The sequence below is a fragment of the Cellulosimicrobium marinum genome (assembly GCF_020551945.1).
GTDB classification, from domain to species: domain Bacteria; phylum Actinomycetota; class Actinomycetes; order Actinomycetales; family Cellulomonadaceae; genus Cellulosimicrobium; species Cellulosimicrobium marinum.
Genome location: NZ_JAJBZH010000010.1, coordinates 1 through 55,340 on the forward strand (window position 1 = coordinate 1; position 55,340 = coordinate 55,340).

The 55,340-nt window shown below is 74.7% G+C and carries 57 protein-coding genes (1 of these 57 running past the window's edge); 24 read left to right on the top strand and 33 right to left on the bottom strand.

Translation table 11 applies throughout. The features are described 5' to 3' along the window. The first annotated feature begins 191 nt into the window (after nt 1–191). The 4 genes from LGQ04_RS16590 (at nt 192) to LGQ04_RS16605 (ending at nt 3,396) form a co-directional block, all read left to right on the top strand. A complete protein-coding gene (locus LGQ04_RS16590) occupies nt 192–842 on the top strand; it encodes a hypothetical protein (protein ID WP_229245083.1) in 651 nt (216 codons plus the stop codon). An 80-nt stretch (nt 843–922) separates the two neighbouring features. Next, nucleotides 923–1,525, top strand: a complete 603-nt coding sequence (locus LGQ04_RS16595) for a type IV toxin-antitoxin system AbiEi family antitoxin domain-containing protein (protein WP_229245084.1) — start codon at nt 923–925, stop codon at nt 1,523–1,525. Beyond that, the gene (locus LGQ04_RS16600; RefSeq protein ID WP_229245085.1) at nt 1,522–2,427 is read left to right on the top strand and encodes a nucleotidyl transferase AbiEii/AbiGii toxin family protein; all 906 of its coding nucleotides are present in this window, start codon (nt 1,522–1,524) and stop codon (nt 2,425–2,427) included. The genes LGQ04_RS16595 and LGQ04_RS16600 overlap by 4 nt, the downstream gene beginning before the upstream one ends. A gap of 507 nt (nt 2,428–2,934) precedes the next feature. Beyond that, complete coding sequence (locus LGQ04_RS16605; protein WP_229245086.1) at nt 2,935–3,396, top strand: hypothetical protein; 462 nt, start codon at nt 2,935–2,937, stop codon at nt 3,394–3,396. A 6-nt stretch (nt 3,397–3,402) separates the two neighbouring features. On the opposite strand, the gene LGQ04_RS16610 is transcribed toward LGQ04_RS16605, so the two are convergent. The 3 genes from LGQ04_RS16610 to LGQ04_RS16620 form a co-directional block, all read right to left on the bottom strand. Beyond that, nucleotides 3,403–4,383, bottom strand: coding sequence for an SH3 domain-containing protein (locus LGQ04_RS16610; protein ID WP_229245087.1), 981 nt, complete (start codon nt 4,381–4,383; stop codon nt 3,403–3,405). Nucleotides 4,384–4,494: 111 nt separating this feature from the next. After that, complete coding sequence (locus LGQ04_RS16615; RefSeq protein ID WP_229245088.1) at nt 4,495–5,415, bottom strand: hypothetical protein; 921 nt, start codon at nt 5,413–5,415, stop codon at nt 4,495–4,497. A 349-nt stretch (nt 5,416–5,764) separates the two neighbouring features. Next, nucleotides 5,765–6,460, bottom strand: coding sequence for a demethylmenaquinone methyltransferase (locus LGQ04_RS16620; RefSeq protein WP_229245089.1), 696 nt, complete (start codon nt 6,458–6,460; stop codon nt 5,765–5,767). A gap of 50 nt (nt 6,461–6,510) precedes the next feature. Between LGQ04_RS16620 and LGQ04_RS16625 the strand changes: the two genes are divergently transcribed. Together LGQ04_RS16625 and LGQ04_RS16630 are read left to right on the top strand one after the other, a co-directional pair. Beyond that, a complete protein-coding gene (locus tag LGQ04_RS16625; protein WP_229245090.1) occupies nt 6,511–7,860 on the top strand; it encodes an isochorismate synthase in 1,350 nt (449 codons plus the stop codon). A 108-nt stretch (nt 7,861–7,968) separates the two neighbouring features. Further along, the gene (locus LGQ04_RS16630; protein WP_229245091.1) at nt 7,969–8,517 is read left to right on the top strand and encodes a GNAT family N-acetyltransferase; all 549 of its coding nucleotides are present in this window, start codon (nt 7,969–7,971) and stop codon (nt 8,515–8,517) included. A 136-nt stretch (nt 8,518–8,653) separates the two neighbouring features. On the opposite strand, the gene LGQ04_RS16635 is transcribed toward LGQ04_RS16630, so the two are convergent. The 5 genes from LGQ04_RS16635 to pdxR form a co-directional block, all read right to left on the bottom strand. Next, nucleotides 8,654–10,309: a S1C family serine protease gene (locus LGQ04_RS16635; protein WP_229245092.1), complete on the bottom strand. Its 1,656-nt coding sequence runs from the start codon at nt 10,307–10,309 to the stop codon at nt 8,654–8,656. A gap of 185 nt (nt 10,310–10,494) precedes the next feature. Beyond that, nucleotides 10,495–12,354, bottom strand: coding sequence for a 2-succinyl-5-enolpyruvyl-6-hydroxy-3-cyclohexene-1-carboxylic-acid synthase (gene menD, locus LGQ04_RS16640; RefSeq protein ID WP_229245093.1), 1,860 nt, complete (start codon nt 12,352–12,354; stop codon nt 10,495–10,497). Then, nucleotides 12,351–13,391 (bottom strand): o-succinylbenzoate synthase, encoded by a 1,041-nt coding sequence (locus LGQ04_RS16645; protein WP_229245141.1) that lies wholly within the window; start codon nt 13,389–13,391, stop codon nt 12,351–12,353. The genes menD and LGQ04_RS16645 overlap by 4 nt, the downstream gene beginning before the upstream one ends. 80 nt (nt 13,392–13,471) lie before the next feature. Continuing rightward, nucleotides 13,472–14,089, bottom strand: coding sequence for a TetR/AcrR family transcriptional regulator (locus LGQ04_RS16650; RefSeq protein ID WP_229245094.1), 618 nt, complete (start codon nt 14,087–14,089; stop codon nt 13,472–13,474). Nucleotides 14,090–14,260: 171 nt separating this feature from the next. Further along, nucleotides 14,261–15,664, bottom strand: a complete 1,404-nt coding sequence (gene pdxR, locus LGQ04_RS16655; RefSeq protein WP_229245095.1) for a MocR-like pyridoxine biosynthesis transcription factor PdxR — start codon at nt 15,662–15,664, stop codon at nt 14,261–14,263. A gap of 67 nt (nt 15,665–15,731) precedes the next feature. Here pdxR and LGQ04_RS16660 point away from each other — a divergent pair, with 67 nt between their 5' ends. Next, complete coding sequence (locus LGQ04_RS16660) at nt 15,732–16,661, top strand: EamA family transporter (RefSeq protein ID WP_229245096.1); 930 nt, start codon at nt 15,732–15,734, stop codon at nt 16,659–16,661. Further along, nucleotides 16,658–17,677, top strand: a complete 1,020-nt coding sequence (locus tag LGQ04_RS16665) for a 1,4-dihydroxy-2-naphthoyl-CoA synthase (RefSeq protein ID WP_229245097.1) — start codon at nt 16,658–16,660, stop codon at nt 17,675–17,677. Before LGQ04_RS16660 ends, LGQ04_RS16665 begins: the two co-directional genes overlap by 4 nt. Before the next feature lie 51 nt (nt 17,678–17,728). On the opposite strand, the gene LGQ04_RS16670 is transcribed toward LGQ04_RS16665, so the two are convergent. Further along, nucleotides 17,729–17,956: a hypothetical protein gene (locus LGQ04_RS16670; RefSeq protein ID WP_229245098.1), complete on the bottom strand. Its 228-nt coding sequence runs from the start codon at nt 17,954–17,956 to the stop codon at nt 17,729–17,731. A gap of 110 nt (nt 17,957–18,066) precedes the next feature. After that, entirely contained in the window at nt 18,067–19,131 is a 1,065-nt protein-coding gene (locus tag LGQ04_RS16675; RefSeq protein WP_229245099.1) for a DUF3048 domain-containing protein, read from the bottom strand. A 73-nt stretch (nt 19,132–19,204) separates the two neighbouring features. Here LGQ04_RS16675 and menE point away from each other — a divergent pair, with 73 nt between their 5' ends. Together menE and LGQ04_RS16685 are read left to right on the top strand one after the other, a co-directional pair. Beyond that, nucleotides 19,205–20,347: an o-succinylbenzoate--CoA ligase gene (gene menE / locus LGQ04_RS16680; RefSeq protein ID WP_229245100.1), complete on the top strand. Its 1,143-nt coding sequence runs from the start codon at nt 19,205–19,207 to the stop codon at nt 20,345–20,347. A gap of 25 nt (nt 20,348–20,372) precedes the next feature. Next, entirely contained in the window at nt 20,373–21,242 is an 870-nt protein-coding gene (locus LGQ04_RS16685; protein WP_229245101.1) for a 1,4-dihydroxy-2-naphthoate polyprenyltransferase, read from the top strand. Nucleotides 21,243–21,258: 16 nt separating this feature from the next. Here the strand turns inward: LGQ04_RS16685 and LGQ04_RS16690 are convergent, their stop codons facing one another. Next, nucleotides 21,259–21,552 carry a DUF4229 domain-containing protein gene (locus tag LGQ04_RS16690; protein WP_229245102.1) on the bottom strand — a complete coding sequence of 98 codons (294 nt, stop codon included), beginning with the start codon at nt 21,550–21,552 and terminating at the stop codon, nt 21,259–21,261. A gap of 31 nt (nt 21,553–21,583) precedes the next feature. Between LGQ04_RS16690 and LGQ04_RS16695 the strand changes: the two genes are divergently transcribed. After that, nucleotides 21,584–22,063, top strand: coding sequence for a PLD nuclease N-terminal domain-containing protein (locus tag LGQ04_RS16695; RefSeq protein WP_229245103.1), 480 nt, complete (start codon nt 21,584–21,586; stop codon nt 22,061–22,063). An 88-nt stretch (nt 22,064–22,151) separates the two neighbouring features. Here the strand turns inward: LGQ04_RS16695 and ccsB are convergent, their stop codons facing one another. From ccsB to LGQ04_RS16725, 6 genes are all read right to left on the bottom strand, one after another. Then, complete coding sequence (gene ccsB / locus LGQ04_RS16700; RefSeq protein ID WP_229245104.1) at nt 22,152–23,171, bottom strand: c-type cytochrome biogenesis protein CcsB; 1,020 nt, start codon at nt 23,169–23,171, stop codon at nt 22,152–22,154. Next, nucleotides 23,168–25,048, bottom strand: a complete 1,881-nt coding sequence (resB, locus tag LGQ04_RS16705) for a cytochrome c biogenesis protein ResB (protein ID WP_229245105.1) — start codon at nt 25,046–25,048, stop codon at nt 23,168–23,170. The genes ccsB and resB overlap by 4 nt, the downstream gene beginning before the upstream one ends. After that, nucleotides 25,048–25,872 carry a cytochrome c biogenesis CcdA family protein gene (locus tag LGQ04_RS16710; protein ID WP_267495095.1) on the bottom strand — a complete coding sequence of 275 codons (825 nt, stop codon included), beginning with the start codon at nt 25,870–25,872 and terminating at the stop codon, nt 25,048–25,050. Before LGQ04_RS16710 ends, resB begins: the two co-directional genes overlap by 1 nt. A gap of 19 nt (nt 25,873–25,891) precedes the next feature. Beyond that, nucleotides 25,892–26,512: a TlpA family protein disulfide reductase gene (locus LGQ04_RS16715; protein ID WP_229245107.1), complete on the bottom strand. Its 621-nt coding sequence runs from the start codon at nt 26,510–26,512 to the stop codon at nt 25,892–25,894. A 116-nt stretch (nt 26,513–26,628) separates the two neighbouring features. Beyond that, nucleotides 26,629–27,300, bottom strand: a complete 672-nt coding sequence (locus LGQ04_RS16720; RefSeq protein ID WP_229245108.1) for a histidine phosphatase family protein — start codon at nt 27,298–27,300, stop codon at nt 26,629–26,631. Nucleotides 27,301–27,346: 46 nt separating this feature from the next. Further along, nucleotides 27,347–27,868: a MarR family winged helix-turn-helix transcriptional regulator gene (locus tag LGQ04_RS16725; RefSeq protein WP_229245109.1), complete on the bottom strand. Its 522-nt coding sequence runs from the start codon at nt 27,866–27,868 to the stop codon at nt 27,347–27,349. Between the two features lie 170 nt (nt 27,869–28,038). Here LGQ04_RS16725 and LGQ04_RS16730 point away from each other — a divergent pair, with 170 nt between their 5' ends. Beyond that, nucleotides 28,039–28,590 (top strand): YceI family protein, encoded by a 552-nt coding sequence (locus LGQ04_RS16730; protein ID WP_229245110.1) that lies wholly within the window; start codon nt 28,039–28,041, stop codon nt 28,588–28,590. 128 nt (nt 28,591–28,718) lie between these two features. Here the strand turns inward: LGQ04_RS16730 and LGQ04_RS16735 are convergent, their stop codons facing one another. Together LGQ04_RS16735 and LGQ04_RS16740 are read right to left on the bottom strand one after the other, a co-directional pair. Continuing rightward, nucleotides 28,719–29,390 (bottom strand): redox-sensing transcriptional repressor Rex, encoded by a 672-nt coding sequence (locus tag LGQ04_RS16735; protein WP_229245111.1) that lies wholly within the window; start codon nt 29,388–29,390, stop codon nt 28,719–28,721. Nucleotides 29,391–29,449: 59 nt separating this feature from the next. After that, nucleotides 29,450–29,743 carry a glutaredoxin family protein gene (locus LGQ04_RS16740; protein WP_229245112.1) on the bottom strand — a complete coding sequence of 98 codons (294 nt, stop codon included), beginning with the start codon at nt 29,741–29,743 and terminating at the stop codon, nt 29,450–29,452. A gap of 49 nt (nt 29,744–29,792) precedes the next feature. Between LGQ04_RS16740 and LGQ04_RS16745 the strand changes: the two genes are divergently transcribed. Further along, nucleotides 29,793–30,602, top strand: a complete 810-nt coding sequence (locus LGQ04_RS16745; RefSeq protein WP_229245113.1) for an HAD family hydrolase — start codon at nt 29,793–29,795, stop codon at nt 30,600–30,602. 150 nt (nt 30,603–30,752) lie between these two features. On the opposite strand, the gene LGQ04_RS16750 is transcribed toward LGQ04_RS16745, so the two are convergent. Further along, on the bottom strand, nt 30,753–30,851 hold the full coding sequence (locus LGQ04_RS16750; protein WP_003792170.1) for a 30S ribosomal protein bS22: 99 nt from the start codon (nt 30,849–30,851) through the stop codon (nt 30,753–30,755). A 208-nt stretch (nt 30,852–31,059) separates the two neighbouring features. Next, nucleotides 31,060–32,295 (bottom strand): acetoin utilization protein AcuC, encoded by a 1,236-nt coding sequence (locus LGQ04_RS16755; protein WP_229245114.1) that lies wholly within the window; start codon nt 32,293–32,295, stop codon nt 31,060–31,062. A 171-nt stretch (nt 32,296–32,466) separates the two neighbouring features. Between LGQ04_RS16755 and LGQ04_RS16760 the strand changes: the two genes are divergently transcribed. After that, on the top strand, nt 32,467–33,843 hold the full coding sequence (locus tag LGQ04_RS16760; RefSeq protein WP_229245115.1) for a TrkH family potassium uptake protein: 1,377 nt from the start codon (nt 32,467–32,469) through the stop codon (nt 33,841–33,843). A 199-nt stretch (nt 33,844–34,042) separates the two neighbouring features. Continuing rightward, nucleotides 34,043–34,678 (top strand): potassium channel family protein, encoded by a 636-nt coding sequence (locus tag LGQ04_RS16765; RefSeq protein WP_229245142.1) that lies wholly within the window; start codon nt 34,043–34,045, stop codon nt 34,676–34,678. A gap of 66 nt (nt 34,679–34,744) precedes the next feature. Here LGQ04_RS16765 and LGQ04_RS16770 read toward each other — a convergent pair whose 3' ends face one another. Then, a complete protein-coding gene (locus LGQ04_RS16770) occupies nt 34,745–35,347 on the bottom strand; it encodes a hypothetical protein (RefSeq protein ID WP_229245116.1) in 603 nt (200 codons plus the stop codon). 125 nt (nt 35,348–35,472) lie between these two features. After that, complete coding sequence (locus tag LGQ04_RS17870) at nt 35,473–35,892, bottom strand: hypothetical protein (protein ID WP_229245117.1); 420 nt, start codon at nt 35,890–35,892, stop codon at nt 35,473–35,475. Here LGQ04_RS17870 and LGQ04_RS16780 point away from each other — a divergent pair. Next, nucleotides 35,866–36,771, top strand: coding sequence for an SDR family NAD(P)-dependent oxidoreductase (locus LGQ04_RS16780; protein WP_229245118.1), 906 nt, complete (start codon nt 35,866–35,868; stop codon nt 36,769–36,771). The genes LGQ04_RS17870 and LGQ04_RS16780 overlap by 27 nt on opposite strands. Before the next feature lie 19 nt (nt 36,772–36,790). Here the strand turns inward: LGQ04_RS16780 and LGQ04_RS16785 are convergent, their stop codons facing one another. The 7 genes from LGQ04_RS16785 to LGQ04_RS16815 form a co-directional block, all read right to left on the bottom strand. Next, complete coding sequence (locus tag LGQ04_RS16785; protein ID WP_229245119.1) at nt 36,791–37,402, bottom strand: hypothetical protein; 612 nt, start codon at nt 37,400–37,402, stop codon at nt 36,791–36,793. A 38-nt stretch (nt 37,403–37,440) separates the two neighbouring features. Further along, a complete protein-coding gene (locus LGQ04_RS16790; protein ID WP_229245120.1) occupies nt 37,441–38,742 on the bottom strand; it encodes a hypothetical protein in 1,302 nt (433 codons plus the stop codon). Then, nucleotides 38,735–39,469, bottom strand: a complete 735-nt coding sequence (locus tag LGQ04_RS16795) for an ATP-binding cassette domain-containing protein (RefSeq protein WP_229245121.1) — start codon at nt 39,467–39,469, stop codon at nt 38,735–38,737. The genes LGQ04_RS16790 and LGQ04_RS16795 overlap by 8 nt, the downstream gene beginning before the upstream one ends. Continuing rightward, nucleotides 39,466–40,791: a hypothetical protein gene (locus LGQ04_RS16800; RefSeq protein WP_229245122.1), complete on the bottom strand. Its 1,326-nt coding sequence runs from the start codon at nt 40,789–40,791 to the stop codon at nt 39,466–39,468. Before LGQ04_RS16800 ends, LGQ04_RS16795 begins: the two co-directional genes overlap by 4 nt. Before the next feature lie 194 nt (nt 40,792–40,985). Next, nucleotides 40,986–41,828, bottom strand: coding sequence for a pyrroline-5-carboxylate reductase (gene proC, locus LGQ04_RS16805; protein WP_229245123.1), 843 nt, complete (start codon nt 41,826–41,828; stop codon nt 40,986–40,988). Between the two features lie 100 nt (nt 41,829–41,928). After that, nucleotides 41,929–42,624 carry a hypothetical protein gene (locus LGQ04_RS16810; protein ID WP_229245124.1) on the bottom strand — a complete coding sequence of 232 codons (696 nt, stop codon included), beginning with the start codon at nt 42,622–42,624 and terminating at the stop codon, nt 41,929–41,931. 25 nt (nt 42,625–42,649) lie between these two features. Further along, nucleotides 42,650–43,195, bottom strand: coding sequence for a potassium channel family protein (locus tag LGQ04_RS16815; protein ID WP_229245125.1), 546 nt, complete (start codon nt 43,193–43,195; stop codon nt 42,650–42,652). A gap of 9 nt (nt 43,196–43,204) precedes the next feature. On the opposite strand from LGQ04_RS16815, the gene radA reads away from it, so the two are divergent. Together radA and disA are read left to right on the top strand one after the other, a co-directional pair. Next, a complete protein-coding gene (gene radA / locus LGQ04_RS16820; RefSeq protein ID WP_372470124.1) occupies nt 43,205–44,740 on the top strand; it encodes a DNA repair protein RadA in 1,536 nt (511 codons plus the stop codon). Nucleotides 44,741–44,816: 76 nt separating this feature from the next. Then, nucleotides 44,817–45,902: a DNA integrity scanning diadenylate cyclase DisA gene (disA, locus tag LGQ04_RS16825; RefSeq protein ID WP_229245127.1), complete on the top strand. Its 1,086-nt coding sequence runs from the start codon at nt 44,817–44,819 to the stop codon at nt 45,900–45,902. A 21-nt stretch (nt 45,903–45,923) separates the two neighbouring features. Here disA and LGQ04_RS16830 read toward each other — a convergent pair whose 3' ends face one another. After that, nucleotides 45,924–46,697, bottom strand: a complete 774-nt coding sequence (locus tag LGQ04_RS16830; RefSeq protein WP_229245128.1) for a hypothetical protein — start codon at nt 46,695–46,697, stop codon at nt 45,924–45,926. Nucleotides 46,698–46,868: 171 nt separating this feature from the next. Here LGQ04_RS16830 and LGQ04_RS16835 point away from each other — a divergent pair, with 171 nt between their 5' ends. Then, nucleotides 46,869–47,741, top strand: a complete 873-nt coding sequence (locus LGQ04_RS16835; RefSeq protein ID WP_372470125.1) for an iron-sulfur binding domain-containing protein — start codon at nt 46,869–46,871, stop codon at nt 47,739–47,741. Between the two features lie 3 nt (nt 47,742–47,744). Here LGQ04_RS16835 and LGQ04_RS16840 read toward each other — a convergent pair whose 3' ends face one another. Further along, nucleotides 47,745–48,293: an amino-acid N-acetyltransferase gene (locus LGQ04_RS16840; protein ID WP_229245129.1), complete on the bottom strand. Its 549-nt coding sequence runs from the start codon at nt 48,291–48,293 to the stop codon at nt 47,745–47,747. 85 nt (nt 48,294–48,378) lie between these two features. After that, entirely contained in the window at nt 48,379–49,329 is a 951-nt protein-coding gene (locus LGQ04_RS16845) for a sugar-binding transcriptional regulator (protein WP_229245130.1), read from the bottom strand. A gap of 239 nt (nt 49,330–49,568) precedes the next feature. On the opposite strand from LGQ04_RS16845, the gene LGQ04_RS16850 reads away from it, so the two are divergent. From LGQ04_RS16850 to LGQ04_RS16870, 5 genes are all read left to right on the top strand, one after another. After that, nucleotides 49,569–51,317 carry a glycerol-3-phosphate dehydrogenase/oxidase gene (locus LGQ04_RS16850; RefSeq protein ID WP_229245131.1) on the top strand — a complete coding sequence of 583 codons (1,749 nt, stop codon included), beginning with the start codon at nt 49,569–49,571 and terminating at the stop codon, nt 51,315–51,317. Between the two features lie 173 nt (nt 51,318–51,490). Continuing rightward, complete coding sequence (locus LGQ04_RS16855; protein ID WP_229245132.1) at nt 51,491–52,225, top strand: MIP/aquaporin family protein; 735 nt, start codon at nt 51,491–51,493, stop codon at nt 52,223–52,225. A gap of 117 nt (nt 52,226–52,342) precedes the next feature. Further along, nucleotides 52,343–53,860, top strand: a complete 1,518-nt coding sequence (gene glpK, locus LGQ04_RS16860; RefSeq protein WP_229245133.1) for a glycerol kinase GlpK — start codon at nt 52,343–52,345, stop codon at nt 53,858–53,860. A 297-nt stretch (nt 53,861–54,157) separates the two neighbouring features. Further along, on the top strand, nt 54,158–54,667 hold the full coding sequence (locus tag LGQ04_RS16865; RefSeq protein ID WP_229245134.1) for a pyridoxamine 5'-phosphate oxidase family protein: 510 nt from the start codon (nt 54,158–54,160) through the stop codon (nt 54,665–54,667). A gap of 67 nt (nt 54,668–54,734) precedes the next feature. Continuing rightward, a protein-coding gene (locus LGQ04_RS16870) for an alpha/beta fold hydrolase (RefSeq protein ID WP_229245144.1) crosses the window boundary here: on the top strand, nt 54,735–55,340 show its start. The gene runs 696 nt beyond the window's last position; only the first 606 of its 1,302 coding nucleotides appear in the window; it begins with the start codon at nt 54,735–54,737; its stop codon lies beyond the right edge, outside the window.

Here is a 55,340-nt window from a genome sequence, read left to right on the forward strand (position 1 = left end):
GCGGCCGTCCCGTGACCTACGACCCCGTCACCTACCGGGGCCGCAACACGGTCGAGCGGTTCTACAACCGCATCAAGCAATGGCGAGCACTCGCGACCCGCTACGACAAGCACGCCGTGATCTACCGTGGCGCGGTGGTGCTCGCCGCTCTGCTCGTGTGGGTCGAGAACTGACACGAGTACGTTTCCCTCATGGACTGGGTCGATGATCCGCTCGCACCGTGGAGAGCACTGGAGGCGCAGCGCGAAGCCCTACCACTCGAGGACCAGGCAGTCTTCATCCTCATCTGCGTCGAGAGCATCCTGTCGATGCACCCGGCACAAGACGGCGCTGGCCAGGCGTATCTCCACGCCATCTGGGACACGATCGGCGCAGACCGTTCAGAGCTCTCCACAATCGCCGAGGCCCTCGCCCACCGCCCAGACATCGACGACCACGACGAGCTGGCCGCCCTTCTCCATGCGGTCGAGGCCCTCCTCGGATCCCACGACGCCGCGGCATGGGGCGCCCGCCGCCTTCTCGACGACGCCTACGAACGCATCCCTAGAGACGGCAGCGACGCCTTCTTCCCACCGCTTGCCGATGACACGGCGCACGAAGTCGTCCAGGACGAGCTCCGCTGGCAGCGCTCGGTCCTCGCATCACTCAGCGCGAGCGACCAGCAGCGCGAATCGCAGACCTACGCGCGCAAGCACAGACTCGCGGCGCGGCCAGTCACGAGGGAGACGCGCCTTAGCGGCTCGTCATCGACACCCAGGACGATTGCGAAGGCGGAGGCTCCTACGAGTCGGTCGTGTGCTCTGTATGCAACTTACGCTCCGAGATCAGGAGACACGACGTAACCCCAGTGTGAATCAATCGTGCACAGGAGTTAGTTTCTGTATACGGTTGATTCTACGCTGTCAGGAGCGAGGCCCCAACGATGAGCGGTGCACGCGAGCACGATCAACGGCCCGAGGGGGCGACCGCTGTGACGCGCTGGTCCGAGGTCGTCGGAAGCGGCCTGAGCGCCGGCAAGGCGCATCAGATCCTCACCGACCCGACGAAGTACGAGCGCATCGGGCACGGACTGTACCGATCACTCGACCTGCCGCCCGTCGACACGGACCTCGTGGAGATCGCCGCTCGCGCCCCGCGTGCCACGTTGTGCCTCGCGAGCGCCCTCGCCTGGCACGGCCTCACCGACGAGATCCCCATGACGTACGACCTGGCCGTCCCCCGCGGAACCCGCCCCCCGGCGCTCCGTGCAGGTGTGACGTTCCACCGCTTCGACGCGGCGACCTATGTCGTCGGTCGCCAGTCGCACCCACTGCCCGACGAGCCCGACCTCGCGATCTGGGTCTACTCCCCGGAACGAACCATCGCCGACCTCTTCCGGCTCCCGCATCGCGGCGACGAGGCGGTCGCCGCGACGAAGCAGTGGTTGCGCGGTCGCGGCAACTCGCCGGCACGGCTCCTCGACGTGGGGCGGCAACTGCCCCGGGCCGAGAAGGCACTGCGCACCGCGTTGAGCATCCTCGCATGACGACGGACATGGACGTCCTGCGGGCTCTGCGCGCAGAGGCTCGGCGCCGAGGACGGAACCTCGGCGAGCTCCTCGTCCTCTACGGGCTCGAACGGACGCTCGACCGGCTCACCCGGACCGAGTACGCCGATGCGTTCATCCTCAAGGGCGGCGTGCTGCTCGCGGCGTTCGACCAACGCCGCGTGACCCGGGACATCGACCTGCAGGCGACGGCGATCGAGCTCTCCCCTGCTCTGCTGGTCGAGGTGGTCCGAGCGATCGCCGCGGTGGAGACCGACGACGGCCTGGTGTTCGACGACGCCATGCCTCGGGTCGAGGTCATTCGGGAGGACGCCGAGTACGAAGGCCTGCGCGCCCTGTGCACGGCCACGCTCGGGCGGTCACCTGTTCGCGTCCAGCTCGATGTATCCACCGGAGACCCCGTCTGGCCTGCACCACAGCGTGTCGTGGTCCCCGGACTGCTGGGGGACGACGTGACGATCATGGGACACCCGATGCCGACGGTCGTCGCCGAGAAGTCCGTGACCATCCTCCAGCGCGGAACCACCAGCACGCGCTGGCGGGACTACGTCGACATCGTCAACCTGGCTCGCGCTCATGCCTTCGCCGCCGGGGATCTCCGGACCGCGGCACGCGCCGTCGCGGAGCACCGCGGTGAGGAGCTCCGGCCCCTCGCAGCGAGCGTCGCCGGGTACGGTGACGTCGCGCAAGGCAAGTGGGCCGCATGGCGGACGACGAACGACCTCGTCCACCGTTCCGCGGCACACCTCGACGACCAGATGTCCGCCATCGTCCAGTTCATCGACCCCGTCTACGCGGGCGAGAGCGCGGAGGACAGCATCTGGAACCCCGACTCCCAGGCGTGGGAGCGCCCGTCCGACACGTCGAAGGCAGGCCGATGAGCGTCCACACCGAGTCCGCGTTCGAGTCGAGCATCGAGGCGCATTTCGTCGCCCACGGGTGCGGATCGCTGCCCCCGGAAGTTACGACCGCGAGTCCGGGCTCTTCCCCGACGAGCTGCTCGGGTTGGTCGAGAAGTTCCAGCCGCATGAGTAGCGCCTACTCGTCACCCGGCTGGAAGTGGACGGATCGGCCCGCACACGCCTCGTCGAGCACGTCGTTTCACTGATCGATCACCGCGGCACGCTCAGCGTCTCGCGCGACGCGATCAAGGTCTCGGGTCAAACCTCGCAGCAACACCTGGTCTACGCCCAGCTCGGCCGCGCACGCGAGCGCTTCGAGCTGCGGGAACCGGACGAGCAGCAGCAGTTCCGCGAGACCCTCACGGCGTACGTGCGCGCGTACACGTTCCTCGCCCAGGTCATGACCTGGACCGATCGCGACCTCGAACGCCTGTACCTCTTCGGCAAAGCGCTCCTCACGCAGCTCCCCTCGCGGAGTCGGACCCCGTGCCGCTGGTCTCCGACCAGGTCGAGCTCACGCACCTGCGTACCGCTCTCACCGCGGAGGAGGAGAACGCCGCCCTCGACCAGGGAGACGACACGCCCGGGGACGCGCTGCCCGGCGGTGGCAAGGGCGGGCAGGACCCCCTGGTCGACAAGCTCTCCGCACTCGTCGAGCGGCTCAACGACAAGTTCGGTGTCGGCACGACGGAGGCCGACAAGGTCTGGTTCGAGCAGCAGCGCCTGGAGATCGAGTCCGACGACGAGCTGCGGGTCGTCGCGCTCCACAACAGTCGCGACGCGTTCGAGCTGGTCCTCAAGGAGAAGGTGCCGCACCATGTCGCGGCCAGGCACGCGGAGAACGGCAAGATGTTCGAGATGTTCTTCAACCAGCCGCGCTTCCAGCAGCTGGTGCTCGAGTATCTGAGCGAGTCCTACGACACGTTCCGCGCCGAGACGAACGCCTAGCGTCGGCTACGACGTGCTGACGTGCACGTGGTCGTAGTGGTTGGCCGTGGCGCCGCCGCGGTCCTCCATCCACTCCCACGCGCCCGCGGGGGTGCCCGCGTGCCAGATCCGCTGCTCGTAGATGACGTACGTGACACCGAGCGCGCCGGCGTTGGCCTGCACGTAGTTCGCGATGTCCCAGCCGGCGGCGCCGGAGACCATGACGTCGACGGCGCGGCCGGAGCCGTGGTCGCCGCTGTCGCCGGGGCGCAGTCCGCCGTACGAGCCGACCTGCGGGAACGCGGCGCACACCGCGCGATACACGGCGATCGCGTTGGCCCGCAGGCCCGACTCGATCCCGGCGCTGACGCCGCACGCGGCACCCGACGGGCCGGCCGGGGCCGCGGGCTGCGCCACGGGCTCGGAGTCGGCGAGGAAGTCCGCGCTGATCCAGGCGGCGGCGCCGTCCCAGACCACCTGGCGGTACCCGCCCTCGGTCGCCCCGGTCACGTCGACCGCGGTCCCGGAGGCCGTGGTCGTGACCTTCTCGGCGTCGGCGGACGGGCCGGAGCGCACGTTCACGGCGTCCGTGGTCCACATCTTCCCGGTCGGCACGGGCACGGGCTCCGGGGTCGGCTCGGCCTCCGCCGCGGGGATCACCTCGGGCACCGGGTCCGGGGCGGGCTCCGCGACCTGCTCGGTGGCGGGCGCCGGGGCGGCCGACCGCGTCGCGGTCGGCGCTCCGAGGGCGGACCGCGCACCCGAGCGGCTGGCCGCCGCGGCCTCGCGCTCGGCGGCGGGCCCGGACGCGGACCGCGCCAGCGGCTCCAGCTCGGACTCGGACCCGTCCGCGGCCTGGGGGCCGGAGCCGAGGACGCCCGCACCGATCAGGGTGACCATCGCGAGCGCCGGGAGCCGCATCGAGCGGACCGCAGGGGCGGGCCGGCGGGCCGTGCGCGCGCTGCGCACCCGCGGGGTCGGGGCGGCGCTGTGGCGGCCACGAGGCATGAGGCGCTCCCGGGAGGTCGGGGTCAGGACGCGCCAGTGTAACCAAACCGTTATCGTCGCCGTCCAGCCGCGTCGCCCGGGGCGACTACCCAGGTCCCTCGGACGTGCCGCCTACGGCATGCCCGTCCAGGAGATGATGTGGACCGGATACCGCGAGGTGGAGCGCAGGGTCAGCCGGCCCTGGAAATCGCGCGACGGCCGGAGGTACACGACCCGCGTCCCGTTCTTCGGCGCATAGGTGTCAACGCGGCCGATGTTCGTCGAACCCACGTAGACGTCCATGTTGCCCTGTCGAGGACCGGTCCTCACGTAGAGTCGCAGCGACCCTCCGGTGACCCAGTGCGTGGAGGGGAGCGAGCGACCCGGTTGCACCTCCGCCCAGTCGTTCTCCAGTGCTCGCGCGCTGAAGCGGTAGGGCGGGCTCCACGCGAGCCAGCTCCCGAGCATGACCGCCGTCGTGCAACGCTCCGACGACCACGCACCGACGTTCCCTGCTGCATCCCGCGCCCTGACACGGACACACCGGGTACCTCCGGCGTTGACGACCGACTCAGGCGTCGGGTCGGTCTCCCGGTAGCTCACCACCGCGTTTCCCCATCCGGCCTCGTACTCCTTCGGACTGCCGAGATAGGCCTGCACCGAGTTGAAGTGTCGCTCCCAGAGGTCGTAGGAGACGACCTGGTCGTCGTCCGTCGCGCGCCAGGTCAAGGGGTAGTCGGCGCGCGAGTGGTTCCCCGCTCCGATGAGACGCGGTGCGGTGACGGTGGCCCTCGTCGGGGCGGTGCCGTCGACGTACCCGCACGGCGGGAACGCCCACGCGCTGAGGTTCCCCGCACGATCGCGCGCCCGGACCGCGAAGCACACGTGGTCCGAGGCCTCGAGCCCGATGGAGAGCGACGTCGCCGTGGTCCCCTGCCACTCGGCAGGACGGATCCACGGCCCGTACCCCTGCCCGGTGACGCCGATCTTGTACACGACGTCGTACGTGGCGACCCCGCTCCCCCCGTCACGGGCGGCGTAGTCGACGGGCACCGTCGCACGTCCTGAGACGGCACGGACCACAGAGGGTGAGCTCGCCTGGACCAAGGGGGGACGCACGTCTGCCGCGGCCGCGACGCCGGAAGGTACACCGGCCGAGGCGGGAGGTCCTGCGTCCACGAGGCCCACCCCGATCACGGAGAGGACCACGGTGAGGGCGAGCCGGCCGATGGCCGGCCGCCGAGCAGGCAAGATCCAGGACATGCACCCTCCGCAGGGTCGGCGCATCGGCTCAGATGCCGGCGGTCGACGGCGAGCCGCTGCGGGCGTCGACAGGGTACACGTAGGGAGGACGTGCCTGTACGAGCGCCCGTGTCTCAACGCTCGCCGCCGACGGCACGCGCTACGCGGGGCGCGTCCCCCGGTGCAGCGCGACGACGCCGCCCGACAGGTTGCGGTACGCGACGGAACCCCACCCGGCGCGCAGCAGCAGGCGGCCCAGACCGACCTGGTCGGGCCACGCGGCGATGGACTCCGCGAGGTACTCGTACGACCCGCCCTCGCGCGTGACCGCCGCCGCGACCCGCGGCAGCGCCCGCACGAGGTACTCCTGGTAGAGCACGCGGAACGGCGCCCACGTGGGGGTCGAGAACTCGCAGATTACCACGCGGCCCCCGGGGCGCACGACGCGCAGCATCTCCCGCAGCGCACCCTCGGTGTCGACGACGTTGCGCAGCCCGAACGAGATCGTCACCGCGTCGAACGTGGCGTCGGCGAACGGCAGGCGCGTCGCGTCGCCCGCGACGAACGGCAGGTCCGGGCGGCGCTCCTTGCCCACCCGGAGCATCCCGAGGGAGAAGTCGCACGGGACGACCCGCACGCCGTCGTCCGCGAACGGCTCCGAGGACGTGCCCGTGCCCGCCGCGAGGTCGAGGACCTTCTCGCCCGGCATCGCGCCCACGGCACGCACGGTCGCGCGGCGCCACGCCCGGTCCTGCCCGAGCGACAGGATGTCGTTCGTGAGGTCGTAGCGACGGGCGATGCCGTCGAACATCGAGGCGACCTCGGTGGGCTTCTTGTCCAGGTTGGCGCGGGGCATGGGGCCCATGCTTCCACGCGCCCGCGCCCGCGCGCTTACGCTGGGGAACGATGACCGCTGAACCGTCGGCCCCGGCCGCCCCGCCCCACCCCCTCGTCGTGCGGACCACCCGCATCGACGACCTGCCGGGCGGACCCGCCGCGCTGGTCGACCTCCTGCCCGACACCCGGCCGCTCGCGTGGGTCCGCCGCGGCGACGGACTGGTCGCGTGGGGCGAGGCGCTGCGGCTGGAGGCCTGGGGACCCGGCAGGTTCGCGGACGCGGAGGCCGCGTGGCACGAGACGCTGTCGCGCGTCGTCGTGCGCGACGAGGTGGGGCTGCCCGGCACCGGCCCGGTCGCGTTCGGCACGTTCGCGTTCGACGACTCCGACCCCGGGGACGACTCCCACGAGCCCGTCCGGGCCGGGGGCGTCCTCGTCGTCCCCCGCGTCGTGGTGGGCCGCCGGGACGGCGTCACCTGGCTCACGACCGTCGACACCGCCGGGTCGCTCGCGTCGTCGCCGTCCGCGGCCCTCGCCCGCACCCCGCGGGCCCCGGTGACCGCCCCGGGCGACGTCACGTGGCGCGACGGCGCGCTGGGGCCCGACGACTGGGCCGCCGTCGTCGCCGAGGGGGTCGAGCGGATACGCGCGGGCGCGCTGGAGAAGGTCGTCCTCGCGCGCGACGTCGTGGCGCACGCGAGCGAGCCCGTCGACCCCCGCTGGCTCCTGGGTCGTCTCGCCGCGGGCTACGCGTCGTGCTGGACGTTCTCCGTCGACGGCATGGTGGGCGCCACGCCGGAGCTGCTCGTGCGCAGCGAGAAGGGGCTCGTGACGTCCCGCGTGCTCGCGGGCACCATCCGCCGGGCCGGGCTGTCCGACGACGAGGCGCTGCTCCGCGCGGCCCAGCTCGCCCGGTCCTCGAAGGACCTGGAGGAGCACGAGTACGCGGTGGCGTCCGTCGCGCACGCCCTCGACCCGTTCTGCTCGTCGATGAACGTCCCCGACGCCCCGTTCGTGCTGCACCTGCCGAACGTCATGCACCTCGCCTCCGACGTCACCGGCGTCCTCGCGCGCGGGAGCGGGGCGCGCCCGGCACCCGAGCCGACGAGCCTCGCGCTCGCCGCCGCCCTGCACCCGTCCGCCGCCGTGTGCGGCACCCCGACCGAGGCCGCGAACGACCTCATCCGCGAGATCGAGGGCATGGACCGCGGCCGGTACGCCGGACCCGTGGGGTGGCTCGGCAGCGACGGCGACGGCGAGTGGGGCATCGCCCTGCGCTCCGCGGAGCTGTCCGCGACCGACCCCCGCACCGTGCGGCTCTTCGCCGGGTGCGGCATCGTCGCCGCGTCCGACCCCGCCGCGGAGGTCGCCGAGTCCGAGGCCAAGCTCGAGCCGCTGCGGTACGCGCTCGGCTCCTGACGACAGCCGCTCCGGGACCGCCGCACGGGATCGTCACCACCGCGACCGGAGGGCCGGGGGACGGACGTCCCTGTCGGGGGCGGGCGACCCGCTGCTAGGTTCGCGAAGGTGTCCGATTCCTCCCTTCCTCCCGGTGCGCCGCCCCGCGACGCGACCGGTGTCCTCGTCCGCCGCGCGACCGTCGCCGACCGCGACGCCGTACGAGCCCTCGTCCCCGCGCTCGGGCGCGAGGAGCCCGAGCCCCGCGCGTTCGACGCGTCGTTCGGCCCGCTGCTCGCGGCCCTCGACACGTACCTCGCCGTCGCGGAGCTCCCGCACGCGGGCGTCGTCGGGTACGTGCTCGCGAACCGGCACCTGAGCCTCGCCGAGAACGGGGCGGTGTGCCGCGTCGAGGAGGTCGCCGTCGACCCCGCCCACCGGCGCGGCGGCCTGGGCCGGGCACTGCTCGACGCCGCCGAGACCTGGGCCGCCGAGGCGGGCGCCCGACGGGTCGGCATCGTCGCGGGTCGCTGCCGCGAGCTCGCGCTCGCCACCGGGCACGAACGGACCGCCGAGTACTTCAGCAGGACGCTCACGCCCCACCAGGACGGCGGCGGGGCCGGCCCCGACGCCGCCGCGTGGGACGGCCCGGTCCTGCCCGACGGCGCCCGGGCCTGACCCGGGGACGCCGGAGGCCGGCACGGAACAGGTCCGTGCCGGCCTCGTCGGCGGCGGCGCGAGGGGACGTCGCGCCGGGCCGCCGTCCCGCAGCGCCGGAGGGGGGAGCCGGCGCCCGGGAGATCGTGGGGTCGCGTCAGCCGCGACCGCCGAAGAACCAGTCGAACGGGTTCGGCACGTTGCCGGGGTCGCTCGGGTCGGTCTCCTGACCCTGCTGGCCGTCCTGCTGACCCTGGTCGCCCTGCCCGTCCTCGCCCGGGACCGTGCCCTCGCCGGAACCGGAGCCGGAGAGCTCGTCGTCGGCGGGCCGGGTGGCGAGGGTGACGTCGACGTCCTGCGTCGCACCGTCGCGCACCACCGTCACGGTCGCCTGCGCGCCCGCGGTCAGCTCGCGCACGAACGCCGTGAGGGACTCCGCCCCGCCGACCGCGTCGCCGTCGATCGCGACGATCACGTCACCGGCCTGGATGCCCGCCTCGGCGGCCGGCGAGCCGTCGGTCACCTGCTCGACCTGCGCGCCACGACGCGTGACGCCGTCGGACGTCGCCGTCGCGTCGGAGAGGGTCACCCCGAGGAACGCGTGCTCCGCCGTCCCGTTCTCCACGAGCTGCTGCGAGATCGTCTTCGCCAGGTTCACCGGGATGGCGAAGCCCAGACCGATCGACCCCGACTGGCTCGTGCCGCTCGACAGCGTCGCGATGGACGACGTGATGCCGATGACACGGCCCTGCGCGTCGAACAGCGGGCCACCCGAGTTCCCCGGGTTGATCGCCGCGTCGATCTGGATCGCGTTCGTCACGACCGACGTCCCGCCCGTCGTGCCCGACGCCGAGACCGGCCGATCCACGGCGGACACGATGCCCGTCGTCGCCGTGTTGGCCAGACCGAGCGGGTTGCCCACCGCGAGCACCGACTCGCCCACGGTCACGTCGTCGGAGTCGCCCAGCGTCGCGGGCTGCAGGTCGTCCGGGGCGTCCTGGATCTGCACGACGGCGAGGTCCGTCGCCGGGTCGAGGCCGACGATCGTCGCCTCGAACAGGCGCCCGTCGTTCAGCGTGACCTGCACGGTGTCGTCGACGGCGCCCTCGACGACGTGGTTGTTCGTCACCACGTGGCCCGCGTCGTCGACGATGACGCCCGAGCCCTCGCCGCCGCCGGACTGCGTCTGGACCTGGATCGCGACGACCGACGGCGCGACCGCCGTGGTCACGGCCTCCCAGTCCGGGTTCTGCGAGCTGGAGCTCGACACGGGCGCGGCCGACTGCTCCTCGCTGCGCCCCACGTCGGCGAGCGACGTCGGGGTGGAGTCGTCGTCGAGGGCCAGCACGAGACCGGCGGTCGCGAGGCTCGCGACGAGGGCGGCGGCGGCCGCGGCGCTCACCACGGGGACCCAGGTGCGACGGCGCTCGGACCCGTGGCCCGAGGCGCCCGACGTCGCGGGCGGGGCGGGGGGTGCGGGCAGCACCGTGCCGTACGGACCCGACGCCGCGGGCGCCGCGTACGGCTGGGCGCCGAACGCCGCACCCTGCTGCGGGTGGTGCGGGTTCTGGTGGTGCGCGGCCTGCTGGTGCAGGGCGTTCGACGGCGCGGGGCCCTGCTGCGGCGCGCTGACCTGCTGCACGACCTGGGCCGGGAGCGGCTCGGTGGGCCGAGCCTGCGGGTGCGCCTGCTGGTCGGCCTGCCGGGGTGTCGCGTCGACGGCGGCCGCGCGGTCGGCGGCACCGGGCGTCCCGGACAGCGGCGTCGTGGGGGTGGGCTGGGCGAGCGGCGTGGTGGGGGTGTCGTTCGACATGTGGGCCTCCTCGTTCTGCCCACTACTTCACACCGTGGCCCTTGAACGGGGCTTGAACGTTCCTGGGAGTTCGCTGCGAATCTGCGAGTGACGCACTTCCGTTCGAGAGATGCGCCTCGGGTCGAGAGATGCGCTCCGAGGTGCATCACCCGGCCCGGAGTGCGTCGCTCGCCGGGCGCCGTCGGTCAGCGGACGGTCGCGTCCTCGACCGCGGCCCGCACGGCGTCGGCGAGCGCCACCCCCGCGGCCCGCCGCCCCGACCGGTCGACCCGCGCCTCCACCACCTCGACCCCGCGCGCGGGCGCGTCGAGAGCCCGGCGCAGCGCCGCGACGTCGGGCACGAGCGTGTGGCGGACCCCGTACCCCGCGCACAGCAGCGCGAGGTCCGCGCCGTGCGGCGTCGCGAAGACGCGCTCGAAGGTGCGCGTGGCCGCCGCGGACCGCTCCCCCAGCCCGCCGGGCTCCAGGCCCGCGAAGATGGACCCGCCGTCGTCGTTCACGACCACGAGCCGCAGGTCGACGGGCGGTTCGTCCGGACCGCGCAGCAGTCCCCCGACGTCGTGGAGGAACGTCAGGTCGCCGAGCAGCGCGCGCACCCGCCGCCCCGGGGTCGCGAGCGCCACGCCGAGCGCCGTCGACACGGTGCCGTCGATCCCCGCCAGGCCCCGGTTCGCGACGACGGTCGGCAGGTCGGCCGGAGCCGCGTCCAGCAGGCCGAGGACGAGGCCGAGGTCGCGGACGGGGCTGGACGCGCCGACGACGAGGACGTCGTCGGGGCCGCACGACTCGACGACGGCGCGCGCGACGGCCGGGCCGTCGGGGTCCCCCTGGCCCGTGGTCGCGGCGTCCACGACGTCCGCCGCGGCGCGGCTCGCGGCCTGCCAGCGCGCGAGGAACGCCACGTCGTGCGGGGCACCGGGCCGCAGCCAGGCGTCGGGCACGGCGGGCAGCACGGTCGTGGCGTTGCGCGCGGCGTCCGGCCAGGGCCCGCCCCCGGGGGCGACCACGGTGACGTCGACGTCGGGCCGGGCGAGGAGGCGCTGCACGGGTCTGCTGAGGGTCGCCCGGCCGAGCACGACGACGTGCTCGACGTCGTCGGCCAGTCCCCGCGCGCCGAGGACGAGAGGGTGCGCGACGACGTGGTGCGGTCCTCCCGCGGCCCCGGAGGACGGCTCGGCGAGCAGCGGCCACCCGCGCGCGGCAGCCAGGCCGCGGGCGACGTCACCGGCGCGGTCGCCCGCGACGAGGAGCGTGCGGCCGGGCGGTGCGGGGACGTCGGGCGCGCGGACGACCGGCGGCACGACGACCGGTGCTCCCGGCGTGCCCGCCACCGTGCCCGCCACCGTGCCCGCCTCCGTGCCCGCCATCCTGCCGTCCGGCGCCGGGGCGAGCGCCGCGGGGACCGGCGCCGCGGCGTCGGGCTCGGCGGGCACGAGCGGGTCGCGGAACGCGAGGTTGACGTGCACGGGCCCGGGGCGGCCGTCGCGCGCGCCCGTGGCCGCGGCGAGGGCACGGGTCGTCGCCGCGACGAGGTCGGCGGCCTCGCCGGGCCGGCCGTCGGGCGCGGGGTGGTCGACGACGAGGCGCACGGCCCCGGCGAACAGGCCGACCTGGTCCGTGGTCTGGTTCGCGCCGGTCCCGCGCAGCTCGTGCGGGCGGTCGGCGGTGAGGAGCACGAGGGGGACGCCCGCGTGGTGCGCCTCGAGCACCGCCGGGTGGAGGTTCGCGACGGCCGTGCCGGACGTCGTGACGACGGCGACCGGACGCGGCAGGCGCGTCCCGCCGGGCCCGTCGAGGGGCGCAGCACCACGGGACAGCCCGAGCGCGCAGAACGCCGCGGACCGCTCGTCGACGCGCACGTGCAGCGCGAGCAGCCCCGCGTCCGCCGCGGCGGCGACGGCGTAGGCGAGCGGCGCGGACCGCGAGCCGGGCGCGAGCACGACGTCGCGCACCCCGGCCGCGACGAGCGCCGCGACCAGGGCGCGCGCGCACTCGACGGAGGGGGCCTCGGCCGCCGGGCCGGCGTCGGGCGCGGAGCCGCTCACCGGTCGCCCCCCTCGACGCCGGCGACGCGCACCCCGGACGCGCCGCCTCGCACGGGACGGCCGAGCGACTCGACGCGTGCGAGCCGGTCGAGCCAGCGGTGCTCGACGTCCTCGTCCGCCCGTGTGACGGCGAGCCCGGCGGGCGAGGGCTCGGGCCGCAGGACGGAAAGGGTGCCGCCGACGGGCAGCAGCGGCGCGGCGGTGACGTCCGCGGCGAGGAGCTGGACCGTCGCGAGGCCGCACGCGTACGGCAGGTCCGGCAGCGCCGCCGCGAGCGCCACGCCCGCAGCGATCCCGATCGACGTCTCGAGCGCCGACGACACGACGACGGGGACGCCGACCTGTGCGGCGAGGTCGAGGCACGCGCGGACGCCGCCGAGGGGCTGCACCTTGAGGACCACGACGTCGGCGGCGTCGGCACGGACCACGGCGAGGGGGTCCTCGGCGCGGCGCACGGACTCGTCCGCGGCGACGGGCACGGCGGTGTCGCCGTGCTGCCCGCGGCGCACGGCGGCGAGGCCGGGGACGTCGGCGCAGGGCTGCTCGACGTACTCCAGGCCACCTGCGGCACGGTCGAGGTGGGGCAGGCGGCGCAGCGCGTCGTCGGGGTCCCAGGCGCCGTTGGCGTCGACGCGCACGCGACCGCCGGGGCCGAGGGCGTCGCGCACGGCCTCGAGCCGGGCGACCTCGTCCGCGAGGGGCTCGGGGCGGCCCTGGGCGTCGCGCTGGGCGACCTTGACCTTGGCGGTGCGACACCCGCCCGACGCCGCGACGATCGCCCGCGCGCTGTCCGGGCCGACGGCGGGGACGGTGACGTTCACGGGGACGGCGGTGCGGACCGGGTCGGGCCAGCCGTCGTCGGCGGCCTCGCGGGCGGCGCGCAACCAGGGGACGCACTCGGCGTCGTCGTAGTCCCAGAACGGGGAGAACTCGCCCCACCCGGCGTCGCCCCGCAGGAGCAGCCCGTCGCGGGCGTCGAGCCCTCGGAACCGTGTGGTGAGCGGGGTGCGGTAGACGACGGGCGGCACGTGGCTCAGGCTACGCCGACGCGGCGCGCCCGGCCGCCCGCGAGGTCGGGGGCGCGGACGTCACGGACACGGGGCCACGGGCGGGGAGCTCACGGGCGGGGGCCGAGGAGCTCGACGAGGAGCCGGACGGCGAGGGCCCGGACGTCGCGACCCTCGCTGAGGGCGCTCACGGCGGCGCCGTCGACGACGGCGACGACGAGCCCGGGGTTCGGGGCGTCACCGCCCAGCACGGCGAGGACGTGGGCGACGGCCGCGTCGAGCCGACCGCGACCGTCGGCGTAGGCCCGGGCGAGGGCGGGGTGGCGCCCGGCGCCGACGAGGTGCTCGTAGAAGCCGCGGACCTCCGACTCGCCGCCGGGGGGTAGCACCGCGTCGACGAGCACCCGCGCGTCGGTCTCGGCGTCGCGGGCGCCCGTCGACGCACGGTCGATGGCCCGCTCCGCGGCCTCGGCGGCGTGCGCGGCCCAGCCTGCGACGATCTGCTGCCCGGCGGCGCCGACGAGGTCGTCGAGGCCGGTGAAGTAGTACGTGGTCGCGGCGAGCGGGACGCCCGCCGCGACGGCGACGGCGCGGTGGGTCGCCGCGGCGGGCCCCTCGGCGAGGATGAGCTGCGCGGCGGCGTCGACGATGGCGTCGCGCCGCGCTGCACCGCGTGCCTGGCGCCGCGGCTCGCCGCGGCCGGGCTCGGCAGTCGTCGTCTCGACCATCAGTGACCTCCACCGGACAGGTTCGGACCGTTCGCGACGAGGAGCACGGGCGGACGGGCGTGGGGACGCCGACCTCGTCGTCGAACAGGACGAGGGCGAGGATAGCCGTCGGGGCCGCGCCGACGCCCGCGGGCGGACGGAGCGGGCTCGCACGGTCCGGTGCCGTGGCCGTCAGGTCCGGGCCGGGGCTCGGGGCGCCACGGCGCGCAGCGTCCGCCCGACGACCTCCAGCTGCTCCTCCCGGAGCCTCGCCGTGCCGAGCACGACACCGTGCCGAGGGCGGCCCGCGTACGTCGAGCCCAGCGGGAGCACCGGGACGCCGCGCGCTCCGAGCGCCTCGACCGCCGAGGTCTCCGCGGCCTGCGAGCCCAGCTCGACGACGACGTGCAGGCCGGCGTCGACCCCCCGCACCCGCAGCCCCGGCGCGTGCTCCGCGAGCGCCGCGAGCAGCACGCCGCGCCGCCGACGGTAGGTCGCGCGCACGCCGCGCACGTGCCGCCCGTACGCTCCGCCGTCCAGGAGCGCGGCGAGCGCGGCCTGCTCGGGCACGGAGCATCCCAGGTCGGCGCGGGCCTTGGCCCGGACCAGCGGGTCGACGAGGGCGGGCGGCGCGACGACCCAGCCGAGCCGGAGCGCCGGCGAGAGGAGCTTGGAGACGGATCCCAGGAGCACGACGCGCTCGGGGTCCATCGCTTGGAGCGCGGCCACGGGCCTGCGGTCGTAGCGGAGCTCGGCGTCGTAGTCGTCCTCGAGGACGTACCGCCCCGCTGCGGCCCACGCGACGAGCGCGCGCCTGCGCTGCGGAGCCAGGACCGCGCCGAGCGGGAACTGGTGCGCGGGGGTGACGAGCGCCGCGGCGGCGTCCGGGAGGTCGTCGACACGGAGGCCGTGGTCGTCCACCGGCACGGGCACGGTGCCCAGCCCGGCCGCGCGGAGGAGGTCGACCGCCCCCGGTGACGAGGGCTCCTCCACGACGACCCGGCGGGAGGCCGAGCCGGTCGACCGTTCCGCGAGGATCTCGGCGAGCAGCGTGATCCCCTGGGCGACCCCGGAGACCACGACGACGTCCCGGGCCCGGACGCGGGCACCCCGCGCCGCGCGCAGGTGCGCGGCGAGCGCCTCGCGGAGCGCGAGGAGGCCCTGAGGGTCCGGGTAGCCGAGGTCGGCGTCCGGGAGCGTGCTGGTCGCCGCCCGCACCGCGCGCAGCCATGCCGCCCGCGGGAAGAGGGACGGGTCGGGTGTCCCCACGCTCGGCGGACGGACCGTCCGCCCGCCCGCAGCCCGGTGCGCGGTGTCCGACGGCGCGGCTGCCACCGGCGCGACCACGAGGGCCGATCGCGGACGGCTGAGGAGCAGCCCGTCGCCCACGAGGAGGTCGAGCGCGGAGGTGACGGTGCCCCGTGCCACCGCGAGCGTCGCGGCGACGTCACGTCCGGACGGGAGCGCGGTCCCCGCGTCGAGCCTGCCCGTGAGGATCGCGGTGCGCACTCCTTCCTCGACCCACCGGCCGAGCCCGCGTCGGGGCCGGGGGCCGAGCAGCACGAGCAGGGACTCGGGGTCCAGACGGACGCTCATCTGGACCAGTGAACCAGACGCATCCTGGCCCTGGGGCCCGGCCCAGCGCATCCCTAGCGTCGGTGCCATGCCGACGCCGGATCGCACCCGCCCGACCACCCGCACGCCGACGGTGGTGCTCGCCTCGGTGTCCTGCGCTCTCGCCATGCTCGTCGTCGGTGCGTCGTTCGTCGCCTCCGCGACGGTGGCGCAGTTCCCGCTGCTGGGCGGGCAGGCCGTGCGGTACGCCGTGGCGGCCGCCGTCCTGGTCGGCGTGCTCGTCGTGCGGCGGGTGCCGTGGGTGGTCCCCACCGCCCGTCAGACGGGGCGCCTCGCCGCGCTCGCCGCGACGGGCCTCGTCGCCTTCAGCGTCCTCGTCGTCCGGGGCGCGGACCACGCGGACCCGTCGCTCGTCGGTGCCGTCGTCGGCGCGACGCCCCTCGTGCTCCTCCTGGCGGGCGCCCTGAGGGAACGTCGGCTCACCGTCCGAGCCACCGGTGCCGCCCTCGCCGTCCTGGTCGGCGTCGTGCTCGTCGAGGGCCCCGGCGCGGTCGACCCGCTCGGGCTCGCGCTCGCGGTCGGCGCCCTCGCGTGCGAGGTCTGCTTCTCGCTCCTGGCCGTCCCGCTGCTGCCCGTGCTCGGTCCGCTGCGCGTGTCCGCCTACGCGTGCGTCCTCGCCGTGCCGCAGCTCGTGCTGGCGGGCCTGGTCCTGCCCGGCCCGTTCCTCGTCTCGCCCACGCGGGCGGAGCTCGTCGCCCTCGCCTACCTGGCCGTCGTGGTCACGGCCGTCGCGTTCCTGCTCTGGTACTCGGGGCTGGCCGTGCTGGGTCCTGGCCGGGCCGGGCTGTTCGCCGGGCTGATGCCCGTCGGCGCGCTGGCGGCGTCCGTCCTCCTCGGTGTCGAGGACGCCACGCCGCACGCGGTCGCCGGCGTGCTGGCGGTCGGGCTCGGACTTCTCGCCGGGTTGCGCCCCGCGCGGTCACGACAGGCCGCCCACCGGATACCGTGGCGCACGTGAGCACCGACGAGCACCCCGCCGACCCGTCCACGGCCCTGCCGGCCACGGTCTCCGAGACCTTCGACCCGCGCGCCTGGCGCACCGTGCACGGCTTCGAGGACCTCACCGACATCACCTACCACCGGGGCGTCGAGCGGGCCGCCGACGGTCCCGACGGTGCGCCGGGGCGCGTGCTGCGCGACCTGCCCGTGGTGCGCGTCGCGTTCGACCGGCCCGAGGTGCGCAACGCGTTCCGCCCGCACACCGTCGACGAGCTCTCCCGCGTGCTCGACCACGCGCGCATGACGTCCGACGTCGGGACGGTCCTGCTCACCGGCAACGGCCCGTCGCCCAAGGACGGCGTGTGGGCGTTCTGCTCGGGCGGGGACCAGCGCATCCGCGGCCGGTCCGGCTACCAGTACACGACGGCCCCTGACGGGGGCGGGGACGTGCACACGCGCGACGCCGTCGACCCGGCGCGCGCGGGGCGCCTGCACATCCTCGAGGTGCAGCGGCTCATCAGGACGATGCCGAAGGTCGTGATCGCGGTCGTCAACGGGTGGGCGGCCGGGGGCGGGCACTCGCTGCACGTCGTCGCGGACCTGTCGCTCGCGAGCCGCGAGCACGCGCGCTTCAAGCAGACCGACGCGGACGTCGGCTCGTTCGACGGCGGGTACGGGTCCGCCTACCTCGCCCGGCAGGTGGGGCAGAAGCGGGCCCGGGAGATCTTCTTCCTCGCGCGCGAGTACTCGGCGCAGGACGCGTACGAGTGGGGTGCGGTGAACGAGGTCGCGGACCACGCGGACCTGGAGCGCCTCGCCCTGGAGTACGCGTCGACGATCGCCACCAAGTCCCCGCAGGCGGTCCGCATGCTGAAGTTCGCGTTCAACCTCGCGGACGACGGGCTCATGGGCCAGCAGGTGTTCGCGGGCGAGGCCACGCGCCTCGCCTACATGACCGACGAGGCGGTCGAGGGCCGCGACGCGTTCCTCGAGCGCCGGGACCCCGACTGGGGGCGGTTCGGCTACGCGTTCTGACCGCCGACGCGACCGCCGACGGCGGGGTCCGCCGGGGCGCACGGGTGGTGCTCAGGCGCCCCCGGCGAAGCCGACGAGCATCTCGATGATGCCGCGCCCCACGAACGCGGCCGCCACGGCCAGGCCGAACAGCAGCGCGAGCGAGACGGCCACCGGCACGGCGGAGCGAGCGCTGCCGGGCTCGTCCGACGGGCGCGACGGGGCGTAGGACGGCGGGGGCGCTCCGGGGGTGGTGCGGGTCGACGACGGGTGGTCGGGGTGCGGGACGACGGTTGCCATGCGACCACCGTGCCCCCGCGGGCCCCGGCGCCGCGTCGGCCTCGCGGCCTCACCTGGTGGCGGGACGGTCCCTCCCGGGAGGGAGCCCGCGTACGCCCCGGGGAGGACCCTCAGCCCAGCGACCAGCTCCCGGACCCGGCCGGGACGAGCTCGATCCACGTGGTCCCGGGCTCGAGCTCGACGACCTCGCCGTCCGGTCCGGTGAGGACGAGCGGCGCGGCGTCGGACTCCTTCGACCACGTCGCCGCGACCTGCCTGCCCCCGCTCGCGACGACCGCGTCCCCCGACCCGACGATCCGGGTCTCCGGCACGGCGACCCCCGCGGGGTCGCGGAACGCGGTGTCGACCATGGGCGCCCGCACGAGCACGACGTTCGTCGCCGCGACACGGTCCCCGTCGGCGGAGACCGCGGGCTCGGCGCCCTCGCTGCGCAGGTACGCCGCGTCGTCGGACGACCACTCCCACACGGCACGGCTCGCGAACGTGAGCCGGACGTCGAGCAGCGGGGCGTCCGCGCCCGTCCGCGTCGCCGTGCCCGTGCCGGGCTCGTGCGCGTGCGCGAGCTGCGCGGGCGGGGGCGACGTGCGGTCGTCGTCCGCCTGCGCCCAGAAGTCGGCGAGGCTGCCGTACACGTTGTGCGGGGCGCGCCGCTCCCGGGTCGTGACGAACCCGTCGTCGCCGTCGTCCATGACGACGGACTGCACGCCCGCCGCGCCGACGGCCGCGACGAACGGCGCCTGGCCGCCCGTGTAGGCGAGGATCCCGCGCAGGGGCGCGACGATCGCCGGGTCCATCGGCCGCACGGACCGCACGGGGCCCACGAGCTCCGGCGCGCGGGAGTGGTAGACCGCGACGAACCGCGTGATGCCGCCCTCGACGACCTCCTCCCACACGAGGTCCGCGTCCTCCAGCCCGGTCTGCGGCCGCGCCTGCGGCGCGTTCTCGATCTTCACCGCGAGCGCCGGACGCTGTGCGACCTCCTCGACGGCGACGCCGGTGAGCGGCCACACCACGGGCACGTCGGGCGTGGGCGGCCCGGCCTTCGCGGCGGCGAGGTCCGCGTCCACCGTGGCGGTCGTGGGTGCCGTCGGTGCGTCGCCCCCGCACGCGGCCGTCCCGAGCGCGACCAGCAGGGCGAGCGCCCCGCCGACGACGCGCCGCGTCCCTGGCACCATCGCCCCTCCCGTCCGGCCGCCGCCCCGGGCGGCCCGTCGTCGCACACCCTACGGCGCGGCCTAGGCTGGCCGGGTGTCCCGCGCCGTCGTCCCCGCCGACCTCCCGGCGCTCGTCCGCGCGGTCGCGGCGGCGCTGCGGGGCGACGGGCCGGCCGTGGCGCCCGCGCCCGTGACCGCCACGACGCCGGTCCCGGACGGCGTCGCCCTCGTGCTCCGCACGTCCGGCTCGACCGGAGCGCCGCGGGAGGTCGCGCTCTCCGCCGCGGCCGTGCGCGCCTCCGGGGACGCGACGCACGCCCGCCTCGGCGGGTCCGGCCACTGGCTGCTCGCGCTCCCGGCGAGCCACGTCGCCGGGGTCCAGGTCGTCGCGCGCGCCCACGCCGGGCTCGGGCTCACCGCCGCGCCGCCCGACGAGCCGTTCACCCCGGCCGCGTTCGCGCGCCTCGTCGCCCGCTCCCTGCACGACGTGCGGCGCTACACGTCGCTCGTGCCCACCCAGCTGCACCGGCTCGTCGCCGCCGCCGAGGCCGGCGAGCCCGCCGGGCTCGACGCCCTGTGCTCCCTCGACGCCGTGCTGCTCGGTGGCGCCGCGACGCCCGCCCCGCTGCTGGACCGCGCGCGGCGCGCGGGGGCGCCCGTCGTCACCACCTACGGGATGACGGAGACGAGCGGCGGCTGCGTGTACGACGGCGACCCGCTCGCCGGGGTGCGCGCCCGCGTCGACGGCGCGGGCGTCGTCGAGCTCGCCGGTCCCGTGCTCGCCGAGGGCTACCTCGGGGACGAGGACGCGACCGCGTCGGCCTTCCGGACCGACGCCGACGGGACGCGCTGGTTCCGCACGAGCGACCTCGGGCGGCTCGACGACGGACACCTCACCGTCCTCGGCCGCGCGGACGACGTCGTGGTCACCGGGGGCGTGAACGTCGCGCCCGCCGCCGTCGAGGCCGCCGTCGTGCAGGTGCCCGGCGTGGGCGAGGCGTGCGTCGTCGGGGTGCCCGACCCGGAGTGGGGGCAGGCGGTCGTGGCCGTCGTCACGACGTCCCCGGGCACCGCGACGGGGCCGCTCCCCGCCGCGGTGCGGGCGCACGTCGCGGATAGGCTGGGGCGGGCCGCCGCACCGCGGCACGTGCTCGTCGTGGCGGACCTGCCCCGGCGAGGCCCCGGCAAGGTGGACCGGGCCGCGGTGGCGCGCCTCGCCGTCGGGCAGCTCGCCTGACCCCCGCACGACCGATCGGAGCAGCATGGCCAGTCCCGCCGAGTGGGTCGCGGGCGCGCGACCGCGCACCCTGCCCGCCGCGGCGACGCCCGTGATCGTGGGGACGGGCGCCGCGGCCCAGGTGGACGGCTTCGCGTTCTGGCCCGCCCTGCTCGCGCTCGGCGTCGCCCTCGCGCTCCAGGTCGGCGTGAACTACGCCAACGACTACTCCGACGGCGTCCGCGGGACCGACCTCGACCGCGTCGGGCCGATGCGCCTCACCGCGACGGGCACCGCCCGCCCGCCCGAGGTGCGCGGCGCGGCGTTCGCCGCGTTCGGGGTCGCCGCCGTCCTCGGGCTGTGGCTGTGCGCGGTGTCGGGGCACTGGTGGCTCCTCGCCGTCGGCGCGCTCGCGATCCTCGCGGGCTGGTACTACACCGGCGGGCGCAACCCCTACGGCTACCGCGGGCTCGGCGAGGTCGGCGTGTTCGTGTTCTTCGGGCTCGTCGCCACCCTCGGCACGACCTACACGCAGGCGGACGTCGTCACGTGGCCGTCCGTCGTCGGGGCCGTCGCGGTGGGACTGCTCGCGTGCGCGATCCTCATGGTGAACAACCTGCGCGACATCCCCACGGACGTCGTCGCCGGCAAGCGCACCCTCGCGGTGCGGCTCGGCGACTGGCGCGCGCGCCGCGTCTACGCGCTCATGCTCTGGGTGCCGATGCTGCTCGCCGTCCTGTGCGCGTTCGCGTCGCCGTGGGCGCTGCTCACGCTCGTCCTGCTGCTGCCCGCCGCGCTCCTCACGCTCCCCGTGATCGCCGGGGCCCGCGGGCCGCTGCTCGTGCCCGTCCTCGCCGGGACGGGGCTGTTCGAGCTCGCGTACGGCGTGCTGCTCGGGGTGGGTCTGGCGCTCTGAGCCCCTGTCCGCCGCGTCAGCGCGCGGCCGGGGGCCCGTCCGCGGCGTCGACGGCGGCGTCCTCCGCCGCGGCGTCGTCCTCGATCTCGCGCGAGAACCGCTCCCCCGTGCGCCGACGGTGCTCCGCGCGCTCCGCGAGGTAGCGCGACGCGGCCTCCCGCGGGCGACGCAGCGTGAGGTAGGACAGCATCAGCGCCACCGCCGCGGCGACGAGCACGAGCAGCCACCCGCGCATCCCCGCGAACCAGAGGGCACCGAGCGCGGCCGCGAACAGCAGCAGGCGCAGGACGGAGTAGACGACGACAGGCACGCTTCCAGGGTACGGCGCTTAGGCTGGAGGGATGGCACGTGTGCTCGTCGTCCTGCTCGCCGTCGGTCTGGCCGTCTACGCCCTCGCCGACCTCTCCTCGAGCGACGAGGAGGACCGCAACGGCATCCCCAAGGGGTTGTGGATCGTCCTCGTCGTGCTCCTGCCCTTCGTCGGGCCGATCGCGTGGATCCTCGTCAAGCGGTCGCAGCGGAACACCCCGCGCTACGGCACGAGCGGACGCCCCGCGGGCGGCGCCACACGCCGGCGCCGCTCCGGCCCCGTGGCCCCCGACGACGACCCGGAGTTCCTCTGGCGGCTCGAGCAGGACCAGCGGCGTCAGGCCCGCGGCGCGAGCCAGGACGGCCCCGCCGACCCGGCCGACCCGACGGGCACCCCGGACGGCGGCACCGGGACGGCGTCGTCCGACGACGCCGGCGACCAGGACGCGGACGGCAGCACCGACCCCGAGACCGGCCCGAACGCGGGGAAGAACGGCGGCTCCGGCCGCTGAGCACGACCCTGCTCGCCGCCGAGAACGAGGTTGCTGACGCCATCCGCCGGATAACGTCAGCAACCTCGTTCTCGGCGGGACGGCGGTCTCAGTCGCCCGGGTTGAGGCCCGAGTACGAGTGCATGCCGTTGAACAGCAGGTTCACGCCCGTGAAGTTGAACAGGACGCACGCGTAGCCCACGAGGACGAAGTACGCGGCACGGCGGCCCGACCAGCCGCGCGTCGTGCGCGCGTGCAGGTACGCCGCGTACACGATCCACACGACGAAGCTCCAGACCTCCTTGGGGTCCCAGCCCCAGTAGCGGCCCCAGGCGTGCTCCGCCCAGATCGCGCCGCCGATGATCGTGAACGTCCACAGCACGAACGCGACGGCGTTGAGCCGGAAGCTCAGGCCCTCGAGCTGCGTGGGCGTCTGCGTGGAGTCGAGCCAGCGCCAGCCGCGCGCGCCGAGGACGGCGCTGCCGCCGTCGCGCGCGTCGCGCAGGAGCTGGAGCACCGACGTGACGAACGCCACCGTGAAGATCCCCGTCGCGATGATCGCGACACCGACGTGGATGACGAGCCAGTACGACTGCAGCGCCGGCTGCACGCCCGTGGCGTCGACGAAGAACGCGTTCTGCGCGAGCACGAGGAACAGCACCGCGAGGCCCGTGACGAACGACCCGAGGAAGCGCACCTCGCGGCGCAGCGACACCCCGAGGAACACGGCGAGCGCGACGAAGGTCCCCACGAGCGTGAACTCGTACATGTTGGCCCAGGGGGTGCGCCCCGCGGCGATCCCGCGGGTCACGACCGCCACGAGGAGCAGCGCCGTGCCCAGCCACGTGAGGGAGACCCCGATGTTCGCCGCCCGGCGCGAGACCGGGGCGGGCTCCTCGTCGTCGGCGGGCGCGACGTCGTCGCCCCCCGGCCCGTACGGCGACGCGCGGGTGCCCGACGCCGCGAGCACCTCCGACCGTTCCGTCACCGCGGCGTTCTCCCGGGCCGCGCGGACGTCGTCACGGCGCCCGGCCAGGCGCGCGAGGTCGATCGCGAACGCCACGAGCGCCACCGTCAGGGCGGTCGCCGCCGCCCACACCAGGTCCTGGCTCAGCTCGGCCACGGTCATCGGTCAGCCTTTCGTGCGCGGTCCGAGCCGCGCGCGGTCGTGCGGTTCCCCCGCGTCCCGGGGGTCGAGGCCCCGCGCGGGCGCGCCGGGCCGGAGGTGAGGTCGCCCTCACCCGATGGTGCCACGCCGGGCAGCGCGGCGAGAAGCGCGTCGACCTGGCCCTGCAGCCCGGCGTCGTCCCCGCGGGCGAGCCCCGCGACGGCGACGACCGTGCGCTCGTGCGGCGCGTCGTCGGGCCCGTCGCCGGGGACCTCCTCGCGCCACGCGCGCAGCCACACGCGCCGACGCGGCGTGAAGAGCGACACCGCGAGCCCACCGAGCGCACCGAGCGAGAACACGAGCACCCACGTGAGCGACGGGTCGTGCCGCAGGTCGAGCGCGACGTACCGCGGCAGGGAGTCGAACGTCACCGTCCCCAGGCCGTCGGGCAGGTCGACCGTCTCGCCCGGCGCGACGAGGACCTTGACGCGCTCGCCGTCCTCGTCGACCGCGGGCGTGAGGTCCTCCGTGTCGAGGCGGTAGACGTTCTGGGGCAGCCCCTCGTCGAGGCCCAGGTCGCCGGAGTACACCTCGAGCACGAGGAGCGGGTTGATCGGCTGCGGGTACACCGACGTCGCGGACTCGCCGTCCTCGCTGAGCTGCGCCGTGGGCAGGAAGTACCCGACCAGGCCGACCTGCTCGAGGCCGGGCGACACGTCGGGGACCTTCACGACCCCGCGCGACGTGTACATCGTGTCCTCGGGCAGGAACGGCACGCGGCCGGAGAACGCGACCTCACCCTCGGCGTCGCGCACCGTGATCTCCGGCGCGTACCCGTTGCCCTGGAGGTAGATCTTCGCGCCGCCCGCGGTGAGCGGGTGGTTGACCTTGATGGTCTCCTCGTGCGTCGTACCGTCGGGGTCGCGGACCGTGACGAACGCGGTGAAGTCGCGCGACTGCGCGAACGCGACGGAGTCGGCCGCGAACTCGGCCTCGAAACGGTCGAGCGTCATGGAGAACGGCACGAGCGACGACGGGCGGAACCACGCCCCGTTCTCGAACGTGTCGTAGTCGACCACGGCGTTCGCGAACCCCCGGTCCTCCGTGACGATCGCCTGCCCGCGGTAGTGCAGGAGCTGGCCCAGCGCGACGGCGACGAGGAGCCCGACGAGCGACAGGTGGAAGACGAGGTTGCCGGTCTCGCGCACGTACCCGCGCTCGGCGGCGACCGTGCGCGCCGCGGGCCGCGCGGCGCGGGTGCCGACGGCGGGCGCCCCGTCCTCCGCGGCGGTCTCCACCCGGAAGGTCGGCAGCCGGCGCAGCCGTCCCCGCAGGTGAGTCTCGGCGGCGGCGACCACCTCGTCGGGCGTCGCGTCGGTGACGGCGCGGCCCTGCGCGGGGAAGCGGTCGAAGCGGCGCGGGGTGCGCGGCGGGCGGCCGCGCAGCGCCTGGAGGTGCGCCTTCGACCGCGGCAGGATGCAGCCCACGAGGGACACGAACAGCAGGATGTAGATCGCGGAGAACCACACCGACGCGTACACGTCGAAGAACCCGAGGCGGTCGAGCCACTCCCCCGTCGTCGGGTTGTCCTGGAGGTAGCGCAGCACCGCCGCGGGGTCCTGCGGGCGCTGCGGCAGCACCGACCCCGGCACGGCGGCGACGGCCAGCAGCATGAGCAGCATGAGCGCGACGCGCATGCTCGTGAGCTGGCGCCACGTCCAGCGCAGCGTCCCGACGAGGCCCAGCGCCGGCAGCGCGGGCCGGGGCGTCGTGCCCGACGTCGCGGGGTCGTCGCGGTGGCCGCCCTCGGCGAAGGCGTCGTCGATGCCCTCGGGCCGGTAGCGGCCGCCGTCCGCGTCGTCGGGGGCGCCGGGGCGCCGCGTGTCCTGGTCGCTCATCACACCACCGTCGAGTATCCGCCGATCCAGCCCTGCAGCGCCCCGGTCCACGCGCCCCACACGCCGGTGACCAGCGCGAGGCCGATGAGCACGAGCATGCCGCCGCCGATCCGCATGACCGCGAGCCGGTGCCGCCGCAGGAACCCGAGCATCCTCTGCGAGCTCTGCAGCCCGAGCGCGATGAGCAGGAACGGGACCCCCAGGCCGACGCAGTACGCCACGCCCAGCAGGGCGCCGCGGCCCGCGGATGCCTCGCTGAGCGACAGGGCCTGCACGGCGACGAGCGTCGGCCCGAGGCACGGCGTCCAGCCGAGGCCGAAGACCACGCCGAGCAGCGGGGCGCCCCACAGCCCGGCCCGCGGGCTGAGGTGCAGGCGCCGCTCGCGCTGGAGGAACGGGACCGCGCCCATGAACGCGAGGCCCATGAGCACGACCACGACCCCGAGCACGCGGCTCAGCACGTCCTCCCAGCGCAGCACGTACGCGCCGAACGCGCCCGCGGCGGCCGAGATCGCGACGAACACGAGCGTGAACCCGGCGACGAACAGCGCCACCCCGGCGAGCACCCGACCCCGGCTCGGGGCTGCGACGGCCGTCGTCGTGCCCCCGCCACCGGTCGTGCCGGCGTTCGCCGCGGCCATGCCGCTGACGTAGCCCACGTAGCCCGGCACGAGGGGCAGGACGCACGGCGAGGCGAACGACACGAGCCCCGCGAGGAGCGCGACGGGGACGGCCAGGAGCAGGGAGCCGCTGAACGCGATCTGCTGGAAGCTGTCCCCGACGTCGGTGACGAGGGCGCCCGCGGGTGCGGCGAGCGCGGGCAGGGCGGCCGACGCGGGCACGTCAGCCGGCCGCCGAGGCGGCGGGCTCGGCGAGCACGTCGTCGACGAGCGCGGTGAGGGTGGAGCCCTCCGCCAGCCCGATGACGCGCGCCGCGACGCGGCCCTCGCGATCGAGCACGACCGTGGACGGCACGGCCTGCAGCGGCACCGTCCCGGACAGCGACGCGACGACCTCGCCGCTGCGGTCGTCGATCGACGGGTACGGGACCTCGAAGGTGCGCTGGAACGCCTGCGCGGCGCCCGGCTCGTCGGTCGTGTTGATGCCGACGACGTGCACCCCGTCGGCCTCGCGCTCGTTCGCGAGCTCGACGAGGTCGGGCGCCTCGGCGCGGCACGGCGCGCACGCGGCGTACCAGGTGTTGAGCACGACGACGTCGCCGAGCCACTGCGCCGTGTCGACGGCCAGGCCCTCGTAGTCGGTGCCGGTGAGGGCGACGGGCTCACCACGGTCGTCGGCGTCCCACGTCCGGACGGAGCCGTCGCCGGAGACGTACCCCTGACCCACGACGTCCGTGTCCGAGGACGTGGCGCCCGAGTCCTGGGTGCACGCCGCGAGACCGAGGGTCGCGACGGCGACGAGGGCGCCCGCGAGAGCGCGACGGCGGGGGCGGACGGCGGTCACGACGGCATCACGCGACGAACCCTGTCCGGTGAACCTGGGCGCCCCCTGGGAAACGGCGCGGCGGAAGCGGGCAGACCGGGCGTTCGGGGCCCCCACGGGTCCGGACATGACCGACGTCACGCCCCGGCGACCGCGGACGCGCCCGGCAGCAGGTCGGCGACGGGCTCGCTGTAGTGGATCGCGACGAGGCGGTCGTCCTCGAAGCGCAGCGACGTGAGGGACGCGAGGGAGCACTGCCGCTTGCGCGGGTCGTGCCAGAGCCGGCGGTTCTCGTAGCTCAGGCGCGTGAGCCACACGGGGAGCTGGTGGCTGACGAGCAGGGCCTCGTGGCCGGCGGCCTTCTCCCGCGCGTCGGCGACGGCGGCGCGCATCCGCGCGACCTGCTCGGTGTACGGCTCGCCCCAGGACGGGCGGAACGGGTTCCACAGGTAGGGCCAGTGCTGCGGGTGGCGCAGCGACCCGTCGCCGACGCCGAACGTCATGCCCTCGAAGTGGTTCTCCGCCTCCAGGAGCCGCTCGTCGGTGCCGAGCTCGACGCCGAACGCCTCGGCGGCGGGCGTCGCGGTCTCCTGCGCCCGCTGCAGGGGCGAGGCGACGACCACGGCGAGGTCGGCGCGGGGGCGCGTCGCGCCGTCGGGCCCGGGCTCGCCGGCGAGGTGCGCGGCGACGCGCCGCGCCATCTCGTGCCCCCGTTCCGACAGGTGGTAGCCGGGGATCCGGCCGTAGAGGACGCCGTCGGGGTTGTGGACCTCGCCGTGGCGCAGGAGGTGGACCGTGGTGGAGACCATGCCTCCAGTATCCGTGACGGCCGTCGGTGACGGCGACGGCGACCGCTCAGGCGTCGCGGTCCGCCCGGCAGGCCTCGGCGACGGTGCTCATCGCCTCGCCGAGGACGCGGAACTGCTCGGGCGTGAGGACGTCCACCAGGTAGCGGCGCACGGCCGCGACGTGGGCGGGGGCGGCGTCGACGAGCGTGCGGTAGCCCTCCTCGGTGAGGAGGCAGTCGACGCCGCGCCGGTCACCGGTGCTCGCGGACCGGCGCACGAGACCGCGGGCCTCCATGCGCGCGACGGTGTGGGTGACGCGGCTGCGGGAGCGGGCGAGTCCGTCGGCGAGGGCCGACATGCGCAGCGAGTGGTCGGGGCTCTCCGAGAGCCGCACGAGCAGCTCGTACTCGTTGAGGGACACGGGCGAGCGTTCCTCGTGGTCGCGGCTCATGGCCTCGACGAACCGGACGGTGCCGTCGAGGTACGCGCGCCAGAGACGCTGCTGGTCGGCGTCGAGCCAGCGCGGCTGCGCGGGCTCCGGGGCCGGGTCGGCGGGAGCGGGTCGGGCGTCGGCGTGCTGGCTGGTCATGCGGTCCTCGGGTCGGGCATGCGGTCCTCGTCGGCGGTACGGGCCGATTCTTCCATCCACGAGGGAATAGACCGCGTCGGGGTGCCGTTGATACGCCTGAATGTGATTGAATCTTCAATCAGAAGTCCCGCGCCGCACGGAGTGGGCACCCCGACACCAAGGAGCACCCCATGGCCACGCCGCTGCCCACCGGTCTCACCGCCGGCACCTACGCCCTCGACGCCTCGCATTCGCAGGCCGCGTTCACCGTCCGCCACGCCGGCATCTCCAAGGTGCGCGGCACCCTCGCCATCTCCGCCGGGTCCATCACCGTCGGCGACTCGCTCGAGACGTCCGCCGTCACCGCCGAGCTCGACGCCACCTCCGTGAGCACCGGCGACGCCAACCGCGACAACCACCTCCGCAGCGCCGACTTCTGGGACGCCGAGAACAAGCCGACCTGGACCTTCACCTCCACGGCCATCACCACCGACGGCGAGGACTACACCGTCGCCGGCGACCTCACCATCAACGGTGTCACCAAGCCCGTCGAGCTCGAGACCGAGTTCGCCGGCACCGCCACCGACCCCTTCGGCAACCCGCGCGCCGGGTTCGAGGCCAGCACCCAGATCTCCCGCAAGGAGTTCGGCCTCACCTGGAACGCCGCGCTCGAGACCGGCGGCGTGCTCGTCGGCGACAAGATCAGCATCACCCTCGACGTCTCCGCCATCAAGCAGGCCTGAGCCCCACCGACCCCGCGCCGTCCCCTCCCCCGAGGACGGCGCGGACCCGCCGCCCCTCCCCCGGGCGGCACGACGGGCCGCGCGCCACGGCGCGCGGCCCTTCGTCGTCCCTGTCGGCGGTCTTCTCGTCAGCCGTTCGCGGCGGCGAGGGCCCGCGCCTGCGAGTGGAACGCGAGGATCTGCAGCTCGCTGCCCACGTCCACGCCCCGCACGTCGACGTCGACCGGCACCTGCAGCGCCCGCGGCGCGAAGTTGAGGATCTCCTTCACGCCCGCCGCCACCACGCGGTCCGCGACCGCCTGCGCGTGCGCCGCCGGCAGTGCCAGGACGACGATCGTCACCCCCTCGCGCGCCACGACCTGCTCCAGGGCGTCCACGTGCTCGACGACGATCCCCGCCGCCCGCGTCCCCACCACCTCCGGCGACGCGTCCAGCAGGGCCGCCACATGGAACCCGCGCTGCTCGTACCCCGAGTAGTTCGCCAGCGCATGACCCAGGTTGCCGATGCCGACGATCGCGATCCGGTGCTCGTCCACCAGCCCCAGGGCCTCGGTGATGTACTGCGCGAGCGAGTCGACGTCGTACCCCACGCCCCGCGTGCCGAACGACCCGAGGAACGACAGGTCCTTGCGCAGCTGCGCCGGACCCACACCGGAGAGCTCCGCGAGGTCCACCGACGACGTCGTCGTCACGCCGCGCGCCACCAGGTCACGCAGGGCACGCAGGTACGACGGCAACCGGGCGACCGTCGCCGCCGGGATCCCCGGGACCGTCACCTGACCGACAACGTGCTCTGCCACTCGCCACCACCGTCATCCGCGGCGTCCTCGTCGACGCCTCGCCCAGCCTGCCGCAGCGATCATCCCAGGTCCGGGGGCGAGGCCGAAATCCTGCCCACCGCCCGGGCGAGCCGCCGCGCGTCCACCCGCCAGAAGCCCTGCTGCACCCCGCCGACGGTCACCACGGGCACGTACTCGGAGTACGCGTCCCGCACCGCCGGGTCCGTGCCCGGCGCGTCCACGTCCACCTCCGCCCACGCCACCCCCGCGTCCCCGCACACCGCCTCGACCACGGCCCGCGCGTCGTCGCACAGGTGGCAGCCCGCCCGGCCGAACAGCAGGACGGCAGGCTCGTCGGGGACCGGTGCGCTCATGGCCACCAGGCTAGGCGACCCGGCAGGACGTGCCGTCTAGAGTGGGCGCATGCCGACGTCCGACGCGCCCGCCCAGCGCAGGGCCGCCTTCTTCGACGTCGACAACACGATCATCCGCGGCGCGTCCTCGTTCCACCTCGCCCGGGCGCTGTACCAGCGCGAGTTCTTCTCCACCGCCGACCTCGTGCGCTTTGCCCTCCACCAGGCCCGCTACCTCCTGCTCGGCGAGAGCACCACGCAGATCGACCGCATCCGCTCCCGCGCGCTCGCCCTCATCGCCGGCCGCTCCGTCGCCGAGGTCACCGCCGTCGGCGAGGAGGTCTACGACACCGTCCTGTCCCTGCGCATCTACCCGGGCACGCGGCGCCTCCTCGACGAGCACCTCGCCGCCGGCGACCAGGTGTGGCTCGTCTCCGCCACCCCCGTCGAGATCGGCGAGCTCATCGCCCGCCGCCTCGGCACCACCGGAGCGCTCGGCACCGTCGCCGAGCACGAGGGCGGCTACTACACCGGCCGGCTCGTCGGCGACCTCATGCACGGTCGCGCCAAGGCCGAGGCCGTGCGCGCCCTCGCCGAGCGCGAAGGGCTCGACCTCGACGCCTCCTACGCGTACGGCGACTCCCTCAACGACGTCGCGATGATGGACACCGTCGGCCACCCCTGCCCCATCAACCCCGACGCGCGGCTGCGACGCCACGCCCAGGACGTCGGCTGGCCCATCCGCGAGTTCCGCGGCCGACGCCGCCGCGTCGCCCGCAGCAGCGTCCGCACCGCGAGCTGGGCCGGCGCCGTCTGGGCCGGCGCGCTCGTCCTCCGCTCCGTCCGCCGCGCCGTCGACCGCCGGATCTCCCGCCTCTGACGCCCCCGCCCGCGCGCTCCCTCCCGCGAGGGAGAACGGTGGTCGCGCGAGGGGGAACCCTGGACGCGGGCCCAGAGACGCAGCGAGCCCGGCCACCCCTCGTCGGGGTGCCGGGCTCGGCGGTGCGGGCGCGTCAGGACGCGCGCGACGTCACTTCTTGTTGCGGCGCTGGTGACGCGTCTTGCGCAGCAGCTTGCGGTGCTTCTTCTTGGCCATGCGCTTGCGGCGCTTCTTGATGACGGAGCCCATAGGTGGTCCTCGCAATGCTTGTCGGTGCTGGTCGGGGGTCGTCCCGGCTGGCCGGGCGACCACCGCGTGGTCCACGGTTGATCAGGGTTCGTGGGCACGAGCCGACCAACACGAGAGAAATCCGCCCCTTAGAGTACCCGCTCGCGCCCGTGCACGGGAACGCTGACGTCGGGCCCCGGGCCGCCCGACCTCGCCCGCGGGGCACGCCTCAGTCGAAGTGGTGGTCGAGCCCGAGGTGGGGGAAGACGGCGCGGCGGGTCGCGAGGACGGCGCGGTCGACGTCGTCGGCGGGGTCGAACCCGCTGCTCCAGGGCCGCAGCGCGACGTCGGGCCCGAAGGTCTCCGGCGCGTCGACCCCGGCGGTCTCGGCGACGAGGGCGCGCCACTCCTCGGGCAGCGGCGTGCCGTCCGTCACGGGCGCGTGCACGACCTCCGCCACGACGGCCGACCAGACGAGCGGCACGACGCGCGCCACGGCGTAGCCGCCCCCGCCGAGGGCGATCCACCGCCCGTCGGCGAGCTCGTGCGCGAGGTCGTGGACGAGCGTCGCGGCGGCGCGCTGGGCGCCGACCGACACGTCGAGGTCGGAGAGCGGGTCGTCGCCGTGCGCGTCGCACCCGTGCTGCGTGACGAGCACCTGCGGCCGGAACGCGCGCAGCACCGGGGGGACCACGGCGTCGACCGCACGCAGCCACCGCGCGCCGTCGGTCCGGCGCGGGAGCGCGACGTTCACGGCCGAGCCCTGCGCGGCCGGGCCGCCGACGTCGGTCGCGTGGCCGGTCCCGGGGAAGAGGGTGGTGCCGCTCTGGTGGACGGAGACGGTGAGGACGCGCGGGTCGTCCCGGAACACGTCCTCGACGCCGTCGCCGTGGTGCGCGTCGAGGTCGACGTACGCGACCCGGTCGAACCCGTCGGCGAGGAGGCGCCGGATCGCGACCGCGGCGTCGTTGTACACGCAGAACCCCGATGCGGCGCCCGCCTTCGCGTGGTGCATCCCGCCCGCGACGTTGACGGCGTGCACCGCGCGGCCCGACGCGACGGCGCCCGCGGCGTCCCACGACGCGGCGACGATGCGCGCCGCGGCGTCGTGCATCCCGGCGAACACCGGGTCGTCCTCCGTGCCGAGGCCGCGCCCCGGGTCGGGGGTGCCGTGGTCCGACGCCGCGCGGACCGCCGCGACGTACGCCGCCTCGTGCACGGTGCCGAGCACGACGTCGTCCGCGGCCCCGGGCGCGACGACCTCCACCCCGGGGGCGTCGAGCAGGCCCAGGGCGGTGACGAGTCGCATCGTGAGGTCGAGGCGGGTCGGGGCCATGGGGTGGCCCGGGCCGAAGTCGTACCCGAGCAGGTCCGGGCTCCACGCGACGCACGCGCGGTGCGCGGCGTCGGCCGCGGGGGCGGCCCCGGTCGGGTGGCCGGAGGGCGTCGGGTCGGCGCTGGGCATGGCTCACGGTAACGCCGTGCGGGTGGCGGGCGGCGGCGCCGCCCGGGACGCGGACCGGCGTCGGGCCGTACCGGCTCGGGACGGTCGTCGACGGTGGGGCGACATGACGCACCCCGGGGTGCGTGGCAGAGTTGCGCACGTGGTGCGACACGAGCCCGTGGGGGACGACCGATGCCTTCCGGGCTGACGGGTCGACTCTTCGCGGGTCGCGAGCTCGTCGACCGCCTCGCCCGCCAGTCCCCGGCCCGCCTCGCCGTCACGGTGTTCGCGGCCGTCATCGCGGTCTTCACGGCTCTCCTGCTCGCGCCGTGGGCGACGTCCTCCGGCCGGTCCGCCCCCTTCGTCGACGCGTTGTTCACCGCGACGTCGGCCGTGTGCGTGACCGGGCTCGTGGTCGTCCCGACGGGCACGTACTGGTCGACATACGGGCAGGTCGTGATCCTGCTCGGCATCAAGGTGGGCGGCCTGGGCATCATGACGCTCGCGTCGATCCTGGGCATGGCGGTGTCCCGCCGGATCGGGCTGACGCAGCGCCTGCTCACCGCGTCCGAGACGAAGACGACGCGGCTCGGCGAGGTCGGCTCGCTCGTGCGGGTCGTCATCATCACGTCGACCGCGCTGGAGCTGCTCATCGCGCTCCTGCTGTTCCCCCGCTTCCTCGTCCTGGAGGAGACGGTGGGCGAGGCGGCGTGGCACGGGATCTTCTACGGCATCTCCGCGTTCAACAACGCCGGGTTCGTGCCGACGCCGGAGGGGCTCGCGCCGTACGTCGGCGACTGGATGCTGTGCCTGCCGATCATCCTCGGCGTGTTCATCGGGTCCCTCGGCTTCCCGGTGATCCTCAACGTCCTGCGCACGCGCCGCCGCGTGGCGAAGTGGAGCCTGCACACGAAGATCACGCTGACGATGAGCGGTGCCCTCGTCGTGGTCGGCACGGTGCTGTACGGGGCGGTCGAGTGGGCGAACGAGCGCACGCTCGGGCCCCTGTCGTTCGGCGACAAGATCCTCGCGTCCCTGTTCGCGGGGGTGATGCCGCGCTCGGGCGGGTTCTCCACCGTCGAGACGGGCGACATGCGCGAGGCGAGCTGGCTCATCACCGACGCCCTGATGTTCGTGGGCGGCGGCTCGGCATCGACGGCGGGCGGCATCAAGGTGACGACGCTCGCCGTCATGCTGCTCGCGATCGTGTCGGAGGCGCGCGGCGACCGCGACATGGAGGTCTACGGGCGGCGGATCCCCCGCGAGACGCTGCGGCTGGCCGTCGCGGTGTCGTTCGTCGGCGCGACCGCCGTCCTCCTGTCGAGCCTGCTCCTGCTGGAGATCACGGGAGAGACCCTCGACGTCATCCTGTTCGAGACGATCTCCGCGTTCGCGACCGTGGGCCTGAGCACCGGCATCACCCCCGACCTGCCCGACGCGGGCAAGTACGTGCTCGTCGCGCTGATGTTCATCGGCCGCACCGGCACCATGACGTTCGCCGCGGCACTCGCCCTGCGCGACCGCCGCCGCATCGTGCGCTTCCCCGAGGAGCGTCCGATCATCGGGTGAGGTGCAAGCCCAGCTCGCCGACCGCCGACCGCCGACCGCCGACCGCCGACCGCCAGCACAGCCCGACCGACCGCCCCGGAGGACCGACACCGTGACCGCAGAGCAGCCCGACGCCGTGGCCCGGCGCATCGCCGAGCGCGGCCGCGCCGAGCGCGCCCGCCGCGACCAGGCCCGCACCTCGTCCGCGAAGGACGGTGCGATCCTCGTCATCGGTCTCGGCCGGTTCGGCTCGGCGATCGCCGCGACGCTCGACCGCCTGGGGCAGGACGTGCTCGCCGTGGAGCGGGACGCCGACCTCGTCGCGCAGTGGAGCGGTCAGATCCCCCTGGTCGAGGCGGACGCGTCGAACCCGGTCGCCCTGGAGCAGCTCGGTGCGCGCGACTTCCCCGTCGCGGTGGTCGGTGTGGGGACGTCGCTCGAGGCCAGCGTGCTCATCACGGGCAACCTCGTCGACATGGGCACGCCGCAGATCTGGGCGAAGGCGATCTCCGCGGAGCACGGCCGCATCCTGCAGCGCATCGGCGCGCACCACGTCGTGTTCCCCGAGTCCGACGCCGGGTCGCGGGTCGCGCACCTGGTGTCCGGCAAGCTGCTCGACTACATCGAGGTGGAGGACGGCTTCACCATCGTGAAGATGCGCCCGCCGCGCGAGGTGCAGGGCTTCACGCTCGCGCAGTCGAAGGTGCGCGAGCGCTACGGCGTGACCGTGATCGGCGTGAAGTCGCCCGGGCAGGACTTCGTCTACGCGACGCCGGAGACGCGCATCAGCGCGAACGACCTGCTCATCTGCTCGGGGCACGCCGACCTGCTGGAGCGGTTCGCCGCCCGCCCCTGACGGCCCGCGTCCCGGACCGTTGCCGCGGGAGCGTCCGCAGCCCGCGGTCCGACGGCGCCCGGCCCGCTAGGACGTGCGGGCGGCACGACGCCGCAGCGCCACGCCGGTCGCGACGGCGACACCGGCGAACAGGGCGACGCCTGCCAGGCCGGCGCCTGTGGTCGCGAGGCTGCCGGACCCGCCGGACGCGCTGGTCCCGCCGCCCGCCGACCCGGTGCTCCCGTCGTCCGGGTCCTGCGGGTCGCTCGCAGCCACGACCTCGAACGGCTCGGACGTGACCTCGGCGCCCGTGGCGGTGGCGACCACGCGGACGTGGTGCTCGCCGGGGACGGTGTCGGTCGGGACGGTGGCGGTGAGCTCGAAGGTGCCGTCCGCGGCGGTCTCGACGGTCGCGAGGAGCGTGGGGTCGCTGTGGAGCCACACCTCGTGGTCCGCTCCGGCGCCGAGCCCGCCGCCCTGCACGACGAGCGTCCCGCCCGCGACGAACGGGCCCTCGCCGACGACGCGCACGAACCCGGTCTCGCGCGGCGCGATCTCGACGGTGACGCGCACGCCCTCGTCACCGCTCGACGGCGGCGCGGGCGTGGTCGCACCGGCGACGGCGCCCGAGGTGGTGGTGAGGGCCGCGCTGAGCAGCACGGCGGCGAGCAGCCGTCGGGTCGTGGTCACGTCGCGAGAACCTCTTCGTCCGGCCCGTGGGCGTCCTGGGGTCCCCCCGAACCCGACTGGACGGTCGTCCAGTCCAGGCCATCCTGCCATCTCCGTGCCGCCCGGCGCATCGCCACGCGCACGGATCACCCGGTGGAGGGCTGCGCGTCGAGCAGGCGGAGCACGGTGGTGAGCGCCTGCGGGAGCGTGCCGCGCCCCGCGACCCACTCGTCGTGCGCGAGGCGGAACGCCGCGAGGCCCACGTCCGCCCAGAGCGCGACCTCGAGCGGGTCGGCCGTGGGCCGGGCGCTGCGGAGCGACGCCACGACGTGGTCGCGCACCCGGGCGCGCTTCGCGAGGTCCCGCTCCTGGAGCTCGGCGGACCCGGCGACCACCTGCGCCCGCACGGCGGCGTGCTCGCGGCTCGTCGGCCAGCGCTCGGCGAGGACCCGCAGGCCGCCGACCAGCACCTCACGCACCGGCGCGTCGGTGGGCGCCGCGCCGACGACCTCCTCGACGACGTCGAGGATCACGTCCTCGTGGCCGAACACGAGGTCGGACTTCACCGCGACGTACCCGACCCCGTCGTCGTCACGGGCGGCGCCAGCGGCATCGGCCTGCGGGCGGCGCAGCTCCTCGTGCGCTCGGGCCGTCCCGTCGTCGTGACCGGCACGACTGCCGCCGGCGCCGACCGTGCGGCCGCACGCACGGGGGCCACCGCCGTCGTGCTCGACCTCGCCTCCCCCGCCTCGGTCGACCGGGCCGCCGACGAGATCCTCGCCCGCACCGGCGGACGCATCGGCGCCCTGCTCCTCAACGCCGGCACCCAGGTCTCGGCCCCCACCACCACGCCCGACGGCATCGAGCTGACGATCGCCGTCAACCACGTCGGCCACGTCCAGCTCTGGGAGGCGCTGCGCGCCCGGGCGCACGTCGACCGTCTCGTCCTCACCACCTCCGGCACGCACGACCCCGCACAGCGCACCGGCATGCCCGACCCGCTGCCCGTCGTCCTCGACGACCTGCTCCGCCCACCCGGCCCCGGGGTGGCCGAGTCCCTGCGCCGCTACCCCACCTCGAAGCTCGCGAACGTGCTCACCGCCTACGAGATCGCGCGTCGCGCACCCGCGACGACCGTCGTCGCCTACGACCCCGGCCTCATGCCCGGCACCGGCCTCGTGCGCCACCAGCCCGCCTGGTTCCGTGCGCTGTGGCGCGGGATCGGCCCCCTGCTCGCCGTGCACCCGCGCGTCACCACGCCCGCACGGTCCGCACGCCACCTCGCCGCGCTCGCCGACGGCACGCTCCCCGTCCCCACCGGCTCCTACGTGAGCCGTGGCCACGTCACCCGATCCTCCGACGCCAGCCACGACGAGGACACCGCGCGCCGTCTCTACGACGACACCCTCGCGCTCCTCGAGCGTCGCGCCGCGACCGCCCGGTGACCGTCGGCCGTGGCGCCCCTCACCTCGGCGTGAGAGCTCGGAGCGGCGCGCGTCGCGGGTACGCCCGCGCCACGGGGTCCCACGCGGCCAGGAGGACCGTGGCCGCGCACGCGACCCCGGCGACGACGACCTGCACGGATTCCGCCGCGGGCGTCATGAGAAGTCCGTGCACACTCCACGCGGAGTCGTCCGGGCTGCTGAGCACGCCGACACCGAAGGCTCCGAGAACTGGCAGCCACGCGTAGGCAGGGGCGACGAGCGTGGCGACCAGCACCGCGACCGAAGCCAGCAGGAACAGGTTGCGCAGAGCCGCGGCCGCAGCGCCCGGGTCGGTCAGGAGCCCCCCTGCCGCGACGAGAACGACACCCGCACCGAGGACCGTGAGGTGCGACAGAGCACGTGCCCCGGCGACACGTGGCCCCCAGGTGACGACGGGTGCCCGGGGCCATTGGTGCGAGATCCCGCACGCGACAGCAAGGAGCGCGGGAACGGCGACGACGACCGGCAGGGGAACCGCAAGGGTCAGCGGACCGATGGCGTCGATCGTGCCGTCGTGCCAGACGAGCGTGACCACGAGGCCGACCGCCAGCAGCACGAGGGCGCCGTGAACGCCGGTCGCGGCAAGGATCACGCGCCACACGCCGAGCGCTGACCGACTCCTTGGGTCGTTCACGCGAACGGGTAGGTACAGGTCCGGAACTGGGCGAGCAGTGTCTGCGCCTCTGCCGGTGTGAGCGGCTCGTCGACGTATCCGTAGTGCTCCGGGAGCTCGGCATCGACGAGCCCGACCCAGGTCGCGGTCAGCGCGGTGAGGTCGTCCCAGTACGCCTCTCCGGGCGGAAGGTCCCCCTGGAGCTGGGTGCAGTGCACGGGCTCGACCAGCCGAACAGCGGTCTCCCACAGATCGGGGCGCGCACCGGCGAGGACCTCCGGCGTGACGGAGAAGGCCCCGGTCGTCTCGTCACCCGGCCAGGTCCGCTGGTCGGCTTCCGCGACCTCGAGAGGCACGAGCCCGTCGTAGCCGTGCTCCGAAGCGGCGTCGAAGAGTGCCAGCAGATCGTCGGCGTAGAGGCCGACGACGCGTTCGTGCTGCGGGTAGTAGCACCACGGCACCCCGGCGAGGGCACCGCAGGCGTCAGGGTGCGCGCCGGTCGCCTCCAACCTCTCTCCGGGCATCGTCGACGGCGCTGCTCCCGCGGCCAGAACCACGACACCTGCGAGGGCGGGGATCAGCGCGCGCCGGGACAGCGAGGCCGAGGGGGCGGGCCGGACAGCCCAGAGCGCCACGATCACGACGACGAGCGCCAGCACCTGGACGACCAGCCACGCGGTGTCGTAGGCGTAGCCCAGTCGCGGGGTCGTCGCGGCCCCGCCGTACAGGAGCCCGGCGTCCGCGCCCGGTGACGAGAGCAGGTACACCGCGACGAGTGCCGCGAGCGCAGCGCCGATACCTCCGAGCACCGGCGGGGCGAACCGTCCGACGACGGAGCCCAGCGCGACGAAGAACCCCAGCATCGCCACCTGAGCCAGCACTGCGAGGGGTGCGCCCGGGTCCAGGACGGGGGGACCCGAGATCATGACGGTGGCGAGGGTCACGACGAGGTGCAGGACACCGAGGGTCACCCCGTAGGTCAGCGCCACCGTCAGGTCGCCGCTTCGGCCCCGGCTCAGCGGCAGGTCCTTCACCCCTGCACCCAGTCGGACCGTGTCGACCGCGACCAGACCCGCGATGATGGGGCCGACGAGCACGAACCCGATAGAGATCCAGTCGATCGTCCAGATGAGGTCGCCACGCCACGGCGCGCCGCGGTTGAGCATCACGGCGACGTCCGTCGCCAGGACAGCGACGGCACACAGCCACACCAGTCCGTACGTCACGACGTAGCGCCCGGTCGCGAGCAGGCCGGGTTCCGCACCTGCTCGTGCGAGCCCACCGTGCCGACGACGGCCGACGCGCACCCACTCACGCATCGTGGGCCACCTCGTGCTCCGCGGAGACGACCCTCAGGAACCCCAGCTCCACGGTCTCGGCCGTGACAGGTCCGCCGTCGCAGAGTGCGGCGACGTCCCCGTCGTACAGCAGTCGGCCCTGCTCGAGCACGAGCACCGCGTCGGCGACCACAGCAACGTCCTCGGCGAGATGGGTCGAGAGCAGGATCGTCATCGACTCACCGAGCTCGTGGACGAGCCTGCGCACCTCGCGTCGCTGCATCGGGTCCAGCCCGACCGTCGGCTCGTCGAGGACGAGGAGCTGCGGGCCGCCGAGGAGCGCCTGCGCGATGCCGAGACGGCGGACCATCCCTCCGGACAGGTCCTTGATCCTCGACCCGGCGCGCTCGCCGAGGCCGACGGCGTCGAGCGCGTCCATCACGTCAAAGGCCCTGATGCGCCGGGTTCGACTGGACCGGCACCACGCGACGTATCGGAGGTAGTCGACGACCGATGCCCACGGGGGCCCTGTGAAGTCCTGCGGGAGGAATCCGACCGCCGACGCCCCACCTGGGACGCTGACCGCACCCGACGTCGCGCGGGCCGTCCCGACCACCACGCGCATGAGCGTCGACTTGCCGGCGCCGTTGGCGCCGAGCAGCGCCGTCACACCCGTTCCCAGCTCGGTGCTCAGGGGCCCCAGCCTGAACCGGCGGTACGCCGTGACGAGGTCCGAGATGACGACGTCCCCGCCCCGTCGACCGGTCACGGCAGGCTCGCCACGGTGGTCACCGACCCGGACTGCGCGCCGTGCGTCCACGCGAGCCGGTCGTCCGAGCAGGTCATGTCCCCCCACGATCCCGGTGCGTCGACCGACGTCAGGCTCCCGTCGGCCGCGTCGAGGATCAGCATCGAGTCCCCCTCGTTCGTCGTCGGGTCGACCGAGCCAAGCACGACGCGGCCCCCGCACACGGCGAGACCTGCGGGGCGCTGGCCTCGATCCAGGGGGATGCGGACCACCGGGCTCCCGTCCGTCCGCAGGACGTAGACATCGGACGCCATCGTGATCGCGACGAGGTCCTGACCGGCGGCGAGCTCCCGGACGAACCACTCGTCGTCCGTCACGTCGCCGAATCGCACGACGTCGTGCACGTCGCCCGTCGCGTCCACACGGACGACGCCGACCGCGCGACGCGGGTCCTGGATCTCCCACCCCTCCTGCGCACCGTCGACCGTCGTGTCGTGCATGGCGAGCGCGACGACTCCACCGTGAACCGGCCGGGGCTGGCTGGCGAGGTCGAGCGCGACGTCGGTACGGCTCCCGTCGGGCGACGCCGACAGCACGCGGGTCCGGAAGCTCCCGTCCTCGCGCTCGTACGCCGTGTGCCACCAGACCCGACCCCCCGAGAGGACGGGCTCCGGATCGCCGACGGCCAGCGGCAGACGCGTGCCCGGATGGTGATCCTCGGCGCGCCCCAGCAGCCGTGGTGCGCCCTCGGCACGGTCGACGGCGAAGACACGCCAGTTGGAGGTGAACGCATCGACAGAGCTCGTCTCCGCCCAGACCGCCCAGCGATCGTCCAGGTCGCCCGCGGAGGTCTGGCGCGCGGAGCCGTCGTCGGCCACGGCGACGGTGGAAGAAAGACCGGTGAAGCTCCCGTCGTCGTCGAGGAAGCCCACCTGGCTGCTCTCCAGCAGCTCCTCCCCACCGCCGTACGCCCCTTCCGGCATGAGGCTGACGAGCGACGAGTCGCTGTCGATCGCGAGCATCCGCAGGAGGCTTCCGTCACGCCGCACGTCGAACGACACGGCGTCGTCGAGAACGGTCCGATCCGCGGGCGCTGCGACGACCTGCGGGACCACCACCGGGAACTTCAGCGCGGCGCCGTCGACCCCGACGAGAGCGTGGCGCGTCGTCGGGCTCCCCTCGTCGGCCGACGAGGTCGTCGATGCGGTCGGACTCGGCGGCGTCAGCTCCGGAGCGGACGTGCACGCCACCACGAGGACGGCGATGGCGACGAGGAACGACGGGACGAGCAGGCGACGGCCCGACGTCGACCGGACGACGTCCCGGGCTGGTGCAGGGTCCATCGAGGGCTCCTCGGTTCGTGCGCGGCGAGGGACAAGGGTCCGACGGCGGAGGGGAACCGTGGTGCGCAGGATCGCGCCCGTCGACGGGCGACGACGGTGCAGCCCCCTGCGCCGCCCGAAACTTAGCAGGTCGGGGGCCGCGGAGCCTTCGTGCCCGGAATGCGCGACCGCCGCCCGTACCAGGCGCTCGTGCGCTACCGCTCGGCGGGGCCGCCGAGGGTGCGGGCGAGCTCGGCCGAGCGGTCGCGGGCGGCCTCGAGCGCGTCGAGGAACGCGGCGCGCACGCCGCCGGCGTCGAGGCGGCGCAGGGCGGCGACGGTCGTCCCGCCCGGGGAGGACACGCGCTCGCGCAGGATCGCCGGGTGCTCCCCGGTCTCGCGGAGCATCGTCGCGGCGCCGTGCACGGTGGCGGTCGCGAGCTCCAGCGCGGTGGCGCGCGTGAGCCCGAGGAGGACTCCGGCCTCGGCGAGCGCGTCGACGACGTAGAAGACGTACGCGGGGCCGGAGCCGGACAGCGCGCCGACGGCGTCCTGGTCCTTCTCCGGGACACGGACGACGAGCCCGGTCGAGGCGAGCAGCGCCTCGACGAGCGCGAGGTGGTCCTCGCCGGCCGCGGCCCCGCCGCTCACCGCGCTGACGCCGGCCCCCACGACGGACGGGGTGTTGGGCATGACACGGACCACGGCGGTCCCGGCGGGGAGCCGGTCCTCGTAGAACGCGGTCGGGAGCCCGACGACGACGCTCACCACGACCGTCCCGGTGCCGACGGCGTCACGCACCCGGGCGAGCAGCGCGTCGACGTCCTTGGGCTTGACGGCCACGACGACGACGCCCGCCCCGCGCACCGCGTCCACGTTGTCCTGGGTCACCTCGACGCCGTAGCGGTCGGCGAGCTCCTGACCACGCGCGTCCCGCCGCACGGTCGCCACGACGTCGGCCGGGTCCCAGCCGCCGGCGAGCGCTCCGGACAGCACGGTCTCGCCCATGACGCCCGTGCCGAGGACGGCGAGGCGGGGTCGGTTCGGCATGTCGGTCATGGGCCTCGCTCCTTCGGCGGTGGGGTCACGGCATTCTTGCGCAGGTCGAGGACGCGGGGCACTCGCGTCCCGCGCCTCAGAGCGAGGCTCAGAGCGGGTCTCAGAGCGGGTACGCGGCGTAGACGTCCTCGACGAGGTCCGCCGGCCCGGTCGCCTGCAGGACGGCGGTGCCGTTGCGCCACGTCACGGTGGCGGTGCCGTCCGGCCCGGGCACGACCGCGTAGCGGCCGGCCTGCTCGCCGTCGACGGTGACGTCGCCCTCGGCGGTCGGCTCGGCGTCGTCCAGGAGGGCCGTCGCCGCGGCCTCGGCCTCGGCGTCGGTGGCCCACTGCCCGGCCACGACGGTCACGGTCGTCGCCGTCGCGCCCGCGCCGTCGGCGTACACGAGTTCGTAGGCCTCGAGGGCGTCCGCCTCCTGCCACGTGTCGGTCTCGGCGTCGCTGCGCAGGGCGAGGCCGAGCACGGTCGAGGGGAGCGCGTCGGCGAACCGCGAGCTCGTGGTGCGCTCGGCGGGTTCGAGGGTCGGTGTCGGGGACGCCGCGGTGACGGTGACGGTGGGCTCGGGCTCCGCCTCGGCGGCGGGGCGCGCGAACCCGGGCCAGACGTACGCGAGCAGCACCACGACGAGGGCGACCACGACGAGCAGCGCGACGAGGACGGCGAGGCGGCGGCGTCGGTAGACCGCCGGGGTGGCGACGCGCGAGTGGCGGCGGTCCGGCGCACCCGTGGCGTCGGCGGGGTGGCGCGGCCTCACACCGTCGCGCACCGGGGGAGCACCACCCGACGACCGGTCCATCGGCCCTCCTTCCGTCGCGCTCAGCCTAGGGCTCCTCGGGGTGCGCCTCGGGGACGTCGGGGCGGGGTCGCGCGGCGCGGAGCTGGGCGCGGGCCCGCGCGCGCCCGGTCGCCACGGAGACGAGCACACCGACGACGACGAGGTCCACGACGATCTGGATCATCGTGACGATCTTGGCGGCGTCCCCGACGGGGTGGACGTCGCCGTACCCGACCGTGCCGAGGGTGACCATCGCGAAGTACAGCGCGTCCGTGCGGGTCTCGATGCCGACGAACTGGTCGGCCATGAGGTAGTACGTGAACGCGAAGAACGCGACGAGCGGGAGCAGCAGGCCGACGACGGACTGGACGCGGACGCTCGGCTCGTCGCCGGCACGGACCTGCCGCCGCACCTGGAGGGTCAGCACCGCGCCCAGCAGGACGAGCCCGCCGACGAACACCAGGACCTGGGCGAGCGCGGGCGACTCCTCCCGGGGGATCGGGAGCCCGTAGTACACGGTGAGGCAGGCGGTCATGGATCCCACGGTGAGGAGCACCGTCCACCACGGGCTGTCGTGGGCGAGACGTCGCATGTGCCCAGCATGGCCCGGCGGGGCGGCCGACCGGCGGAGCCCGCGGGCCGTGTCGGCGTCAGGGTCTACGTTGGGCCGGTGACCTCGACGACGAACGCGCCCTCCCGCGGCGCGGCGAAGCGGAACCGCCCGGGCTACCGCTGCACCGAGTGCGGCTGGACCACGGCGAAGTGGGTGGGGCGCTGCGGCGAGTGCCAGGAGTGGGGCACGGTCACCGAGGACGCGCCCGCGGCGTCGGGCCCGCGCACCAGCGCGGTGGCTCCGACCCGCTCGCCCGCCCGGCCCATCGCGGAGATCGACGTGGAGGCCGCGCGCGCCGCGCCCACGGGGGTCGCGGAGTTCGACCGCGTCCTGGGCGGCGGGATCGTGCCCGGCGCGGTCGTCCTGCTCGCGGGCGAGCCCGGCGTCGGCAAGTCGACGCTGCTCCTCGCCGTCGCGAGCAACGTGGCCTCCGGGGCCTCCGACCTGCCCACCGCCGTGCGCGGCGGCGCACCGGGCACGACGACGCCCCCGCGCCGCGTCCTGTACGTCACCGGCGAGGAGTCGGCCGGGCAGGTGCGGCTGCGGGCCGAGCGGGTCGGGGCGCTCGCCCCCGGCCTGCTCCTCGCGGCCGAGACGGACCTCGCGACGGTGCTCGGGCACGTCGAGGCGACGGACCCCGACCTGCTCGTCGTGGACTCCGTGCAGACGATCGCCTCGGCGGAGGTCGACGGCGCGCCCGGCGGCGTGAGCCAGGTGCGCGAGGTCGCCGCCGCGCTCATCGGGGCGGCGAAGTCGCGCGACCTGCCGGTCGTGCTCGTCGGGCACGTGACGAAGGACGGCTCCGTCGCCGGACCACGCACCCTGGAGCACCTCGTCGACGTCGTCTGCCAGTTCGAGGGCGACCGCCACTCGCGCCTGCGCCTCGTGAGGGCCGTGAAGAACCGGTACGGGCCGACGGACGAGGTGGGGTGCTTCGACCTCACCGAGGACGGCATCGTCGGGCTGGCCGACCCGAGCGGGCTGTTCCTCTCCCACACGGGCGCGGGCGTGCCCGGTACGTGCATCTCGGTGACCGTCGAAGGGCGTCGCCCGCTCGCGCTCGAGCTCCAGGCCCTCGTCGTGCCCAGCCCGCTGAGCAACCCGCGCCGCACCACCAGCGGCGTCGACGCGAGCCGGCTCGCCATGATCCTCGCGGTCATGCACCGCCACGCGGGCGTGCGCCTCGTCGACCAGGACGTGTACGTCTCGACCGTCGGCGGCGCGAAGGTCACCGAACCCGCCGCCGACCTCGCGATCGCCCTGTCGGTGCTGTCGGCCCGGGAGGACGAGGCCATGCCGCCGGGGACCGTGGCGTTCGGGGAGGTCGGCCTCGCGGGCGACATCCGCCCGGTCACGAGCCTGGACCGGCGGCTCGCCGAGGCCGCACGGCTCGGGTTCACCCGGGCCGTCGTGCCGCGCGGGTCGTTCCCCCGCCCCGTCGACGGGATGACCGTCCACGCGGCGCGCCACCTCGGCGAGGCGTTCGAGCTCGCACGGTCCTCCGGCGCACCCCCGGCGTCGTGACCTGATCGTGACCCTTTTCGGCCCGGGGGCCGCGCCGTCCGGCGCCCCGCGAGGGCCCTCGGCGTAGGATTCCGACGTGGTCACCTCCCCCGCGCACCCCGACGAGCTGCTCCGGGAAACCCTTGCCGCCGTCGCGCCCGGAACCGAGCTGCGCGACGGCCTCGAACGGATCCTGCGCGGGCGGACCGGCGCACTCATCGTGCTCGGCCTCGACCCGGTCGTCGAGCAGATGTGCTCCGGCGGGTTCGTGCTCGACGTCGGGTTCTCCGCGACGCGCCTGCGCGAGCTGTCCAAGATGGACGGCGCCGTGGTGCTCGACCGGGACGCGAACCGCATCCTGCGCGCCGCCGTCCAGCTCCTGCCCGACCCGACGATCGAGACCACCGAGTCCGGGACGCGGCACCGCACCGCCGAGCGGGTCGCCAAGCAGAGCGGCTACCCCGTCATCTCCGTGAGCCAGTCGATGCGCATCGTCGCCCTCTACGTGGGCGGGCAGCGGCACGTGCTCGAGGACTCCGACACCATCCTGTCGCGCGCCAATCAGGCGCTCGCGACGCTCGAACGCTACCGGGCACGCCTCGACGAGGTCTCCGGCACCCTGTCCGCGCTGGAGATCGAGGACCTCGTCACGGTCCGCGACGTCTGCTCCGTCGTGCAGCGACTGGAGATGGTCGCGCGCATCTCCGAGGAGATCGCCGGCTACGTCATCGAGCTCGGCACCGACGGTCGCCTGCTCGCCCTCCAGCTCGACGAGCTCATGGGCGGCATCGGGTCGGACCGCGAGTTCGTCATCCGCGACTACGTGGACCTCGCCCGCAAGGACCGGTCGCTCGCCGACGTGCAGAAGGCCCTCGGCGGTCTGGACTCCACCCAGCTCCTCGACCTCGGCCAGATCGGGCGGGTGCTCGACCTGCCCGGCGGCGGGGACGCGCTCGACGCCGCCGTCGCCCCGCACGGCTTCCGGCTGCTGTCGAAGGTCCCGCGCCTGCCCGCGACGATCATCGACCGCCTCGTGGCGCACTTCGGGGGCCTGCAGAAGCTGCTCGCCGCGAGCATCGACGACCTCATGACCGTCGACGGCGTCGGCGAGCAGCGTGCGCGTGCCGTGCGCGAAGGGCTGTCGCGGCTCGCCGAGTCGAGCATCCTCGAGCGCTACGTCTGACGACGTCACCCTCCCCGCGTCTCACCCCTCGGCGGGCTTCTCCTCGGACGCCTTCTCCTCGGGCGTTGCCTCCGCGCCCTCGGTGGGCTCCTCCTCGGACGGCTTCTCCTCGGGCGTTCCCTCCGCGGACTCGGCGGGGTCCGTGGTCTCGGCGGGTTTCGTGGTCTCGGTGGGCTCCGGCGGCCCGACGACGGTGAACGTCGCCGCGGCGCTGCGGGCGCCCTCGACACCGGCGACCGCCACGACGACGTCGTACTCCCCCGGCTCGACCTCGGGCTGGTCGGGCGCGCAGCCCTCGACGGACCGCCGGCGGTCCCAGCGGACCGTCGCGGTGTCCTCGTCGCCGCGGCCCATGAGGAGCAGGCGCTCGCCCGAGGCGCAGTACCTCGACGACCACACGACGTCCTCGCCGGACCGGACGACCAGGTAGCGCCCGGCGTCCGACCCGTCGACGAGGCACGGCCGCGCGCCGACGTGGCGGACCGTCACGGCGAGCTCGACCGCCTCGTTGACGGTGAACCGCTCCTTCGCCGGTGCGACGGCGAGCTCGAGCGCGGCGGCGTCGCAGTCCTCGGGCGGCCCGGCGGGCTCGGGCGACGGCGGGGCCGACTTGGTCGGCTGCGCGTCCGGCTCGGCGGCGAGCAGCGGCTGGACGGCCCGCACCACGACCTGCCCGAGCAGCACGAGCCCCGTCACCAGCACGACGAGCAGCAGCACCGCGACGACGCGGCGGCGCGCGAGCACGGCGCGCGACGGCCGGGCGGTGCGCGGGGGTGTCGTCGACGGCGGGCTCATCGTCCTCCGGTCCTCGTGTCGGTCGGTCGTGCCTACGCTAGTGCGCCGCCTCCGCGGCCCCGCCGAGCCGCGCCGGGGTCACCCCGACCCCGCACCCGCACCGGACAGGAGACCGACGTGACACCGCGCCCCGCCCTCGCCTCGACGCAGCCGGGCACCGACCCGCGGGACGTGCCCGCACAGGTGCGCGACGCCGTCGGGCGGTGGTTCGCGCAGGCCGCGCGGGACCTGCCGTGGCGGGCCGCCGACCGCACCGCGTGGGGCGTGCTGGTCAGCGAGGTCATGCTCCAGCAGACGCCCGTGGTGCGCGTCGAGCCGGTGTGGCGGGCGTGGATGGACCGCTGGCCCGCCCCCGCCGACCTGTCCGCGGCCCCGACGGCGGACGTGCTGCGCGCATGGGACCGGCTGGGGTACCCGCGGCGTGCGCTGCGCCTGCAGGAGTGCGCGCGCGCGATCGTGGAGCGCCACGACGGGCAGGTGCCTCACGGTGAGGAGGCGCTGCGCGCGCTGCCGGGCGTCGGGGAGTACACGGCCGCGGCGGTGACGGCGTTCGCGCACGGGCGGCGCGCCGTCGTCGTCGACACGAACGTCCGGCGCGTGCTGGCGCGGACGCTGGGGGGCACGGCGCTTCCCGCGCCGTCGTACACGGCGGCCGAGCGGGCTCTCGCCGCGGCCGTCGCCCCGGCGGACGACGCGGAGGCGACGCTCTGGGCGGCGGCGTCGATGGAGCTCGGGGCGCTCGTGTGCACCGCTCGGGCCCCGCGCTGCGACGCGTGCCCGGTCCGCGGGCTCTGCGCGTGGCGCGCGGCCGGGCGACCGGCGGACGAGCACGCGGCCCGACGCCGCACCCAGGCCTGGGCGGGGACCGACCGCCAGGTGCGCGGCCGGGTCATGGGGCTGCTGCGCGAGAGCGACGGCCCTGTGCTGCGGTCCGTCGTGCGCGCGGCGTGGCCGGACGCCGCGCAGCTCGACCGGTGCGTCGCGAGCCTCGTCGAGGACGGGCTCGTCGAGCAGGACGGCGAGGTCCTGCGGCTGCCGGAGTGACGGTCAGGCGAGCTCGAGGAGCATGCGTGTGTTGCCCAGGGTGTTCGGCTTCACGCGGGCGAGGTCGAGGAACTCGGCGACGCCGTCGTCGTGGGAGCGCAGGAGCTCGGCGTACACGTCGGCCGCGACGGGCGTCCCCTCGATGGGCCGGAACCCGTGGCGCGTGAAGAAGTCGACCTCGAACGTCAGGCAGAACACGCGGCGCAGGCCGAGCGCGCGGGCCCGGTCCAGGAGCTCGGTGACGAGCGCGTGACCCACGCGGTGGCCGCGCCACGCCGGGTCGACGGCGAGCGTGCGGATCTCCGCCAGGTCGTCCCACATCACGTGGAGCGCACCGCATCCGACGACCTGCGGGTCCGTCCCCGCCTCTGCGACGACGAACTCCTGGACGGCCTCGTAGTAGCCGACCATCTCCTTGGCGAGGAGGATGCGGGACTCCGCGTAGGGCTGGACGAGCGCCCGGATCGCACGGACGTCCGCGGGCAGCGCGGGGCGGACGCGGACGGCCGGCGCAGAGGTCGGCGCAGAGGTCGGCGCGGGGGGCTGGGACACGGCGCCACTGTACGCGCGAGACCCGCATCGCGCATACTCATTCCACCGGATGCATATTCCCAGCCTGTCGGGCCGGGCCGGGCGCCTACCGGCTCGCCGCGAGACGCGACGCCGTGATCTCGTCGATCACCAGGTCCGTCACCACGCCTGCCCGCAGGGCCGCCCGCAACGGCGCCACCTTGTTGTCGCCCGCCACCGCGCACACGCGCCGCGGGACCCGCCGCAGCTCGTCGGGCGCCGGGCCCGTCGCCCGCTCGTTGAGCGCGATGTCGCGGTACGTCCCGTCGGGACGCAGGAACACCGTGCACACGTCGCCGACCACCCCCTCGTCGTCGAGCACCGCGATGTCCTCCGGCTCCAGGTAGCCCGCCGCGTACACGTGCGACGGCACGCCGCCCGCCACGGCCCCCACCGAGAACAGCGCGATGTCGGCCCGGTGCTGCACGTCGAGCACACGCTGCACCGAGCGCTCGCGCCACATCGCCTGCTTGGTCTCCGCGTAGTCGAAGAACGCCGGGACCGGGAAATGGTGCACGTGGGCGTCGAACGCCGTGCCGAACCCTGCGATGAGGTCGCCCGCGTAGTGCACGCCCGACGTGCGCGTGTTCGCCGCGCCGTTGAGCTGCACCACCGCGCTCCCCCGCGTGGGCTTGCGGGGAAGGTGGCGCGAGACCGCCGAGAGCGTCGTCCCCCACGCGATCCCCAGGATCATGTCGGAGTCGAACCACGTCGACAGCAGCCGGGCGGTGGTCATGGCGACCTGCTCGAGCCGCTCCACCTGCGGCGCCTGGTCCGGCACCGGCACCACGTAGGCGTCCACGCCCCAGACCGCGGAGATCTGCTGCCCGAGACCCGGGCCGCGGCTCTGCGTGGGCCGCAACGAGATCTCGACGAGACCCGTCTCGCGCGCCTTCTTCACGAGGCGGGACACGGTCGACCGCGACGTGCGCAGGTGCTTCGCGATCGCCTCCATCTTCATGTCCTGCAGGTAGTACATCGACGCCGCCCGCAGCACGTCCTGCTCCCGGTCCACCATGGCACCCTCCCCTCGACCGGACCTCAGTCTTGCACGTTTGTGCACAGCGGTTGCGCGTTGTTGCCCGTCGTGATGGTGTGAAGGACGTGCGCAGACGGCGTGACGCGTCGGCATGCGCTCGCTGCCGCGGTTCCCGCTCGCGCACCTGGGACGAGCGTGGGACCGTCGCACTGAGCGCACCCGTGACGCGATGCCCGACGACGCACCAGGTCGACATCGACGAGAAGAGGTTGGGACGGATGGCATCCACGAGACTCACCGCGGAGTCACGCCGACAGGCCCTGGCAGCGTTGGAGGCGAGCACGAGCGCGGACGCCGAGCTCGACGTCCTCGTCATCGGCGGCGGCGTCACGGGAGCGGGCATCGCGCTCGACGCCGTGACCCGCGGGCTGTCGACGGCGATCGTCGAGGCGCAGGACTGGTCCGCCGGGACCTCCAGCCGGTCGAGCAAGCTCGTCCACGGAGGCCTGCGCTACCTCCAGATGCTCGACTTCCACCTCGTGCACGAGGCTCTCACCGAGCGCGACCTCCTCCTCAAGGACATTGCGCCCCACCTCGTGCGGCCCGTGCCGTTCCTCTACCCCCTCGAGCACCGCGTGTGGGAGCGCGCCTACGTCGGCGCCGGCATCGCGCTCTACGACACCCTCGCGAGCGTCGCCCCCGGCAAGCGCGCCATGCCGCTCCACCGGCACCTCAGCCGCAAGCGTATGGAGAAGAAGTTCCCCGACCTCGCGCACGACGCCGCCGTCGGGGCCGTCCAGTACTGGGACGCCTCCGTCGACGACGCCCGCCTCGTCAGCACGCTCGTCCGCACCGCCGCCTCCTACGGCGCCCACGCGGCGTCGCGCACCCAGGTGGTCTCCCTCACCAAGGGCTCCACCGGCGCCGTCAACGGCGCCGTGCTCGTCGACCTGGAGACCGGGAACGAGCTCACCGTGCGCGCCCGCGCCGTCATCAACGCCACCGGAGTGTGGACCGAGGACACCGAGGCGCTCGCCGGCAGCGAGGGCGGCCTGCGGGTGCTCGCGTCCAAGGGCATCCACATCGTCGTCCCGCGCGAGCGCATCAAGGGACAGGTCGGCCTGATCCTGCAGACCGAGAAGTCTGTGCTCTTCGTCATCCCGTGGTCGCGCTACTGGGTCATCGGCACCACCGACACCCCGTGGGAGCAGGACCTCCAGCACCCCGTCGCCACCTCCGCCGACATCGACTACGTCCTCGAGCACGCCAACGCCGTGCTCGCGCACCCCCTCACGCGCGACGACATCATCGGCACCTGGGCAGGCCTGCGCCCCCTCCTGCAGCCCGGCACCAAGGAGGGCACGAGCTCCGCGAAGGTCTCGCGCGAGCACACCGTCGCCTCCCCCACCCCCGGCCTCACCGTCATCGCGGGCGGCAAGCTCACCACCTACCGCGTCATGGCGAAGGACGCCGTCGACTTCGCCATCGGCCAGCGCGCCAGCGCCCTGCCGTCCATCACCGACAAGATCCCGCTGCTCGGCGCCGTCGGCCTCGACGCCGTCCGCCGCCAGGCCCGCCCCTGGGCCACGCGCTACGGGTGGACGCCCGCCATGGTCGACCACCTGCTGCACCGCTACGGCTCCAACCTCCGCGAGATCGTCGAGCTGTGCGAGGCCGACCCCGACCTCGCACGCCCCCTCGAGCACGCCCCCGCCTACCTGCGCGCCGAGATCGCGTACGGCGTCTCGCACGAGGGCGCGCTGCACCTCGAGGACCTCCTCCTGCACCGCACGCGCCTCAACTACGAGATCAGCGACCGCGGGCTCGCCGCCCTGCCCGAGATCGCCGACATCGCCGCCGGGCTGCTCGGCTGGGACGACGCCACCCGCGACGCCGAGGTCGCCAGCTACACCGCGCGCGCCGAGGCCGAGGCCGCCGCCGAGACCGAGCCCGACGACACGTCCGCCGAGCGCACCCGGCTCGAGGCCGACGACGTGTCACCGCTCGTGCCGCTGCGCACCACGTGACCACGTGGCGCCCGCGCACGTCGCGGGCGCCACGACAACTGAACCCGGCAGGCCGAGCCGACCCCCTCGCCCAGCCGTCCCCCGACCCCTCGCAGGGCCGGACCACAGCCACGGCGCACCCCCGCGTCGTCGGGGTTGAGACAGCGCAGTCCAACGAGAAAGCGAGAACGACGATGTCAACGTGGGAGATCTTCCTCACGGAGTTCCTGGGGACCATGATCCTGCTCCTGGGTGGTGCCGGTGTGGTCGCCAACGTGGTGCTCCCGAAGACGAAGGGGTTCAACGGCGGCTGGCTCCTCATCAACTTCGGATGGGGCCTCGCCGTGTTCGCCGGTGTGTTCGTGGCGTTCAAGACCGGCGCCCACATCAACCCCGCCGTGACCTTCGGCATCTGGGCCAGCGGTGCCGAGGAGTTCGGCCCCGGCATCCCCGTCACGGCCGCCAACGGCTTCATCTACGTCACCGCGCAGATGGCCGGGGCCGCGATCGGTTCCGCCCTCGCCTTCCTCGCCTACAAGAAGCACTTCGACGAGGAGGCGCCCGGCGCCACCAAGCTCGCCGTGTTCTCCACCGGTCCCGAGCTGCGCTCCTACGGCTGGAACTTCGTCACCGAGGTCATCGCGACGTTCGTCCTCGTGTTCGTCGTGCTGTCGTTCGGCAACTGGCCCGGAGACATGGGCCCGCTCGCCGTCGCCCTCCTCGTGGTCGGCATCGGCGCCAGCCTCGGTGGCCCCACCGGCTACGCCATCAACCCGGCCCGTGACCTCGGACCGCGCATCGCGCACGCCCTCCTGCCCATCAAGGGCAAGGGCTCCAGCGACTGGGGCTACTCCTGGGTCCCCGTGCTCGGCCCGATCGTCGGCGGCGTCATCGCCGGGCTGCTCGCCCCGGCCGTCGCCTTCGGCTGACCCCCGCGGGAGGCGACGGCCGGCGCGCGCGGGCCCCCGGGCCCTCGTCTGCCACCGCCCGCCGTCGCCTCCCCACCCCACCCGCACCGCACACCGACGTGAAGGACTGAACCCACCATGGCCGACTACGTCCTCGCCATCGACCAGGGCACCACCAGCTCGCGTGCCATCATCTTCAACCACTCCGGGGAGATCGTCTCCACCGGGCAGCTCGAGCACGACCAGATCTTCCCCAAGGCGGGCTGGGTCGAGCACAACCCCGAGCAGATCTGGAACAACGTCCGCGAGGCCGTCGGCCTGGCGCTCACCCGCGCCAACGTCACCCACAACGACATCGCCGCCGTCGGCATCACCAACCAGCGCGAGACCGCCGTCGTGTGGGACAGGACCACCGGCAAGCCCGTCTACAACGCCATCGTCTGGCAGGACACCCGCACCCAGAAGATCGTCGACGAGCTCGGCGGCTCCGACGGCCCCGACAAGTACAAGTCCGTCGTCGGCCTCCCCCTCGCCACCTACTTCTCCGGCCCCAAGGTCAAGTGGATCCTCGACAACGTCGAGGGCGCGCGCGAGAAGGCCGAGGCGGGCGACCTGCTGTTCGGCAACACCGACACGTGGACGCTGTGGAACCTCACCGGCGGCGTCGACGGCGGCGTGCACGTCACCGACGTCACCAACGCCTCGCGCACCATGCTCATGGACCTCGACACCCTCTCCTGGCGCGAGGACATCGCCGCCGACATGGGCATCCCGCTGTCCATGCTCCCCGAGATCAAGTCGTCCTCCGAGGTCTACGGCAAGGGCCGCAAGCAGGGGCTGCTCCCCGACGTGCCCATCGCCGGCATCCTCGGCGACCAGCAGGCCGCCACGTTCGGCCAGGCCTGCTTCGAGGTCGGCCAGGCCAAGAACACGTACGGCACCGGCAACTTCATGCTGCTCAACACGGGCACCGAGAAGGTCATGAGCGAGAACGGCCTGCTCACCACCGTCTGCTACAAGATCGGCGACCAGCCCGCCCGCTACGCGCTCGAGGGCTCCATCGCCGTCACCGGCTCCCTCATCCAGTGGCTGCGCGACAACCTCGGCATGTTCGAGGACGCCCCCGACGTCGAGTGGCTCGCCGGCAAGGTCGAGGACAACGGCGGCGCCTACTTCGTCCCCGCGTTCTCCGGCCTGTTCGCGCCCTACTGGCGCCCCGACGCCCGCGGCGCCCTCGTCGGCCTCACCCGCTACGTCAACCGCAACCACATCGCCCGCGCCGCCCTCGAGGCCACCGCCTTCCAGACGCGCGAGGTCCTCGACGCCATGAACGCCGACTCCGGCGTCGACCTCACCGAGCTGCGCGTCGACGGCGGCATGGTCGCCAACGAGCTGCTCATGCAGTTCCAGGCCGACCAGCTCGGCGTCGACGTCGTGCGGCCCAAGGTCGCCGAGACCACCGCGCTCGGCGCCGCCTACGCCGCCGGCATCGCCGTCGGGTTCTGGTCCGGCGAGCAGGACGTCATCGACAACTGGGCCGAGGACAAGCGCTGGTCGCCCGCCGTCGAGGAGGGCGAGCGCGAGCGCCTCTACCGCAACTGGAAGAAGGCCGTGACGAAGACGTTCGAGTGGGTGGACGAGGACGTGGAGCAGTAGTCCTGCTCGTCTAATCCGTACCTCGCCTTCTCGTCCGGAGGGGGTGGGGTGGTGTCGCGGTCTGCCATCCGCGCGCTCGTTCCTCGCGCGCTCCCGCCAGACCCGCCACGACCGGCGACACCACCCCACCCCCTCCTTTCGCGTCACCGTGCGGGTGGGGTACTTGTCTGCCTGCTCGCGTCGTGGGCGGGGGCGTGCCCGACGGCGAGGGGTCGCCCGGGCGGGCGAGTCGCCCGGGTCGTGCCTAGCGTCGTGGGCGGGCTGTCGACCGGCGGCCCGCCAGCGACGGGAGGCGTCATGACCGACACGCACCACGAGCAGCCCCACGCGGCGCCCGACGAGGTCGAGAAGGTCCGCGAGCTCGTCAAGGACGAGCGGATCGCCATGCTCACGACCGTCGCCGAGGACGGCGGGCTCGTCAGCCGGCCCATGGGCGTCCAGGCCGTCGACTTCGACGGAGACCTGTGGTTCTTCGCCGCCGAGGACTCACACAAGGTGGCCGAGATCGCGCGCGACTCGGCGGCGAACGCCGCGTTCTCGGGCACGAGCTCCTGGGTGTCGGTGTCCGGGCGCGCGACCCTCGTCCGCGACCCCGACACGATCCGGGAGCTGTGGAACGCCGTCGCCGAGGCGTGGTTCCCCGACGGGCCGGGAACGCCCGGCGTCGTGCTCATCCGGCTGCACGCCGAGTCCGCCGAGTACTGGGACTCCCCCGGCGGCCGTGTCGCGACGCTCTTCAGCCTCGTCAAGGAGAAGGTCACGGGCACGCCCTACGACGGGGGCGAGAACGCGACCGTGACGCTCTGACCCGCAGACCGGCCGCCACCGCTCGGCCCGTCGGCCGGGCGGTGGCTAGGGTGACCGGGTGAGCGTCGTGCGCGAGACCAGCTACACCGTCCCCGGGATCCACGTCACCGACCGGGAGCTCGAGGTGCCGCTCGACTGGTCGGCCGAGCACGACCCGCGCCGCCTCACCCTGTTCGTCCGGGAGGCCGTGGACCCCGTGCGACGTCACGACGACCTCCCGCTCCTCGTGTTCCTCCAGGGCGGCCCCGGAGGCAAGGGCCCGCGCCCCACCGGACCCGACGGGTGGCTCGGCGAGGCCCTGAAGACGTACCGGGTCGTGCTGCTCGACCAGCGCGGCACCGGACGGTCGTCGGCCGTGCGCGCGGCGGCGCTCGCCGCGCGCGGCACGGGTGCCGCGCAGGCCGTCCACCTGGCGCACTTCCGCGCCGACGCGATCGTCGCCGATGCCGAGCACGTGCGCCGCACCGTCTACGGCGGTCGCCGCTGGACGTCGCTCGGGCAGTCGTACGGCGGATTCCTCACGATGACGTACCTCTCGCGCGCCCCCGAGGGGCTCGCCGCGTGCCTCGTCACCGGGGGCCTGCCCGGGCTGACCGCCGACGCGCGCGAGGTCTACCGCCGCACCCAGCCGCGCGTCGTCGGGAAGAACGCGCGCTACCGGGCCCGCTACCCG

Coding starts and splice junctions, on each gene's coding strand:
- LGQ04_RS16590 (WP_229245083.1), top strand. CDS start 192: ATGGACTGGGTCGATGATCCGCTCGCACCGTGGAGAGCACTGGAGGCG.
- LGQ04_RS16595 (WP_229245084.1), top strand. CDS start 923: ATGAGCGGTGCACGCGAGCACGATCAACGGCCCGAGGGGGCGACCGCT.
- LGQ04_RS16600 (WP_229245085.1), top strand. CDS start 1,522: ATGACGACGGACATGGACGTCCTGCGGGCTCTGCGCGCAGAGGCTCGG.
- LGQ04_RS16610 (WP_229245087.1), bottom strand. CDS start 4,383: ATGCCTCGTGGCCGCCACAGCGCCGCCCCGACCCCGCGGGTGCGCAGC.
- LGQ04_RS16620 (WP_229245089.1), bottom strand. CDS start 6,460: ATGCCCCGCGCCAACCTGGACAAGAAGCCCACCGAGGTCGCCTCGATG.
- LGQ04_RS16625 (WP_229245090.1), top strand. CDS start 6,511: ATGACCGCTGAACCGTCGGCCCCGGCCGCCCCGCCCCACCCCCTCGTC.
- LGQ04_RS16635 (WP_229245092.1), bottom strand. CDS start 10,309: ATGTCGAACGACACCCCCACCACGCCGCTCGCCCAGCCCACCCCCACG.
- LGQ04_RS16650 (WP_229245094.1), bottom strand. CDS start 14,089: ATGGTCGAGACGACGACTGCCGAGCCCGGCCGCGGCGAGCCGCGGCGC.
- pdxR (WP_229245095.1), bottom strand. CDS start 15,664: ATGAGCGTCCGTCTGGACCCCGAGTCCCTGCTCGTGCTGCTCGGCCCC.
- LGQ04_RS16660 (WP_229245096.1), top strand. CDS start 15,732: ATGCCGACGCCGGATCGCACCCGCCCGACCACCCGCACGCCGACGGTG.
- LGQ04_RS16670 (WP_229245098.1), bottom strand. CDS start 17,956: ATGGCAACCGTCGTCCCGCACCCCGACCACCCGTCGTCGACCCGCACC.
- LGQ04_RS16675 (WP_229245099.1), bottom strand. CDS start 19,131: ATGGTGCCAGGGACGCGGCGCGTCGTCGGCGGGGCGCTCGCCCTGCTG.
- LGQ04_RS16685 (WP_229245101.1), top strand. CDS start 20,373: ATGGCCAGTCCCGCCGAGTGGGTCGCGGGCGCGCGACCGCGCACCCTG.
- LGQ04_RS16695 (WP_229245103.1), top strand. CDS start 21,584: ATGGCACGTGTGCTCGTCGTCCTGCTCGCCGTCGGTCTGGCCGTCTAC.
- ccsB (WP_229245104.1), bottom strand. CDS start 23,171: ATGACCGTGGCCGAGCTGAGCCAGGACCTGGTGTGGGCGGCGGCGACC.
- resB (WP_229245105.1), bottom strand. CDS start 25,048: ATGAGCGACCAGGACACGCGGCGCCCCGGCGCCCCCGACGACGCGGAC.
- LGQ04_RS16720 (WP_229245108.1), bottom strand. CDS start 27,300: ATGGTCTCCACCACGGTCCACCTCCTGCGCCACGGCGAGGTCCACAAC.
- LGQ04_RS16725 (WP_229245109.1), bottom strand. CDS start 27,868: ATGACCAGCCAGCACGCCGACGCCCGACCCGCTCCCGCCGACCCGGCC.
- LGQ04_RS16730 (WP_229245110.1), top strand. CDS start 28,039: ATGGCCACGCCGCTGCCCACCGGTCTCACCGCCGGCACCTACGCCCTC.
- LGQ04_RS16740 (WP_229245112.1), bottom strand. CDS start 29,743: ATGAGCGCACCGGTCCCCGACGAGCCTGCCGTCCTGCTGTTCGGCCGG.
- LGQ04_RS16745 (WP_229245113.1), top strand. CDS start 29,793: ATGCCGACGTCCGACGCGCCCGCCCAGCGCAGGGCCGCCTTCTTCGAC.
- LGQ04_RS16750 (WP_003792170.1), bottom strand. CDS start 30,851: ATGGGCTCCGTCATCAAGAAGCGCCGCAAGCGCATGGCCAAGAAGAAG.
- LGQ04_RS16755 (WP_229245114.1), bottom strand. CDS start 32,295: ATGCCCAGCGCCGACCCGACGCCCTCCGGCCACCCGACCGGGGCCGCC.
- LGQ04_RS16760 (WP_229245115.1), top strand. CDS start 32,467: ATGCCTTCCGGGCTGACGGGTCGACTCTTCGCGGGTCGCGAGCTCGTC.
- LGQ04_RS16790 (WP_229245120.1), bottom strand. CDS start 38,742: ATGCGTGAGTGGGTGCGCGTCGGCCGTCGTCGGCACGGTGGGCTCGCA.
- LGQ04_RS16800 (WP_229245122.1), bottom strand. CDS start 40,791: ATGGACCCTGCACCAGCCCGGGACGTCGTCCGGTCGACGTCGGGCCGT.
- proC (WP_229245123.1), bottom strand. CDS start 41,828: ATGACCGACATGCCGAACCGACCCCGCCTCGCCGTCCTCGGCACGGGC.
- LGQ04_RS16810 (WP_229245124.1), bottom strand. CDS start 42,624: ATGGACCGGTCGTCGGGTGGTGCTCCCCCGGTGCGCGACGGTGTGAGG.
- LGQ04_RS16815 (WP_229245125.1), bottom strand. CDS start 43,195: ATGCGACGTCTCGCCCACGACAGCCCGTGGTGGACGGTGCTCCTCACC.
- radA (WP_372470124.1), top strand. CDS start 43,205: ATGGCCCGGCGGGGCGGCCGACCGGCGGAGCCCGCGGGCCGTGTCGGC.
- LGQ04_RS16830 (WP_229245128.1), bottom strand. CDS start 46,697: ATGAGCCCGCCGTCGACGACACCCCCGCGCACCGCCCGGCCGTCGCGC.
- LGQ04_RS16845 (WP_229245130.1), bottom strand. CDS start 49,329: ATGGTGGACCGGGAGCAGGACGTGCTGCGGGCGGCGTCGATGTACTAC.
- LGQ04_RS16850 (WP_229245131.1), top strand. CDS start 49,569: ATGGCATCCACGAGACTCACCGCGGAGTCACGCCGACAGGCCCTGGCA.
- LGQ04_RS16855 (WP_229245132.1), top strand. CDS start 51,491: ATGTCAACGTGGGAGATCTTCCTCACGGAGTTCCTGGGGACCATGATC.
- glpK (WP_229245133.1), top strand. CDS start 52,343: ATGGCCGACTACGTCCTCGCCATCGACCAGGGCACCACCAGCTCGCGT.
- LGQ04_RS16865 (WP_229245134.1), top strand. CDS start 54,158: ATGACCGACACGCACCACGAGCAGCCCCACGCGGCGCCCGACGAGGTC.